Source organism: Streptomyces marinisediminis (genome assembly GCF_026262575.1).
Lineage (GTDB): Bacteria > Actinomycetota > Actinomycetes > Streptomycetales > Streptomycetaceae > Streptomyces > Streptomyces marinisediminis.
Genome location: NZ_JAPKFL010000019.1, coordinates 1 through 57,006 on the forward strand (window position 1 = coordinate 1; position 57,006 = coordinate 57,006).

Genomic DNA, 57,006 nt, shown 5'->3' on the forward strand with positions numbered 1-57,006 from the left:
TTGCCCGACTTCTCGCCCTTCTTCCTGGCGTCCTTGCCGGCGGCGCTGTCCGAGGCCGCCTCGGCCGCCTGGGTCTTGTAGCCGACGATCAGCCGCTCGGCCGCGGCGGCCGGCGCGGTGTCGGCCGGGGTGGCCGCGGGCGCCGCGGGCGCGGCCACGGACGCGGTGATACCACTGCCCAGCAGAGCCGCGGTGGTCACTGCCAGCAGGGATATGCGCAGAGGTCTGGAACCGTTCAACGTGCTGCCTTTCGTGGTCGGCCGCGGAAAGTGGTCGCGGCCGACAGCGATGGTGCGGTTCATGACAAGCCGGGCAGTGCGCGTGGCCGGTGGGGTGGGGAGAGGGTGCTGTGGGGTGAGGCGTGGGGGGCCAGGGGCGCGTCGGGCAGCGGGGGGAGCGCCGGTCACGAGTGCGCTGGATGCGCCGCACTCGTGCCCGGATGCCGGGACCGCACGGTGCCTGCACGCGGAACCCTGTTCGAGTTCCCCGGCCGGCACCCGACTCCCCCCGGTGCCCGTGCACGACACCGGTCGGCCGAAGCGCGTCAGTGGCGAATCCCCCGCCTCGGGCGAACGTTCGACCAACCGGTGGCCAGGAACCTACGGCCGTCGGTCGAACGCGTATATCCGGAACCGCCCTCCTACGGATACCCAATTAACCCCGGTGAACCGCGCGCTTGGTCCACGCCAGGGAGGTGCGTGGCGGTCTAGTCCTGAACTGCGGGTTCGCCCGGGACGGTCGTGCGGGGGCGCACGCGTCCGGCGGTTGCGGATGTGAGTCCCGCCCGCGGGGCTGGGAACGGGTTGTGCGCGGGCCGGGCCCCGGGCCCGGACCCCGGGCCGACGCGGCGCGGGGGCCGTGCGCGGCGCGGGGCCGGGCCCCGGGCGGGGTGGGGCGGCCCCGGGCGTGGTTCCGGGGGTGGTTCCGGATGAGGGGGCGCGGTACCGGTGGCGTGGGCTCGTGGGGGACGGGCCCGGTGGCTCGGGCTCGTCCGTGGCGGCCGGGTCTCGGGGCCCGGGACGGGTCGGCCCCCGCACCGCGTCGGCCGGGGTGTCGGCGTCCACCGGGGCCGGGCGGTCGAGTGGTTTCGGACCCGTGCCCGGCAGCCGTGCCCGTACGGCCCGGTCAGGGGCGGCCCGTGGTGTCCGTGCCCTCCGCGCCGTCGCGGGCCGTGGCCAGTTCCTGGCGGGAGGCGGTGCCCAGCTTGCGCATCGCGCGGGCGACGTGCTGCTCGACCGTGCGCGGCGACAGGTGCAGCGTGCTGGCGATCTCCTTGTTCGTCAGCCCCGTCCCGGCCAGCTCCGCCACCTCCTGCTCGCGCGGCGAGAGCTGGGCGCCGTAGGACGGGCGGCCGGGCGGACGGCGTTCCTCCAGCGGCTGGTGCGCACGCAGCACGGAGCGGGCCCGGGCGGCGTCCCACATGGCACCGAGTTCGGACAGCCGCCCCGCGCAGGCCGTGAGTTCGGCGATCGCCCACGCCCGGTCGCCGCCCCGCCGGTCCGCGGCGTCCTCCCCGGGCTCCGGTCCGTCCCCGGCCTCCAGGACGCAGCGCGCCGCCGCCTCGGCGGTGAGGGCCTGGGCGTACGGGCGCGGCATCCGCTCGAACGCGGTGGACGCCGCGCGGTACAGCTCCACCGCGCGCGCCGGTTCGCCGTCCGCCTCGGCCAGCACCGCCCGCGCCCAGTCCAGCCCCGCGTGCGCGCAGGGGGCGTCCAGCCCGTCGAGCCCGGTGGCGTAGGCGTCGACCATGGCGCGGGCGCCGGGGAGGTCGTCGGCGTGGCACAGGGCTTCCACGGCCCACGGCGCGAGGTCGGCGGCCCACACCCACACGCCCTTCTCGGCGAGCCGGTCCCAGGCGTCGCGGGCGGTGGCGGCGGCCTGGGCCACGTCCTGCCGCACCAGGGCCATCCGGACCAGCGCGCCCGAGCTGGCGGCGGCCAGCGGCGCCGCCGCGTGGCCGGTGGTGGGCGCGGTCTGCTCGGTGAGCCAGGAGGCGGCCCGCCGCCACTCGCCCTGCGCGACGCTGAGCAGCCCCAGCACCATGCGGGCGTCGGCGGCGATGACGGGCATGTCGGCGGTCGCGGTGACGAACGCCTCGCACCGGGCCGCGAGCCCCGCCCACCGGCCGTTGTTCCACTCCAGCAGCAGCCGTGCGCCGAGCCCGGTCTGCTCGGTGTAGGGCGCGCCGCTCTTCTTGCACAGGGCGAGCCCGTCGGACAGCAGCCGTTCCGCGCGGCCGTAGTGGCCCAGCCAGACGGCCGAGTCGGCGGCGTTGCACAGGCCGCGGGCGACGTGCTGCCGCACCCGGCGGTCGGCGTGTTCGGCGGGCAGGTCGGCCAGGAGCTTCCACCCCCGGGGGTCGCCGTAGCTGAGCGCGACGCCCGCCCGGTTGACGTGCACGGCGGTGCGCACCAGCTCCTCACCGCTGTCGGCGGCGGCCTCCTCGGCGCCCGCGAGCCACTCCAGGTGGGTCGCCAGCGTCGCGCCGGGCCAGTACGGCATGGCCAGCGCCGACATGGCGCGCGCGGCCAGGTCCGGCCTGCCGGTGCGCAGCTCGGCGGCCGCCCGTTCGAGCTCGCCCCACCCCTGCGAGCCCCGGCCCACCTGGTTGCACAGCAGCAGACCGAGGTCGAGGCGGAGCTCCCCGCGCACGGCCGCGGGCAGCGCCTCGTCCTCGACGACCTGGCTCAGCACCTCCACCGTCTGGTCCGACCGCAGCCCGACCACCGCGCTGCGCGCCAGCATCGGGGCCAGCCGCGCGCGGGCGGTGGGCGGCACGGCGGGGGAGGCGAGCGTCCGCTCCAGCAGGCCGATCGCCTCCTGGTGCCGGCCGGCGTCCGCCGCCTGCCGCGCGGCCTGCTCCACCGCGCGCAGCCACGGCCGCACCCGGCCGCTGGCGCGCCGGTGCTGCGCGAGCGCCGGCCACGGCACCGGCTGCCGCCCGGCCAGCACGTCCGCGGCGCGCCCGTGCAGTTCCTCGCGGACGGGTCCGGGCAGCGCCCGGTGCACCGCGCGCGCGGCCAGCGGCACCGCGAACCCGTACCGTCCGCTGCCGCCGCACCCGCCGTGGCCGCACGCGTCGTCCCCCTCCGCGCCCGGCTCCGCGACCTCCGCCAGCGCGGCCCCCGCCAGCGCCGCCACCAGCGCCGCGCGGCCCTGCTCCGGGGCCAGCCCGGCGACGGCGGTCAGCTCGGCGCCGGTCGCCGGTTCGCCCAGCACGGCCGCCGCCCACACCACGGGGCGGTGCTCCGGCGCGAGTGCCGCGGTGCGCCCGAGCGCCCGCTCGGCCAGCCGCACCGGTACCCCGGCGGCGTCCACCTCGGCGGCGGTGCAGCGCCGCGGCGTGGCGTCCCGTACCACGGCCAGCAGGTCCAGCACCACCTGGGCGACGCCGCCGGAGCGCCTCCACAGCCGGTCCACCGCCTCCGGGGTGCAGCACTCGGCGCCCAGCGCGGCGCTCGCCGCCTGCCGGACCTGCTCCGGCGTCCACGGCTCCACGCGGTGCCGGAGCACGGTCAGCCCGGACGGGTAGTCGACGGGCGCACCGAACGGCAGCTCCGGCGCGGCCAGCTCCTCGGGCCGGTAGGTGACGACGGCCGCGAGCCCGGGGCGCGGACGGGCCAGCAGGCCGCGCAGGCGCGCCAGCTCCTCGGGGGCCGCCCGGTGCACGTCCTCCACCACCAGCAGCACCGGCGCGTCGCCCTCGGGCAGCTCCTCGGGCGGCGTGCCGTGCCCCGCGGGGCCGTACGCCCAGTGCAGCCGAGCCGCGGCGCGGCGGGTCTCGGGGTGCTCCAGCAGCCGCTGCGTCAGGTGGCTCTTGCCGGTGCCGGCCGCGCCCGCGACGAGCACGAGCAGCGGTTCGCGGGCCAGCGCCGTCAGCGCCCACCGCAGCCGCCCCGCCCACGCGGGCTCACGCACCGTAACCGAGCTGTTCCCCGCCGCGTCCATCAGGGGTTTCCGCTTTCTTTGCGTATCCGTACTTCCGACGGCACTGATTGTTCTCCTGGTGGAGTGCCGCCGACCGTGGTGTCACGAGGGTTCCGAGACTCGCGCCCCTTGGGGCAACCAGCTACGGGCCGCGGACCAAGCGTGCAGGAGAGCCGCATGATCACCGCAGAGCACCAGCAGCCGCCCACGGAGACGGAGTGGGCCGCGCCGGACCGGGCGCTGTGCACGCTGCCGGTGACGCCCGCCGCCGCACCGGTCCTACGGCGTTTCGCCAGGACGACGGCGCAGCGGTGGAGCCTGTCCGAAGACGTCCACGACGCGCTGGGCGTGGTGGTCACCGAGCTGGTCACGAACGTCATCCTGCACAGCGGAAGCCCGCATGTCACCCTCTGGCTCCAGCTTGCCGAGGACGTCCTGCGCGTCGAGGTCCGCGACGGCGGGCGCTGGCAGCTCTGCCCGGCGCCCCACCGCGACCCGGACGCCGAGTACGCCGAGTGCGGCCGCGGCCTGGCACTCGTCGAGGCGCACGCCGCCCGCACCGCCGTCCGGCTGGGCCCCGAGGGCACGACGATGGTCGCCGACCTGGCCCTGTGACGCGCCCCCACGCGGGGCGGCGCACCCGCCGCCGCGGCTGACCGCGCGGCCCGGCCGGGAGCCCTCGGGCCGCCCGTCGCGGCACACGGCGCGCAAGCCGCCACGCCGCCCCTACCCGGTACTCCGCCCGCCCGGGCCGACCGGCTCCGCCGGCTGGCGCAGTGCCGCCACGAAAGGACGCTTGTCCGCGTGGCCCCCGCCGCCCCCGGGTACGCCCCGACGACGCAGTGCCCAGCGGAGGAAGCCACTCATGAGCAGGACCGAGCAGACCACGACCGCGCCACCCGAAGGGGACGTGTCGGCCCGCCCCGCGCCCCCCGCCCCCCAGCACAGACCGGACGAGCCGCCCGAGAGCCCCCGTGCCCAGATCAACCGCAAGTGGGCCGAGCTCCTCCAGGAGACCCGCGTCGCCCAGACGGGTGTGCAGATCCTCCTGGGCTTCCTGCTCGGCATCGCCTTCACCGCCCGGTTCGCCACCCTGGGACCGGTGGAACACGCGACGTACGTGGTCACCGTCGTCCTCGGCGCGCTGGCCGCCGCCGCGCTCATCGCCCCCGTCTCCATCCACCGCTGCCTCACCGGCAAACGGATGAAGGACGAGGTGGTGCGCATCGCCGGACGCCTGATGACCTGCGGTCTGGTCCTGCTCGCCCTCACCATCGGCGCCTCGCTGATGCTGATCCTGGACGTGGTGCTCCCCGGCCTCGTCGCGCACCTGATCGTCGGCGGCGTCATGCTGTGGTTCGCCGCGTGCTGGTACCTGCTGCCGCTGTGGCTGCACCGGCGCGCCGTCCGCCGCACGGTGGGCACGGCGACCGTGCCGGCCGCGGCGCACTCCGAGGAGTCCCGCCGGCACCCCGCGCACCCGCCGGCGACGGCCCTGCCGTAGCGGTGCCCCGGGGGCGGCCGGGCGTGCGCGGGCGCACCGCGTGCGTCGCCCCGCCGCCCCGCGCCGTCCGGCGGGCGGCTGTCCTCCGGCACCGGCCGCCCGCGGCGGGGCCCGCGTGACGGCCACCCCGTGACACCGCCGCTCCGCCGCGCCGCAACTCCGCCCGCTCGCCACCCGCCTCGCGCTGCGGGCGGCGTGCGGCGGTCGCCGTTCAGCGGCCGGGCTCGCCGCCCGGCCGTCGGGCTCGTTCTCCACGGCGCTCCGCGCGACGGGGCGGGAAGCCCGAGGCGAGCGCGGGGGGTAGCCCCATGGCCGGTCGGCCGTGGCGCTCCGTAGCGTCGCCGGTGCGGTCGGCCGGAAGGCCGGGACCGCGCTCACCGCAGTCAGCGACAGGAGAACCCCATGCGCGCCCCGATCCGTGCCCTCGGCGTCCTCACGGCGGCGGGCGTCGCGGCCCTCACCCTCGGAGCCTGCGACGTCGGGCCGCGCTCGACGTTCCAGGACGAGAGCTTCGCCGCCGGCGACATCACCGCCGTCCGGCTGGACGTCGACTCGGGCTCGGTGGAGCTGCGGGGGAGCGAGGACGCCCGGGGGGCCACCGTCGAGCGCACCGTGCGGCACGCGGGCGACCGGCCGGGAGCGACGCACCGCGTCGAGGACGGCGTGCTGCTGCTCGGTGGCTGCGGGAACGACTGCTCGGTGGCGTACACCGTGGACCTCCCGGCCGGCCTCCCGGTCACCGGCAGCGCCACCGCCGGACGCATCACACTGGGCGGCGTCGGGAACGTCGAGGTGCGCACCACCTCCGGGCGGATCGAGCTCGACGGCGTCACCGGGAGCGTCGAGGCCACCACCACGAACGGACGCATCGAGGGCCGCGACCTCGCCGGGGGCGGCATCCGGGCGCGCACCTCGAACGGGGCCATCGCCCTCACCGTCAGCGCCCCGCAGGACGTGCGGGCGGAGACCAGCAACGGCACCATCGACCTCACCGTGCCGAACGAGCCCTACCGCGTCTCCACGAAGACCGCCAACGGCGCCACGGACCTCGCCGTCACGGAGTCGACGGACGCCGAGTACCACCTCGACCTGACCACCAGCAACGGCGGTATCACCGTCGACACGGCTTCGTGACGGGACGTGAGCCCGCCTGCCCGCTCGTCCGTCCGTCCGCTCGTCCGCACGGTCGGCGTGGTTTCACGTGGAACGTCGGCCCCCCCGGTGCGCCGGCGCGGTGCGCTGTCCGGTGGAACGCCGCAACGCGCTGCCCGGGCACCCGCCGGGACGGGCTCGCCTCGGCGGCGTGCCGACGACTGGGCCCGCGTCCGGCGGTGCTTGCCGGAACCCGGCAAAACACCGTCGCCGCGATCGGCCCGGCACGGGCATGGTGCCCGGAGCGGTGAGCGGGGAGAGTCGGAGTCCACAGGGGAAAGGGGGCTGCGACCATGACGACGACTGCGCCGACGGAGACGAAGGCGGCCACCGACCGGGCCACCGACGCGCCGGAACTGCGCGCCAACGGCGTCACCGTCCGGTGCGCACCGGACGGGATCGTGTGGGAAGACCGGAAGCGGGTGACCCGCATCCCGTACGAGACGGTGCTCAGCGTCAGCGCCACCTCACCGAGCGCCCGTTACGTGCGGCTGCGGCTCGGCCTGCTCGACACCGGCACCGGCCACCCCGAGCGGTACGAGCTGGTCTGCCTGCGGCGCACGGGCGAGCCGTTCGCGGCGGCCCTGCGCCGGCGTGTGCAGGGTGCGGGCCTGGCCAGACGGGTCGGCCCGCGCCGCCGACCGGTCACCGTCCAGCGCCGCGCGGCCCGCTTCTCGCTCCTCGACCGCTGCGGGCTGCGGCGCTAGCCGTATGGACCGCGAGCGCGGCCCCTACGCCGTCAGCAGCGAGTCGTCCTGGACGCGGGCGCCGGGGAGCCCGTGCCGGGCCGCGACGAGGGCGCTGTCCACGTCCCGCGTGCCGGTCGCCACGCACAGCGAGTAGGCGAGGTCCTCCATGCGCTGGCGCACACCGGCGCCACCGTCCTCGGCGTGCAGGACGGCGAGCGTCTCGTACTGCTCCACCAGGTTGCGCAGGATCACGGGGTGAGCCATCAGCACGGTGTTTCTCCTTCGCTCAACATCCTTCGCTGACCCGGCTACCCGGCCACCCGCCCGGCATGCCCACCGAAAGCCCGTCCCGTAAACCGTTTCTTCATTCCGGCAGTGATCGCTCGTTGGGGTGATGCTCTGGCCGGACGCCCTGGGTACGCTCAGGAGGCAGGCGAAGATGCGGCCATGGGAGCAGTGATGAGCACCGAACCCGAGTACCGGTGGCCCAGGCCGCCGCAGGGCGGCTACACCGCCGAGGACCTCGACCGCCTTCCGGATCTGCCCCCGCACACGGAGCTGATCGACGGGAGCCTCGTACTCGTGAGTCCGCAGACCGCCTTCCACGACCGGGTCATGTACCTGTTGCAGTCGTCACTGCTGCAGGCGCTGCCAAGCGAGGTCGACGTCTACCGGGAGATGACGGTGACGCTGTCCCGGCGCGACCGGCCCGAGCCGGACATCCTCGTCGTGCGGGCGGAGGCTTTGCGGGACCTCAAGCAGACCACGTTCGCCCCCGAGGACGTCCTCCTCGCCGTCGAAGTGGTCTCCCCGGACTCCGAGGTGCGCGACCGCGGCATCAAGCCCGCCAAGTACGCGGCGGCGGGCATCCCGCACTTCTGGCGCGTCGAGAACGTCGACGACCGTCCCGTCGTCTACGTCTACGAGCTCGACCCGGCCCCGCGCAGCTACGCGCTGACCGGCATCCACCACGACGAGCTGAAGACCACCGTCCCGTTCGACCTGCACATCGATCTGACGGCAGTCCGCCACGGTCGCCGCGGCGCGTGACCCGATCGTGATGCCGGCGGGGGCAACCCCTCCGCCGGTCGGCTTGTCAGCGCTCCGACAAGGTCATCACCTCAAGGAGCGTTTGTGCAAAGCCAGCCACCCGAGGCGCTGTCGGCCTCGGCTCCGGCGTCAAACCCGCCCCCCTCTCCCGCACCGCCGGACGCGTCCGCGCCGGTAGCGGGCACCGGGCGGCGCCGCGTCCCCACCGCGCTGCTGATCGCTTGCGCCGTCCTGCTCGGCCTCGTGGGCGGCGTCGCCGGGGGCTACACCGTCCAGGCCGAGCGCCCGCCCACCCCGTTGCCGCCCCTGGCGCAGCCCGGACTCGCCTATCCGCAGGAGCCGTTGTCCGAGGGGGAGGGGCCCGAGCCGCTGACGCCCGAGGAGGACCGCCGGGTCCGGACCGACGGCGACCTGAGCGAGCTCCTGCTGGACAAGCCGAAGGACGCACGGACACCGCCGGGCCGCTCCGAGCGGAGCTGGACCTCCCCGTGGGCCCACGCGGCGAAGTACAGGGACGCCGAGGCGATGTTCGAACTCCTCGTCGGGAGCTCCTTCCGCCGCCAGGCGGAGACGGCGTGGCTGGAAGGCGAGGACGTCTACGTCTCCGTCTCCCTGCTCCAGTTCCACGACGACCGCGCCCACGACTCACGGGCGTACAGCGAGACCATCCAGCCCTACTTCCCCTCCCACGACGAGACCAGCATGAGCATCCCGGGCATGGAGGACGGGAACGTCCGGGTCTACAGAACGGACGCCGGCAACGAGCTGACCGGGCCGGTGTACGCGGGCGAGGCCGTGGCCCGCCGCGGCGGAGTGGTGGTGCAGATCAGTGTCGCCGCCCCCGACCCGGTCGACATCGACTTCGTGAGAGAGCTGGCCGAGCGCCAGTTGGAGCGCCTGTGATGAGCATTCCGGAGACGAACCCCGAGAAGGGCCCGACGCCCGGCACCGCCCCGTCCCGGCGCAGGCGGTGGCTGACGCCCGCCACCGTGACCGCCGCACTGGCACTCCTCGCCGGCGCGGGCGGGGCCACCCACACCGCCGTCACGCTCGCGGGCGCCGACCGCACCTCGCCCACCACCGTGGTCGGTACGGCGGAGGCGGCCGGCCTGGACGACGGGCGGAGCCGCGACGCCGGTGAGGGGCTGCGCCGCCTGCTGCTCCCGGTGCCGGAGGACTTCCGGCCCGGCCCGGACTTCGGCCACCTGCCCAACGACGTCGAACTGGACAGGGAGCGCGCGACCGAGCACGAGGTGGCCTACGGCGGAGCGGAGGACCCGGAGCTGCGCCGCGTGTACAAGGCGTTTCTCGACGACCTGCGGCTCCAGGGCTCGGCCATGCGCAGCTACAGCGGCGACGACGGACGGCTGACCGTGCAGGCCATCCTCGTCAAGCTGGGGGAGGAGGACGCGGCACCGGTCCTCGCGGACCTCGTCGCCACGGAGTTGGAAAGCACACCCGGGATGCGCGAGGGCCCCGCGGTCGACGGGTACGAGGACGCCCGCTGCCTGGTCGTCGACGAACCCGACCTCGGCATGGACATCGTCCGCTGCCTGGCGGGACTGGACGGGTTCATGGTGACGCTGAACGCGGTGGGCAGCCGACCGATGGACCACCAGCTCGTGACCGACATGCTCGCGCGGCAGCTCGACCGCGTCGCGTCCCCGGGAGAGTACGTATGACGGACACCACCGCCCCCACCCCGAGCGCTCCGGACGCCGACGCTCCGGACGCCGCGGTGACCGAGACCCCGGTCGCCCCGGCCGCCACCGCGGTGGACCCCGCGTCGCCCGCGGAGGCGGACGCGGCCGCGGCGAGCGCGGACGCGGCCCCGGGAGGGCCGGCCGCCGAGCCGCCGTCCGCCCCCGCCGAACCCGAGCGCGCGACCACGACCGAATCCGAGCCCGGCTCTGCGACCGAGCCCGAGCGCGAGCGCGCGACGGAGCCCGAGCCTGAGCCCGCGTCCGCGTCCGAGCCCGGAGCCGAGCGCGGGCCCGAGCCCGCGTCCGGGTCTGCGACCGTGTCCGAGCCCGAGGGCGCGACGGAGCCCGAGCCCGTGTCCGAGCCGGAGCCCGCGACCGCGACCGGGCGCGGGACGGAGCCCGGGCCCGCTCGTTGGCGCACGGCCCTGCGGTGGGGGTCCGCGGCGCTCGTCTGCGCGGCGCTGGCCGGGGGCGTCGGCTACGGGCTCACCCTGCCCGAGCGCACGGACGTGCCGGGCCTGGCCACCGAGCACGACGGCCGCTGGGACTACCCAAAGCTGACGCTGCCGGCGCTGCCTTCCGGCTCACCGCTCCCCTTCGAGGACGCCAACGTCGCCCGGGTCCACCACGCCGACCTGCGGGACCTGGTGCTCCCGGCGCCCCGGGGCGCCGAGGCGCACGAGGAGCTGCCGCCGCTGGAGGGCGGCTGGGTCGACCAGGGGTCCTTCATGGACCTCTTCAGCAGCTCCGCCATCACGGCGGACATCGACGCCCGGCTGGCCAGCGACCCGCCCCGGCACATCGCCGCCCGCGGGTGGGTCATGCCGGACGGCACCCGGACCAGCGTCCACCTGCTGCGCTTCAACACCGGTGCGGTGGCGCAGAGCTTCGAGCGGGAGATGCTGCGCGACGGCACACAGCCGTGGAACGCCCTCTCCGACGGCGCCGCCCTGCGGGTGGACCAGGAGTGGGCGGCCCTCGACGCCCGGCTGGAGACGGTCACGATCACCCCCTACGAGGAGCGCGAGCCCTACGGCACCGAGCAGAGCCGCATGGCGTACGTCCTCGCGGGTGACACCGTCGGCGTCGTCGTGCAGACCGGGGAGGGCGGGGCCGGGGACGTGCCGTTCCAGCAGACGGTGATCCTCCAGGCGCAGCTCCTGAGCTGACTCAAGCCGGTCCGCCGGGCGGCGCGGGCGCTCCGGGCCGCCCGGCGAGGCGGGCGGCGACGCGTTCCCGCAGGCGCTCGTACTCGGCGGCCCGGCGCCGCGGCCGTCCGGGCGGACGGGGGACCGGGGCGCCGTCCGTCACCCGTTCGCCCCGGCGGAACTGCTCCCGGGTGAGGTCCAGCTCCAGCCCGCTGGGCAGCCGGTTCCACCAGTGGTAGCCCTCCCAGGCGCCCCCGGGGCCGTACACCTCCCCGCGCACCAGTGCGCCGCCGAGCAGGTCGTGCACGACGAGCGCGGTGACGTCGCAGTGGCCCCACGCCGGGTTCCGCGGCGTCCAGGGGATGCGGGTGAGGTCGGAGGGGCAGCACGTGTCGGCGGCCCAGCTCGCCCGGACGGCGGCCTCCAACGCCCCCAACGTCAACGGCCCGGCCCCCCGCCGACCCCGATCCCCGTGGCGCGGAGCCGCCCGGCCCGCTGCCCTGCTGCCCGGCGGGCTGCGGCTCGGCGTGCTGCGCACCGGAGCCGTCCGGCCCGGCGTCCTGCGGAGTGGGAGTCATGACGCCCAGCGTCCCAGCCCCCACTGACACCGGCCCGGCACGGCCGACTCCCGACACCGGCCGAACCGGCACCGGTCGAACCGGCACCGGCCGGTCCCGGTGCCGCCGGAGCGGTGCGGCCTCGGCCCGTGGGGCCGGAGGCCCCCACGGGGCAGGCGGTCGGAGCAGGGCCGCCGGGTAGAGCCACCGGAGCAGCCCCCCCCCCCCACGGAGCAGCGCCCACGAAGCAGCCCTCCACGGAGCGGAGCCACCGGAGGAGGGGCGCCGGGGCGAGGCGGCCGGGCCACGTCAGGGGCGGCGCGGCCGGAGCGCCCCGGACGGCCGGGCGCGGCCGGAGCGCCCCGGACGGCCCGGCGCGGCCGGAACGCGCCCGCCGGGGGAGGGGCCGCGGCGCGGCTGGTGTGAGGTACCGCACGTTCCCGTGTGGGTTCGCGTGAACCGGGCAGGGGTCGTCGCTGGGTGGGTGCCGCCGCGTCTCAGGATGCGGGTCCGGGAGGCCGGACGTGGCCCGCTCGATAAAATGAGCCGACCAGGGCCCCGGCGAACGGGTCCGGTGAGACCGAGAAACGAGGAGCGCACGTGAGCCTAGTCGTGCAGAAGTACGGCGGCTCCTCCGTTGCCGACGCAGAGGGCATCAAGCGCGTCGCCAAGCGGATCGTCGAGGCGAAGCAGCGCGGCCACCAGGTGGTCGTGGTGGTCTCGGCGATGGGCGACACGACGGATGAGTTGATCGATCTCGCCAGCGAGGTGTCTCCGATCACCTCGGGGCGTGAGTACGACATGCTGCTGACCGCCGGAGAGCGCATCTCCATGGCCCTGCTGGCCATGGCGATCAAATCCCTCGGTCACGAAGCCCAGTCCTTCACCGGGAGCCAGGCCGGTGTGATCACCGACTCCGTGCACAACAAGGCGCGGATCATCGACGTCACGCCCGGCCGCATCCAGGCGGCGCTCGACGACGGCAACATCGCCATCGTCGCCGGCTTCCAGGGCGTCTCCCAGGACAGCAAGGACATCACCACGCTCGGCCGGGGCGGGTCCGACACCACCGCGGTGGCGCTGGCCGCCGCGCTCGGCGCCGAGGTGTGCGAGATCTACACCGACGTCGACGGCGTGTTCACCGCCGACCCGCGGGTGGTGAAGAAGGCCAGGAAGATCGACTGGATCTCCTTCGGTGACATGCTGGAGCTGGCCAGCTCCGGCTCGAAGGTGCTGCTGCACCGGTGCGTGGAGTACGCACGCCGTTACAACATCCCGATCCACGTCCGCTCGTCGTTCTCCGGCCTGCCCGGCACGTGGGTCAGCAACGAACCGCGAACAGGGGACGATCCGATGGAGCAGGCGCTCATCTCGGGCGTGGCACACGACACCTCCGAGGCCAAGGTCACGATCGTCGGAGTCCCGGACAAGCCAGGTGAGGCCGCGGCCATCTTCCGCGCCGTCGCCGACGCCGAGCTGAACATCGACATGGTGGTGCAGAACGTTTCCGCCGCGTCCACGGGCCTGACGGACATCTCCTTCACGCTGCCGAAGACGGACGGCAAGCGGGCGATCGACGCGCTGGAGAAGCGCAAGGAGAGCATCGGCTTCGACTCGCTGCGCTACGACGACCAGATCGCGAAGATCTCGCTCGTCGGCGCGGGCATGAAGACGAACCCGGGTGTGACGGCGACGTTCTTCGACGCGCTGTCCAACGCCGGGGTGAACATCGAGCTGATCTCCACCTCGGAGATCCGCATCTCCGTCGTCACCCGCGCGGACGACGTCAACGAGGCGGTGCGCGTGGTGCACACCGCGTTCGGGCTCGACAGCGACTCGGACGAGGCCGTCGTCTACGGCGGCACGGGCCGCTGACGGCGGCACCGCCGCCGCGGGCGGCCGGTACCGCCGGCCGCCGCCGTGGCCGGACGCCCCGGCCGCTTTCCCGTTTCCCGCACATCCGCTCACCGGACAGCCCGCCCGGTGCCCGAGGAGGAGGCCGACCGCGAGGTCGGCCCCGCCCTCCGGCGCCGGGCGGGCTGTCCGCTATCCGGACCACGTGCGCCGAAGTTCACCTGCGATGACCGGATTGACGCGCTATGTGCGGCGGTTGTGATCAAGTTGTGGTGGTTGTGACTTGATCTCAATCTGCCACTGGCCGAAGATTTCCGTGCCCCCGCAACCGACGGGCGGCAGGCCGCGTCTCCCGGACCACCACCGTGGCGGCGGGCGCAGGGCGGGGTAGCGAGGAAGAGGCGGTACGCATGGGGGCGTTCGGCGCGTCGTCAGAAACGGCGCCGGGGGCGTACAACCCTGACGGGGGGCAACGTGTCCAACTGGCGTGGCAACGGTTCTCACGACGACAGCGCCCCCGCGTGGGGGCATCCCGGTGATCGCACCCTGGCCGGCGGCCTCGCGACGCGGCACGGCCGTGCCGGTGCAGCCGCACGCGGCCGACGCTGACGACGCGCCCGCCGTGGGAACCTCCGTCGACCACCTCACCGAGACCTACCGCACCCACTACCGCTCGCTGCTCGGCCTCGCGGCGCTGCTGCTGGACGACACGGCCTCCTGCGAGGACGTGGTGCAGGAGGCGTTCATCCGCGTCCACTCCGCCCGCAGGCGCGTCAAGGACCCGGACAAGACGCTCGCCTACCTGCGTCAGACCGTCGTCAACCTCTCCCGCTCCACCCTGCGCCGCCGCATCCTGGGCCTGAAGGTGCTGGCCAAGCCGATGCCGGACGCCGCGAGCGCGGAGGAGGGCGCCTACGAGGCGCTGGAGCGCGACGAGCTCAAGCGCGCCATGCGCGGGCTCCAGCGGCGCCAGCGCGAGGTGCTGGTCCTGCGCTACTTCGCGGACATGACCGAGGAGCAGGTCGCCCAGACGCTGGGCATATCCCGCGGCTCGGTCAAGGCTTACGGATCGCGCGGCATCGCCGCCCTGCGCGTCGCGATGGAGAACCCGGCATGACGACGGAACGGGGCACCGGCGCCCCGCACGGACCCGACGGACCGCACGGCGAGCGCGACACGCGCCCGCTGCCCGGGGCGAGCCCCGCCGACGCCGAGCCCGGCGGCCCGGGCCCGGCCCCCGCCGCGCCGGGCACGGCACACGCGGCCCCCGAGCCGCCCGGCGACGAGGAGGCCCTGCGCCGGCTGCTGCGGGACGCGGTGCGCGACCTCGAACCGTCCGCCGGCAGCCTGGACCACCTGCGCCGGGCCGTGCCCGCCCGCCGGGCCCGCCGGCGGCACGTCGGCGTCGGGCTGGCCGCCGCCGTGCTGGTCGGCGCCGTCGCGGTGCCCGCGTTCACCACCGGTGTCGTGCCCAGCCCGCTCGGCGGCGGCGAGCGCGGCGAGAGCGCGCACAGCGCCGACGGCAACGGTGCCGAGGAGCCGTACGGCGGCCGGGACGCCACGGGGCAGGACGCGGGCGGAGCGGGCGGCGGCCAGGGCACCGAGGGCGCCGAGCGCGGCGGCACGGGATCGACCGAGCCCTCGCAGGGCGGCTCCCCGTCCCCGGACGACACCGCCGACCTGGGCGCCTCCTCCCCGCTGTGCCTGCGCGACCAGCTCGGCGAGGCCGCGGCCAGGGTCGGCGACCCGGACCCCACGGGCGCCCGCTACGGGGGGTTCACCTTCACCAACGTCTCCGGCGACAGTTGCCGCGTCTCCGGCTCCGCCGACCAGTTGACGGCCGCCGCGCAGGGCTCCGCCGACGCGAGCGCCGTCACCGTGCTGGACCACACCGAGGGCGGGCGCGCCCAGGGCCTGCCCAGCCCCGTCGGCGTGCCCGACGAGCTGATCCTGCGGCCGGGCGAGTCCTTCCAGGTGCGGTTCGCCTGGTTGCCGGACACCACGCGCGGCGCGGGTGGCTGCCCGGCGCCCGAGCGGCCGGCGGACCCGCGTCCGGAGCCCGAGCCGTCCGAGGGCGGGACCACGTCCGGCAGCGGCACCGGGGGCTCCGGCGGTTCCGGCGGCTCGGGAAGCACCGGGGGCTCCGGCACCACCGGTGGCACCGGCGGGTCCGCGGGCTCCGGTGGTCCCGGTGGCGAGGGCGGTCAGGACCACCCCACCGGCACCGGCGGCACCGAGCAGCCGCCGAGCGGCACGGACGGCGAGTCCGCCCCGGCCGCCCAGGAGGCGTCCGGTCTGAGCCCCCACTCCGACTCCGGCGGCAGCGGCGGCCGGACGGACGACGGCGAGGGCGCGGCGACCGCCGTCGTCCTGCGCTACACCCCCGCCGCCGGGGGGCCGGACGCGCCACTGGCGCACCTGGACGACGTCTGCGCGGGCACGGTCTACCGCACCGGCGTCCTGCCGGTCCAGTAGCGCCCCCGCCCTCGCGCCAGCGCACGGCATCGCGCCCCGTACCGCCACACGCGCGCCGGACCGCACCGGCCCCGCGCACGGTGCGCGCGGGGCCGGTGCGGGCCTCTCGGCGCGGGGCGCGTCCCGGGTGCCGGATTCGCCCCAGTACCGTGGGGGCGTGTACCGGTTCCTGCTGACACCCCGGTGGTGGGCGCTCAACGTCTTCCTCGTGCTCGCCGTGCCCTTCTGCCTCTTCATGGGAAGCTGGCAGCTCGGCCGCTTCGAGGACCGGGTGGACTCCCACCAGGAGGGCAAGGCGCGCGCCGAGCGGACCGCCGCCGAGGACGCGGTGCCGCTGGCCTCGCTGCTGCCGGTGACCAAGGAGACCTTCGGGCGCACGGCCGAGGTCTCCGGTCGCTACGACACCGCCGCCGACCGCCAGTTCCTCGTCCCCGGGCGACGGCTGGACGACGAGTCCGGCAGCTACGTCCTCAGCCTGCTGCGGCCCCAGGCGCCCGGGGAGCGCGCGGTGCCCGTCGTGCGCGGCTGGCTGCCCGGCGAGCCCGACGCCGCGCGGGTGCCGCCCCCGCCGAGCGGCCAGGTCCGGGTGACCGGGGCGCTCCAGGCGTCGGAAAGCGGCGGGGCGAGCGGACTGCCGGACGGCCAGCTCGGCGCCATCAGCGCCGCCACCCTGGTCAACCTGGTGCCGTACCCGGTGCACGACGCCTGGCTCACCGTGCCCGAGCCGGCCGACGGGCTGCGCGCCGTCCCGCCCACCGCCCCGAAGGGCAGTGGGCTGGACATGAAGGCGTTCCAGAACCTGGGCTACACCGCCGAGTGGTTCGTCTTCGCCGGCTTCGCGGTGTTCATGTGGTTCCGCTTCCTGCGCCGCGAGGTGGAGGTCGCCCGGGACGCGGAGCTGGGCCTCACAACCGGGGAAGACCCTCCTCCACCGGCATCCCCAGCCGCTCCAGAGCGAACCGCAGCTCCAGCCCCACCTGCTTGACGCGTTCGGCCACCACCAGCGAGCCGTGCCCGGCGTCGTACCGGTACACCGCGTGCGGGTGCCGGCGGGCCGCCAGCCGGTCGACGTAGTTCTCCACCTGGCGGATGGGGCAGCGCGGGTCGTTGACCCCGGCCGCGATGTAGACCGGTGCCCGCACCCGGTCCACGTACGTCAGCGGCGAGGAGGCCGCGTACCGCTCCGGGACCTCCTCCGGCGTCCCGCCCAGCAGCGTGCGGTCCATCGCCTTCAAAGCCTCCATCTCGTCGTGGTAGGCGCTGACGTAGTCCGCGACGGGGACGGAGGCCAGGCCCACCGCCCACGCCTCCGGCTGCGTGCCCAGGCCCAGCAGGGTGAGGTAGCCGCCCCAGGACGCCCCGGCCAGCACCAGCCGGTCGGGGTCGGCGAGCCCGGAGTCCACCGCCCACCGGCGCACCGCCGCGATGTCCTCCAGCTCGATCAGGCCCACGCGGTGCTTGAGCGCGTCCGTCCACGCCCGCCCGTACCCCGTCGAGCCCCGGTAGTTGACGCGGACGACGGCGAACCCGTGGTCCAGCCAGGCGGCGGGCTGCGCGGCGAACGCGTCGCTGTCGTGCCAGGTCGGCCCCCCGTGGATTTCGAACACGGTGGGCAGCGGCCCGGTGCCGTGCCCGGTCGGACGCTGCACCAGCGCGTGCACGGACCCGCCCGGCCCGTCCACCCACACGTCCTCCACCGGGCGCGACCCCGGGGCCTTCAGGCCCGGCGGGTCCAGCACCACCGCGCCCGTGGTCGAACGCACCGCGGGCGGCTCGGCGGCCGACGACCACAGGTACTCCACGCTGCCGTCCGGCCGCGCCGTCGCGCCCGAGACCGACCCGGGCGGCGTCTCCACCCGCGCCAGCGCGCCGCTCCCCAGCTCGTAGCGCCACAGCTCGCTGCGCGCCCGGTAGCTGTGCACGACCAGCAGCGCGTCGCCGTCCGGGTACCACTCGGCGCCGACGTCACCGGGCAGGTCGATCGGCAGCTCCCGCGTCTCGCCGGTGGCCGGGTCCCACACCATCGGCTCCCAGCGTCCGCGCCGCTGGTGCCCGACGAGCAGCCGGGTGTCGCCCGCCGCCGGGGCGAACCCCATCACGAACAGGCCCAGCTCCTCGGTGCCGCCCCGGGTGTCGTCCAGCTCCGCGACGGCCGTCCCGTCCGCCGTGCGCACGACCCGGATCGCCGAGTGCATCGCGTCCCCGTGCTCGGTGTGCTCGACGGCCACGAGGGCGCCGTCGTGGCTCAGGTCGCCCACCCCGGCCGACTCCCGGTGCCGGTAGATCTCCACCGGCTCCGACCCGTCCGGCCGCACCACGTGGAGCGTCGTGCCGTCCGCGTCCGTGGACCGTCCCACCACGGCCGTGCCGTCCCGGCCGAGCGCGAGCCCGGCCGAGTAGGCGGGCGCCAGCCCGGGCGCGGCGGGCTCGGCCGGACCGCCTCCGGAGAACGGCTCCCGCCGCCAGACGCCGAACTCGTCGCCGTCGGTGTCGTCGAACCACCACACCCACGCCCCGTCGGGCGTGAGCGTGCCGTCCGTGGTCCCGTTGGGCCGCTTCGTCACCTGCCGCTGCTCACCGGTGTCGCGGTCCCACGCGTACAGCTCGTACGTGCCCGTCGCGTTCGACACGAACAGGCAGCGCTGCGGCGCGTCCAGCGCCCACTCCGGCAGTCCCACCCGAGCCGCTCGGAACCGCTTCTCCCACTCCGGCATCCCGTCCACATCACTCATCCCCCCATCCTCCCCGATCCCGCCGGGGCCGCGACGCCCCCGGCGGGAGGCGGGGACGCGACGGCCGGGGCGGCGGGGAGCAGGGGCGGCCGGGGCGGAAGAGCCGCCGGGCCGGGGCGACGGCCGGAGCGGCCGGGCGGGGTGAGGCGGGCGCCGCCTCACCCCGCGAGGAGCGCGGCGAGCGGCAGCACCGCCAGCGTCACCAGGAGCGGCAGGGAGGTGAGGAGGCAGCCGCGCCGCTTGCCCCGGTCCACGAGGAATGACGCCGCGACGGCGACGCCCGCGCCGAGCACGGCCGCCCCCCACAGCGGCAGGAGCACGCCGGCGGCCATCCGCGCCGCTCCCTTCCGAGAAGTGGCGGGGCCCCGCGGACCCCGCCGGGTGGCTCAGTCCGCCAGCTCGACCTGGAAGTCCACCTCGACCGGGGCGTCGATCGGGAGGACGGCGACGCCGACCGCGCTGCGGGCGTGGACGCCCGCCTCGCCGAAAACCTCGCCCAGCAGTTCGCTCGCGCCGTTGAGCACGCCGGGCTGGCCGGTGAAGTGCGGCGCGGAGGCGATGTAGCCGGTGACCTTCACCACGCGCACGACCCGGTCCAGGTCGCCGCAGACGGACTTGATCGCGGCCAGCCCGTTCAGCGCGCAGCGCGCGGCCAGCTCCTTGGCCTGCTCGGGGGAGACCTCGCTGCCCACCTTGCCGGTGGCCGGGAGGGCGCCGTCGACCAGCGGGAGCTGCCCGGCGGTGTGGAGGTAGCGCCCGGTCCGCACGGCCGGCACGTAGGAGGCGAGCGGCGCGGCCACCTCCGGCAGCGTCAGGCCCAGCTCGGCCAGGCGCGCCTCGACCCGGGAGGCCGTCACGGCTTGGGCCGCTTCAGGTAGGCCACGAGCTGCTCGGGGTTGTTCGGTCCGGGCACGACCTGGACGAGCTCCCAGCCGTCCTCGCCCCAGGTGTCCAGGATCTGCTTCGTCGCGTGTACCAGCAGCGGCACAGTGGCGTATTCCCACTTCGTCATGGCCTTGAGGGTAATGGCTGGGGCGCACTGGATACGCTCCCAGGGTGAGCAGGCTGCATGTGGTCACCGGCAAGGGCGGCACGGGCAAGACGACGGTCGCCGCCGCACTCGCGCTCGCCCTGGCGGACGCGGGCAGGCGCACGCTGCTGGTGGAGGTGGAAGGACGTCAGGGCATCGCCCAGCTCTTCGAGACGGAGGCGCTGCCGTACGAGGAGCGCAAGATCGCCGTCGCCCCGGGCGGGGGCGAGGTGTACGCGCTGGCCATCGACGCGGAGAAGGCGCTGCTGGACTACCTGCAGATGTTCTACAAGCTCGGCTCCGCCGGGCGCGCGCTCCGCCGGATAGGCGCCATCGACTTCGCCACCACCATCGCCCCCGGCGTGCGGGACGTGCTGCTGACGGGCAAGGCGTGCGAGGCGGTGCGCCGCCGGGAGAGCGCCGGCGGACCGTTCTCCTACGACGCCGTCGTCATGGACGCGCCGCCCACCGGACGCATCACCCGCTTCCTCGGCGTCAACAGCGAGGTCGCCGGGCTGGCCCGCGTCGGCCCGGTGCACAACCAGGCGCAGGCGGTCATGCGGGTGCTGAAGTCCCCGGAGACGGCCGTGCACCTGGTGACGCTGCTGGAGGAGATGCCGGTGCAGGAGACGGTGGACGGCGTGGCCGAGCTGCGCGGCGCGGGGCTCCCGGTGGGCGCGGTCGTCGTCAACCTGGCGCGTCCCGCCCTGCTGGACGCGGACGACGTCGCCCGGGCGGACGGCGCCCGCGCCGAGCTGGCGCAGTCCCTCGCGGCGGCCGGGCTGGGCGGGGCGCGGCGCGGTGGCCGGGCGCACCGCCTGGTGGCGCCGCTGCTGGACCAGGCCAGGGAGCACGCCGAACGCCTGGCCCTGGAGGCCGGACAGCGGGCGGCCATCGCCGGGCTCGGCCTGCCCACCCGCGAACTGCCGCTGCTGTGGGACGGCGTCGACCTGGCCGGGCTCTACGAGCTGGCGGCCGCGCTGCGCGCCCAGGGCGTCGGCGGCATGACGGACCACGGAAGGACGGACCACGGGGCGCAGCACGCCACGGCGGACCACGGCACGGCGCACCACGGCACGACGGAGCACGCGAGCACGCGCGAGAGCGAAGGAGGCCGGGCATGACCCCGTCCGCCGCACAGCCGCAGGGCCCCCGCCCCGGTCCCGTGCTGGAGACCGACCCGCTGCTGGACGACCCGGCCACCCGCATCGTCGTCTGCTGCGGTGCGGGCGGCGTGGGCAAGACCACCTCGGCCGCCGCCCTCGCCCTCCGCGCGGCCGAGCGCGGCCGGCGCGTCGTCGTCCTCACCATCGACCCGGCGCGCCGACTCGCGCAGTCGATGGGCCTGACGGAGCTGGACAACACCCCGCGCCGGGTGCCCGGCATCGACACCGCCGAGGGCGGCGAGCTGCACGCGATGATGCTGGACATGAAGCGCACCTTCGACGAGATCGTCGAGGCGCACGCGGACGGGGAGCGGGCCCGCGCGATCCTGCGGAACCCCTTCTACCAGTCGCTGTCGGCCGGTTTCGCCGGGACGCAGGAGTACATGGCGATGGAGAAGCTGGGTCAGCTCGCGGCGCGCGACGAGTGGGACCTCGTCGTCGTCGACACCCCGCCCAGCCGTTCCGCGCTGGACTTCCTGGACGCCCCCGGCCGCCTCGGCTCCTTCCTCGACGGCCGCTTCGTGCGCGTCCTGGCCGCCCCAGCGAAGGCCGGCGGGCGGGCCGGGCTCAAGGTCTTCAGCCTCGGCATGACGGGCGTGTCCATGGTGACCGGCGCGCTCGGCAAGCTGCTCGGCGCGGGCATGCTCCGCGACGTGCAGACGTTCGTCGCCGCGATGGACACCATGTTCGGCGGCTTCCGTAAGCGGGCCGACGCCACCTACCGGCTGCTCCAGGACCCCGGCACCGCGTTCCTCGTCGTCGCCGCGCCCGAACGCGACGCGCTGCGCGAGGCCGCGTACTTCGTGGAGCGGCTGCACGCCGACCGGATGCCGCTGGCCGGTCTGGTGCTGAACCGGGTGCACGGCAGCGCGGCCGCCCAGCTCAGCGCCGAACGCGCGCTGGCCGCCGCCGAGGCGCTGACGGAGCCGGACCCGGACGGCGAGCCGGACCCGGACGGCGAACGGCCCGCGCACGGCGCTGGGGAGGCGGACGGGGAGCGGGACGGGGCCGGCGCGGACGCCGGTGCCGCCGCCGCCGACACCGCCGGGGAGCCCGGCCGCGGCGGGCCCGGCTCCGAGGGTGCCGACGACACCGACGACACCGGGCCCGGCTCCGGCGGCCGGGGCGCGGGGGAGGTCGACGCGCTGGCCGCGGGGCTGCTGAGGCTGCACGCCGAACGCATGCGGGTGCTCACCCGCGAGCGGCGCATGCGGGACCGCTTCGCCGCCCTGCACCCCGAGGTGCCGGTGGCTCAGGTGGCCGCGCTGCCGGGCGACGTCCACGACCTCGCGGGGCTGCGCGACATCGGCGCCCGCCTGGCGTGTCAGCCCGCGGCGACGGTCACGTCCACGGGCGGCGCGGAGACCTCCGCGGCGGCCCCGGCGTAGCCGCGCCCGAACTCGTACTCCGCGCGCGCCGTCTCCAGCAGGCGGCGCCAGGAGGTGACCATGGGCCGGCGGCGCAGCAGGGCCCGCCGCTCCCGCTCGGTCATGCCGCCCCAGACGCCGAACTCCACGCGGTTGTCCAGCGCGTCGGCCAGGCATTCGGTGCGTACCGGACATCCGGTGCACACCGCCTTGGCGCGGTTCTGGGCCGCTCCTTGCACGAACAGTTCATCCGGATCCGTCGTACGGCAGGCGGCCTGCGTACTCCAGTCGGTTGCCCAGCTACTCATTTGCTGGTGCCGTCCTCTCCCGAAATCGAGGCTCCCCCACGGCGACAAACGGCATATGCACCGTCGCCAGTTGAGGACGTTACGGAATGCGAGCAAGCGACAACACCCCCGTCGGGCCCAATCTTGAATGGTCCGATCGGACTATGCGTGCCTGGGAGATCACCCAACGGAGTGACCCCACGTCGCGCCCCGGTTTCGGCGGTGCGACGCGAAGTCGCCTGGCATATTCCGCCAATCCGGACGGCTCTCATCACCCACAGGAGTGAGAACCGGGATCAAACCACCCACCACGCGCCGTCACCGTGCCCGGGCGCGCGCCCCCATGACCCCGGATGAGATTCACCCGTTCGAGTCGTCTCCCGGTTGACCGGCCTCCCCGCGGCCCACCCCCCTCGGCGCTAGGGACGTCCGGCGCGGCGGGCTACCCTTGCCCGCATGGCAAACAAACGCTCGGGTGGTGGCCTCTCCGCCACGCAGCAGGCCGCCAAGTTCCTCGGCGTCAGCGTGCTGGCCGGAGCCGTCATGGCGGGCCTCGCGCTGCCCGCCGCCGGGATCGTCGGCCTCACCGCGAAGGAGACGGCCCAGGGCTTCGAGGAGCTGCCGACCGACCTCAAGCGCCCTCCGCTCAGCCAGAAGACGCAGATCCTCGACGCCGAGGGCAACCTCATCGCGGACGTCTACTCGCGCAACCGCGTCGTCGTCCCGCTGGACGAGATCTCGCCGTGGATGCGCAAGGCGATCGTCGCCATCGAGGACTCGCGCTTCTACGAGCACGGCGCCGTCGACCTCAAGGGCGTCCTGCGCGCGCTGAACCGCAACGCCCAGGCCGGCGAGGTCACCCAGGGCGCGTCGACGCTGACGCAGCAGTACGTGAAGAACGTGTTCGTCGAGGAGGCCGGCAACGAGGAGGAGGCGTTCGAGTACGCCACCCGCCAGACGATCGGCCGCAAGATCGTCGAGCTGAAGTACGCGATCGCGGTGGAGGACGAGCTCACCAAGGACCAGATCCTGGAGAACTACCTCAACATCACCTACTTCGCCTCCCAGTCCTACGGCGTGGAGGCCGCCGCCGAGCGCTACTTCTCCAAGAGCGCCGCGGACCTCGAACTGCACGAGGCCGCGCTGCTGGCCGGGCTCGTGCAGTCCCCCGAGCGCTACAACCCGCTCGCGGACGAGGAGGAGGCGAAGAAGCGCCGCGACGTCGTCCTCGACCGCATGGCCGACGTCGGCGACATCTCGCCCGAGGAGGCCGCGGAGGCCCAGGCCCGCCCGCTCGGCCTCAAGGAGAGCCAGCCGCGCAACGGCTGCATCACCGCCACCATGGAGGCGGGGTTCTTCTGCGACTACGTGCGCGAGTCCTTCCTCGGCAACCCGGCCTTCGGCGAGACCGACAAGGAGCGCAAGCAGCGCTGGGACCGCGGCGGCCTGACCATCCGCACCACCCTGCGCCCCGACGACCAGGAGGCCGCGGCCGAGGCGGCGAGCAGCAGGGTGCACAAGGACGACGAGGTGGCCGCCGCCGTCGTCTCCGTGGAACCGGGCACCGGCCGGATCACGGCGATGGCCCAGTCCCGCCCCTACGGCACGGACTCCGAGAAGCACCAGACGTCGATCAACCTGTCGGTCAACAACGACATGGGCGGCTCGGTCTACGGCTTCCCGGTCGGCTCGACGTTCAAGCCGGTCGTCGCGGCCGCCGCGCTGGAGGAGGGCGTCAGCCCCGCGGACACGTTCACCTCCAAGGCCGACCACACCTTCGACGAGGACGAGTTCACCACGTGTGAGGGCCAGCCCTACGGCGAGGGCGAGTACCCGCTGTCGAACGAGCTCGACAGCGAGTCCGGCACCTGGGACATGACCAGCGCGTTGAAGCTGTCCATCAACACCTACTCGGTGGACCTCATCGCCAAGACGGGGCTGTGCGAGGCCGCGTCGATGGCCAAGGACATGGGCATCAAGCAGGGGTCCGGCAAGCCGATCGAGATGAAGCCCTCCATGGTGCTCGGCGCCCAGGGCAGCAGCCCGCTGACGATGGCGGCCGCCTACGCGACGTTCGCGAACCGGGGCACCTACTGCGAGCCCATGGCCATCGACTCGGTGACCGACGTCCAGGGCGCGGAGCTGCGCCCGGCCGGCCCCAACTGCGCCGAGGCCATGTCGCCCAGGACGGCCGACACCATCAACACGATCCTGAGCGGCGTCGTCGAGGACGGCACCGGCCGCTCCGCCGGCCTCACGGGCCGCCCGAACGCCGGCAAGACCGGTACGACGGACGGCCGCAAGCACGCCTGGTTCGTCGGCTACACCCCGGACCTGTCCATCGCCGTGTGGGTCGGCGGCGACGGCACCACGCAGCCGGAGATGTTCGACATCACCATCGGCGGCCAGTACTACCCGAAGGTCTGCGGCGGCTGCCTGCCCGGACCGATCTGGAAGGACGTGATGACGGGCGCGCTGGAGGACGTGCCGGCCACCGAGTTCCACACGGTCGACGTGCCGCGGGGCGACGAGGACGAGGACGACGGTGACGACCGCGACGAGCGCGGCGACCGGGAGGACCGGGACCGCGACGACGAGGCGCGGGGCGACGACCGCCCGGGCGACACCCGTCCCCCCGGCCAGCCCGGCGGCCCCGGGACCCCGGGCGAGCCGGAGTTCACCGGCTTTCCCTGGCCCGAGCCCACCACCGGCGGCGGCGGCGACGGCCCGGGCGGCCCCGGGGGCGGCGGCGACCCGGGCGGCCCCGGCGGCTGGACCGACGGCGGCACCCCCGGCTTCCCCCCGCCCGCGCGCTAGCCGTACCGGTCACGAGCGTCGTCGACACCCGCAGGTCTTGCTCGCGGCGAACACCGCCGCCGTGGTGGAGCCGGTCAGGGCCGCACCGCAGGGAGGTCCGCGCGCTCCACCGGGACACCGGGGCGCGGGACGGCGGGACGGCGGGCCCGGGATCCGGCGCGGGAGGCTCGCGGCCCGGTGTCCCGGCGCGGCGGGTCCCCGCCAGGGCGGACGGCGGGCCGGGGCCCGCGTGTCCGCCCGGGCGCGGCTCAGGACGCCCGGGCGCGGGTGCCGTTCAGGACGCCAGCGCGCGCTTGACGGCGGCGGCCACGCGGCCGCCCTCGGCCCGCCCGGCGACCTTCGGGTTGACGGCCTTCATGACGGTGCCCATGGCCTTCGGCCCCTGCGCGCCCGTCTCGGCGACGGCCTCGGCGACCAGGGCGGACAGCTCCTCGTCCGAGAGCTGGGCCGGCAGGTAGTCGGCCAGGACCTCGCCCTCGGCGCGCTCGCGCCGGGCGGACTCCGCGCGACCGCCCTGGTCGAAGGCCTCGGCGGCCTCCCGGCGCTTCTTCGCCTCGCGCGTGAGCACCGCCAGCACCTCGTCGTCGGAGAGCTCGCGGGCCGCCGTGCCCGCGACCTCCGCCTTGCTGATCTCGGTGAGCGCCATGCGCAGGGTGGCGGAGCGCAGCTCGTCGCGCTGCTTGATCGCCGCGGTGAGGTCGTCCTGGAGCCGGGACTTGAGCGTGGTCATGGCGTTCAGTGTGCCAGGCGCGTCCGCGGAGCCGCGCGCCGTCGTGTGTCGTCGGCGCGCGGGCGCGGGGAGCGCGGGGAGCACGCCCCGTCGCCCCAGGGCCGGTCGGGGTGGCGGGGCGTGCCGTCTGCGGGGCGTGCGCCGGGCGGGGCTACGCCGCCGGGACGCCCAGGCCGCGCGCGAGCACCGGCCAGGAGGCGCGGAACTCGCGCTCCCAGTAGCGCCAGCCGTGCAGGCTGCCCTGGTAGAAGTGGGTGGTGGCGTGGACGCCGAGGTCGGCCAGGCGGTTGGCGAAGGCGCGCGAGGTGAGGTCGGTGGCGACCTCCAGGGCGTCGACGCCCTGGTCCGGCGGGTCGAGCGGGCCGGGCCGTCCGTTGCCGTTGGCGATGTAGAGCGGGAGGTCGCGCAGCCCGGCGGCCTGCTCGTAGGGGTTGTTGGCGGACCAGCGTGCGCGCCCTGACCACAGGTTGCCCCACAGCCCCACCGGGTTCTCGCCCTCGCGCACGAGGATGCCGGAGATGACGCTGCGCATCCCGGTCATGGTGGTGTGCAGCAGTCCGCTGTAGGAGGCGGCGGCGTGGAACAGGCCGGGGTGCAGGGCGGCGTACTTCATCGCGCCGTAGCCGCCGACGGAGATCCCGGCCACGGCGCGGCGCTCGCCCGCGCCGTACGCGGCCAGGAGTTCGGGCAGTTCCGCGGTGTGGAACGTCTCCCAGCCGGGGCCGCCCAGGCCGTAGTTCCACCAGTCGGAGTAGAACCCCGCCTGGCCGCCGCTGGGCAGCACGGTGAGGACGTCCTTGTCGGCGAGGAAGCCCTCGATGTCGGTGTACCGGGTCCACGAGCGGTACTCCGCCTCGTCGGGGCCGTGCAGCAGGTACAGGGTGGGCCACGTCCGCCCGGCGTCGGGCCGCCACCCGGCCGGGAGCAGCAGCCGGACGCGGGCCTCGAAGCCGAGCGCGGGGGAGTCCACGGTCAGGTCGAGGGTGCGGTCGTCGACGCGGTCCTCGGCGACGACGCGGGCGCCGCCCGGACCGTCACCGCCGCCGTCGTCGCCGGGGGGCCAGGGCCACCAGGCGGGCGCGGCGGCCCCGGCCTGCGGGGCGAGCAGCAGGGCGGCGAGAACGGCGGCCAGCAGGCCGGCGGCCCACCGGCGTGCGGCCCACCGGCGTGCGGCCCACCGGCGTGCGGCCCACCGGCGTGCGGGGCGCCGGTGCGCGGGGCGCCGTGCCGGACGCGGCGCGCGGGCGGGGGGTGTCGTGCGAAGCCTCATCTCGGTGCCTGCCTGTCGCGGTCTGCCGGGGGAGTGGGGTGCCGGGGGCGGGGGGTCACAGCGGCATGTTGCTGTGCTTGCGCTGGGGTGGTGACTGCCGCTTGTTCGCCAGCAGGCGCAGCGCGCCGGCCACGTGGTGGCGGGTCTCGGAGGGGCGGATCACGGCGTCGACGTAGCCGCGCTCGGCCGCGACGTAGGGGGTGGCCAGGGTGCGCTCGTACTCGGCGATCAGCTTGCGGCGCAGTTCGGCGCGGGACGGCTCGGGCCGCTCGGCCAGCTCCGCGCGGTGCAGCAGCCCGACGGCGCCGGCCGCGCCCATCACGGCGATCTGCGCGGTGGGCCAGGCGAGGTTGACGTCGCAGCCCAGGTGCTTGGAGCCCATCACCGCGTAGCCGCCGCCGTAGGCCTTGCGCACGACGACCGTCACCGTCGGCACCGTCGCCTCGGAGTAGGCGTACAGCAGCTTGGCGCCGCGCCGGATGATGCCGCCGCGCTCCTGCGCGAGCCCGGGCAGGTAGCCGGGAACGTCGGCGAAGGTGAGGACGGGCAGGTTGAAGGCGTCGCAGAAGCGCACGAAGCGCGCGGCCTTCTCGGAGGCGTCGATGTCGATGGTCCCCGCCTGGTGCAGCGGCTGGTTGGCGACGACGCCGACGGTGCTGCCCTCGACGCGCGCCAGTGCGCAGATCATGTTGGGCGCGAAAAGCGGCTGGATCTGGAGGAGTTCGCCGTCGTCGACCACGGCGCGCAGCACGTCGCGCATGTCGTAGCCCTGGTTCGGGGCGCCCGGCACGAGGTGGTCCAGGTGCGTGGCGTCGGGGGCGCTGCCGGGGCCGGTGGCGTACCGGGGCGGCGGTTCGAGGTTGTTGGCGGGCAGGTAGCCCAGCAGGTCGCGCACCCAGTCGACGGCGTCCTCCTCGTCGGCGGCCAGGTGGTGCGCGGTGCCGGTGACGCGGCTGTTCAGCTCGGGCCCGCCGAGGTCGTCGGGCGTGGTCTCCTCGCCGGTCACGGTGCGCACGACGTCGGGGCCGGTGACGAACATGTGGGAGACGCCCTCGACCATGACGGTGAAGTCGGTCAGCGCCGGTGTGTAGACGGCCCCGCCCGCGCACGGCCCCAGGACCAGCGAGACCTGCGGGATCACCCCGGAGGCGTTCGCGTTGCGCCGGGCCAGCTCCGCGTAGTGGGCCAGGGAGACGACGCCCTCCTGGATGCGCGCGCCGCCGGAGTCGTTGATGCCCACGACCGGGCAGCCGATGCGCTGCGCCAGGTCCATGAGCTTGAGCACCTTCTGCCCGGACGCCTCGCCCAGACTGCCACCGAACACGGTGAAGTCCTGGGAGAAGACGCACACCGGGCGCCCGTCGACGGTGAGGTGGCCGGTGACCACCCCGTCCCCGTACGGCGCCGCCTCCTCCGGCCGGTAGCCGGTGGACGGGTGCCGGGCGAGCCGGTCGGTCTCGGTGAACGAGCCCGGGTCGGCCAGCAGCGCGATGCGCTGGCGCGCCGTCAGCTTGCCCTTGCGCCCCTGCCGGACGGCGGCGCGGGCGTCCGCGCGGCGCACGGCCTCCTCCTCGCGCCGCGCCCAGTCCGCGAGGCGCTCGGCGGGCCCCGGCGCGTCGGCGTACCCGTCGTGGGGGTCGGGATCGGTGCCGGGGGTCATGAGCTGCCTCCCGTGGTGAGGGCCGCGCCGAGGTGCCCGGCGACGCGGTCGACGTGCGGCGGGTCGATGACGGAGAGGTGGTCGCCCGGGACCTCGACGACGGTCAGGCCGGCGCAGTGCTCGTCCCAGCCCAGCGCGCGGTCGGTGCGCCGGTAGCGCGGGTCCAGGGCGACGGTGGGCTCGTGCGGCGCGGCGGCCCGGTACAGCACCACGGCACCGTCGTACGGGCCCGGCCGGTACTCCTCGGCGACGTGGGTGTCCACCGCCGAGGTGTACTGGTGGCGCAGGGCCGCCGCGCCGATGTCCAGCCCCGGGTGGGCGGCGAGCAGGTCGGTCAGGAGCCCGATCCGCTCCGGCGCCGACCGCCCGGCCAGCTCGTCCCAGGGCACGTCGAGCCGGGCCCCGTAGGTGTGCTCGATGTGCCGGACGAAGCGCCTGAGCCGCTCCGTCCCCGCGTCCGCGGCGTCGCCGCCGTCCCCGCGCAGCGGCAGGACCGCGTCGATCAGCACCACCAGCTCCACCTCGGCCCCCGCGGCGGTGAGCCGGCGCGCCGTCTCGTGGGCGAGGACGCCGCCGAAGGACCAGCCGCCCAGCCGGTACGGCAGCCCCGGCGGCTGCCGCTCGCCCAGCAGTTCGGCGTAGCGCGCCGCCTTGGCCTCGACGGTGGCCAGCTCCGCCAGCCGCTCCAGGCCGTAGCAGGGGAAGCCGCGCGGGAGCCGCTCGACCAGCGGCCGGTAGACGCTGGTCGGCCCACCCGCGGGGTGGAAGAGGAACAGCGGCGCGCCGTCCGCGCGTTCGCCGGGCTCCGGGGGGCGCAGCACCCGGAGGGGGTCCCCGGGGGCGTGGTCCACGTGGTGCCGCACGGCGTCGGCCATGCCGGCGACGGTGGGGCGGGCGAGGAGGTCCGCGGCGTCGAGCGGGTGGCCGAGCTCGGCGGCGAGCAGCTCGGCGAGGGCGGCGGCGCGGGCCGGGGTGCCGCCCACGGAGGGGAACGCGTCGTGGCGCACGTCGAACGCCGCGTCGGGCCCCAGGAGCCGCCGCCACAGGCGGGCGACCAGCCGCTCGGCGGGGTCGCGCGGCCCGACGGGCGGGGCGGCGGGCCGCGCCTCGACGGGCGCGAGGCGCGGGCGCCCGGGGGCCGCGGGTTCCGGCTCCCCGGGTTCCAACCCCCCGGGTTCCGGCTCTCCGGGGCCCGGCGTCAGGCGCAGCTCGCGCGCGAGGAACCCGGCCACGTCGGCCAGGCCCGCCCCGCGCAGCAGCGGTGTCAGCGGCAGCCGGACGCCGAAGTCGCGCTCGACGGCGTTGCGGGCGCGCTGGGCCATCAGGGAGTCCAGGCCCAGCGTGGTGAGCGGGGTGTCCGGGGCGAACGCGTCGGCGGGGTGCCCGGTGATCCCGGCGAGCACCGTGCGCAGCCGCGCCGTCAGCACCGTCCGGGCGCGGGCGGGCGGCAGCGCGGTGAGCGCGTCGGGGCCGGGCCAGGCGTCGGCCGGGGCCGCGCCGTCACCCGGCGCGGCGTCGGTGCCGGTGCCGGTGCCGTGGGCTGGCGTCGCACCGTACTCCGGCGTCGCACCGTCCTCCGGCGCCGCACCCGCCCCCGTGCCGGCGTCCGACGCGGGAACACCGGGCTCGCTGAACCAGTGCCGCCGGTGCCGCCACGCCCGGCGCGGCAGGTCGGCCAGGTGCCCGCTCCGGTAGCGCTCGGCGAGCACGGTGGGGTGGCCGTGCAGGTGGAGCTGGGCCAGCGCGGTGTGGAAGGCCGTCGCGTCGTCCTCGGCGCGGTGCAGGGTGCCGGTGGCGAGGACGTCGGCCACCCCCTCGGCGGCGGCGGTGGCCTCCACGGCGCTGACGAGGAGCGGCCCGGGGGAGAGCTCCAGGTACGCCCGGTGCCCGTCCCGCACGGCGGCGGAGACCGCCGCGGACAGGCGCACCGGGCGGCGCAGGTTGGCGGCCCAGTAGTCGGCGTCGCAGGCGGGCAGCTCGCGCGGGTCCTCGTGCACGGTGCCGTACCAGGGGACCTTCGGGACGGTGGGGCTCAGCGCGGCGAGCTCCTCGCGCAGCTCCGCCAGCAGCGGTTCCACCTGCGGGGAGTGCCCGGCGGCGGTGACGCGCAGCGGCTTGGCGAGCCGCCCGGCCCGCTCGACCCGCGCCACCAGTTCGGCGACCTGCTCGGCCGGCCCGGTCACCGTCAGGTGCTGCGGGGCCGTGAGCACCGCGGCCGTCACGTCGGACAGGCGGCCGCCGTCCTCCCCCACGAGATCGGCGAGTTCGCCCGGGGACAGCTCGACGGCGGCCATCGCGCCGCCCCCGGCCGCGCTGGCCCCGGCGAGCAGCCGCGCGCGGACGGCCATGACGCGCAGCCCGTCCGCGGCGTCCAGCGCCCCGGCGGCCACCGCGGCGGCGACCTCGCCCATCGAGTGGCCGATCACCGCGGCGGGTTCGACGCCCGCCGCCCGCCAGCGCGCGGCGAGGGCGACCTGGACGCCGAAGAGGGCGAGCTGGTCGCGGAAGAGCCCGGGCGCCTCGGCGGTGTCGCGCAGCGCGGTGGACAGGGCGAAGCCCGCCTGTGCGGTGAACAGCGGGTCCAGTGCCCGCACGGCGTCCGCGAAGGGGGCGTCGGCCTGAAGCAGACGCGCGGCCATACCCGGGTACTGCGAGCCGAAACCGGAGAACACCCACACCACCCCGCGCCCGGCCGCCCCGGAGCGGACGACGGGACGGTCACCGGCGGCCACCCCGCGCAGCGCGGCGGCCAGTGCGGCCCGGTCGGCCCCCACCGCGGCGGCCCGGTACGGCAGGTGGTCGCGGTGCCGGGCCAGCGTGAAGGCGACGTCGCCCGGCGGCGCGCCGGCGTCGTCCGCCAGCCACCGGGCCAGCCGGGCGGCACCGGTGCGCACGCGCGCCGGGTCGGCGTCCGACAGCGCCAGCACCTGCACGCCGTCCGGCGCCGGCGCGGCGGGGCGGTGCTGCGGCCACTCCTCCACCACGACGTGCGCGTTGGTGCCGCCGAACCCGAACCCGGAGACCCCGGCCACCGCGCGGCCCGAGTAGCGCGGCCACGGCGTCGGCGCGGTGACCACCCGGAGGCGGTCGCGGTCCAGGCGCAGGCGGGGGTTGGGCCGGGTGTGGTGCAGGGTCGGCGGTATGCGCCCGTGCGCCAGGCCGAGGACCACCTTCATCAGCCCCGCCACCCCGGCCGCCGCCTCCAGGTGCCCCAGGTTCGTCTTCACCGAGCCGAGCAGCAGCGGCCGTCCGGACTCCCGCGCGCGGCCCAGGACGGCGCCGAGCGCCTCCGCCTCGATCGGGTCGCCCAGCGGCGTCCCGGTGCCGTGCGCCTCGACGTAGTCCACGGCGGTCGCGTCGACGTCGGCGCGGGCGCAGGCGCGGGCCAGCAACTCGCGCTGGGCGCCGGGCCGGGGCGCCATCAGGCCGTTGGAGCGGCCGTCGGAGTTGGTGGCCGTGCCGCGCAGGACGGCCAGGACGCGCGAGCCGTCGCGGCGGGCGTCGGCGAGCCGCTTGAGCACCAGCACCCCGCACCCCTCGCCGCGCACGATCCCGTCGGCCGCCGCGTCGAACGCCTTGCACCGTCCGTCGTGCGAGAGCGCCCCGGCGAGGCCGAAGGTCGCGGAGATCGCCGGCGTCAGCAGCAGGTTGACGCCGGCGGCGAGCGCGGTGTCCGACTCGCCGTCGGCCAGGCTCCGGCACGCCAGGTGCACGGCGACGAGCGAGGACGAACAGGCGGTGTCCACGGTCATCGACGGACCGTGCAGGTCCAGCACGTAGGACAGCCGGTTGGCGAGCACGCTGGGCGCCGCGCCCGTCGCCGTCCACTCCTGGACGCCGCGGAGGGTGCGCGCGGTGAGCTGGGCGTACTCGGTGGCCGACGCGCCGACGAACACCCCCGTGCGGCTGCCCCGCAGCGACGCGGGCGGCACCCCGGCGTGCTCCAGCGCTTCCGTGGCCACCTCCAGCAGCACCCGCTGGTGGGGGTCCATCAGCGCGGCCTCGCGCGGGGTGACGCCGAAGAACTCCGCGTCGAAGCCCGCGATGTCCTCCAGCACCCCGGCCCGGCGCTCCACGCCCGCCAGCAGCCGGGTCTCCTCGGCGCCGCGCGCGAACGCCGCCCAGCGCTCGGCGGGCACCTCCCCGACGGCGTCCCGGCCCGCGTCCAGCAGCTCCCAGAACGCCTCGGGGCCGTCCGCGCCGGGGAAGCGGCAGCCCAGTCCGACGACGGCGATCGGCGGGCCGGCCGGCCCGCCGGGGCCGGGGGCCGGGCCGAAGGCGTCTTCGGGCGCAACGGCGTCCGGGGCCCCCTCGGCGTCCTCCACCGCCAGGTGTCCGGCCAGGGCGCTGACCGTGGGCCGCTCCCACGCCAGCGTCTCCGGCAGGGCCCGGCCCACCCGGTCGGCCAGCTCGGCGGTCAGCGTCGTCGTCTGCACCGAGGACAGGCCCAGCTCGGTCAGCGGCGCGTCGGCGTCCACGGCGGCGGGGTCCACGCCGGTGAGGTCGGCGACGCGGGTGACGAGCCACCGGCGCAGCGCCGCGGCGTCCTCGGCGCTCACTGCCCGGCCTCCGGGGCAGCGAACCGCTCGACGTGCGCCCCCGCCTCGTCGCGCGCCTCGTCGTGCGCCCCCGCCTCGTCGTACGCCCCAGCGAGGTAGGCCCGGCGCGCGGCGGCGCGGGCGACCTTGCCGCTGGAGGTGCGCGGCACCGACCCCGGTGGCAGCAGCCGCACGTCGTGGGCGGCCACGCCGTGCCGGGCCGAGACCGCGCCGCGGACGGCCGCCGCCACCTCCGCGGGCGGCGCCTGGCCGGCGCGCGCCGTCTCGGCCACCAGCACCAGGCGCTCGCCCGGGTCCCCGGCGGCGTCCGTTGGCGCCGGGACGGCGAACGCGGCCACGTGGTGCGGGCGGACGGCGGCGTGCGCCTGCTCGGCCGTCAGCTCCAGGTCCTGCGGGTAGTGGTTGCGGCCGCCCACGATGACCAGGTCCTTCAGGCGGCCGGTGACGTACAGCTCGCCCTCGTGCAGCACGCCCAGGTCGCCGGTGCGCAGCCACGGCCCGCCCGCGTCGTCCGGCAGCGTGCCGGCGAAGGCGCGGCGGCCCTCCTCGTCCGGGTTCCAGTAGCCGCGCGCGACGTTGGGCCCGCGCAGCCACAGCTCGCCCACCCGGCCGGGCGGCAGCGGCGTCCCCGACTCCGGTGCCACGACGCGCAGTTCCTGCCCGGCGGGCAGGCCGCAGGAGACGTAGACGCCGCCCGCCTCCGGGGCGGCGGGCGGCCGGGCGGTGCCCGCGGCCAGCGCCTCGCGGTCCAGCACGGTGGTGCGCGGCGGCCGTCCCGCGCGGCTCGCCGCGGCCAGCACCGTCGCCTCGGCCATGCCGTAGGAGGGCCGGTGCGCCTCGGGCCGCAGCCCGCACGGGGCGAACGCCGCCTGGAACCGCTCCACCGTGGCCGCCCGCACCGGCTCCGCGCCGTTGATCATCACCCGCACGTCGTCCAGCCGCAGCCAGTCCTTCTCCTCCGGGCCGACGCGGGCGGCGGCGAGGTCGTAGGCGAAGTTCGGCGCCGCGGTGACCGTGCGCGGGTGCGTGGACAGCAGCCGCAGCCAACGGCCCGGACGGCGCAGGAACGCGGCCGGGTCCATCAGCACGGCGTGCAGCCCGCAGACGACGGGCGAGGCCACCGCGAGCACCAGCCCCATGTCGTGGAAGAGCGGCAGCCAGCTCACCACCGTGTGGCCGCTGCCGGGCCCGAACCCGTAGGCGTCGCACACCTGCCGGACGTTGGCCAGCACGTTGGCGTGACCGATGACGGCTCCGGTGGGACGGCGCGTCGAGCCCGAGGTGTACTGGAGGTAGGCGACACCCTCCGGCTCACCGGCCGCCGCGCGGTGACCGGCGGGCCGGTGGTGACCGGCGGCTCCACCCTCCTCGGCGGCCGCCTCCACGTCGACGACCAGCGGACGGCCCGGCACGGTGCGGCGGGACGCGCGGGGCTCGCCGGGGTCGGGCGTGCCGGGGTCGGGCGTGCCGGGGGCGGGCTGGCCGGGGGCGGGCTGGCCGGGGGCGAGCCCGGCCACCAGCTCGCGCACGTCCGCCTCGTGCGCGGCGGTCGTGAGGACGGCGGCGGGCGCGCAGTCCGCGAACGTCGCCGCCAGCCGGTCCGCGTGCCCCGAGCGCCCCGGCGGCATCAGCGGCACCGCCACGGCACCGGACCGCTGCGCCGCGAGCACGGCCACGAGGTAGTCCACACCCTGCGGCGCCAGCACCGCCACCCGCGCACCGGGCTCGACGCGCGCCGCCAGCCACCCCGCCACCGCCGCCGTACGGCGCTCCAGCTCCGCCCAGGACACGGTGGTCGCCGTGCCCCGGGCGGAGTGGGCGAAGTCGACGAAGGTCACGGCCCGCGCGTCCGGCCGCTCCCGGGCCCAGTGGCGCAGCCAGCCGTCGAGCGACCCGGGCTCGGCGGGCGCCTGCGCCGGGGCGGCGGACCCCGTGGCGGGCGCCGCCGCGGAAGCTGTCGCGGACGGTGCGCGGGCGGGCACCGTGCTCGGGGATGTGGGGGTGGGCATGGCGGTGCTCTCCAATGCTCATGGTGGGCGCCTGCTCACAAGGGGGGCGCCGACGAAGCGGGAGACGGAACTCGGCCGTGGGGGACGGCTCAGTATTCGAAGTCGGTCATGGCGTTGTCAACGCTGAATTGTGCGTTTGCCGTGGTGGTTGAATTCTGTGCGTTGTCTGTCAGTTCGGTGAGTGTGTCGAGCGTCGCGACTATGCCCCGGGTGACAACTTTTCCGACGCTCCTGCCTGCGCAAACTCCAGCCCGGGCACCGGCGTTGCGGTCGGGCGGACCGGGTGGCTAACCTCCCGGGACCGGAAGCGCCACCCCCCGCCTTCCCGCGCGCGGAAAAATTCCGAACCCGCCGACTCGCCCTTTCCGCCCCCGCGCGCAAAAACGCTCGCCGCCGAAATACCCGGCACGACTCCGCCCCTTTCCACCACCCCCCGAGCCGCAATCCCCGGGCCCCGGGCTGGCCACCACACCGCGCACCGGCACCACCTGTCACCTGTCACCTGCCACCTGCCACCTGCCACCGGCCACCTCGTCCGCGCGCCACCGCCCCGGCGCACCGCCCCCGCACTCCGCCCGTGCGTGCAACGGGTCTCCGGCGCGCCGGAGCCCGCGGGCCGCACCGCGCGCCCCCTCGGCTCGCGGGGTGCTTCCCCGGGCGCCCGTCCCGAGTGGTCGGCGACCGGGGCGTCCTCGCGGTGCCCGCACCGCCCGCCACCGCGCACACCGCCCGCACTGCCCGTCGGCGGCCGCAGGCCGTAGCATGCGGGGGCCGGGAGGGAGCCCTGTGACCATGCCGTACACGCCAGCCGAACTGCCCGACGGCCTCGACGCGTTCACACCGCGGCCGCCGACCCCCGACGCACCGGCCCTGTGGCTGGTCGACGTCGCCCGCCACCGGGAGACCGCCGCCCGCCTCGCCCCCGACGTGCTGGACGCCGACGAGCAGAAGCGGGCCGCGACCTTCGTGCGCCCCCAGGACCAGGACCTCTACCGCACCTCGCACGTCGCCCTGCGCCTGCTGCTCGGCGCCCACCTCGCGCTGCCGCCCGCCGAGGTGCGCTTCACCCGCCTGTCGTGCCCGGGCTGCGGTGAGCCCCACGGCCGTCCCGCCGTCGCCGACGGCGCCCTGCACCACTCCCTGTCCCACACCGGCGGCCTCGCCCTCGTCGCCCTGGCCACCACCCCCGTCGGCGTCGACGTGGAGCGGCTGCCGAGCCCGGACACCGTCGCGAACACGGCGCGGGCCCTGCACGCGCGCGAGGCCGCCGAGCTGGCCCCGCTGTCCGCCGACGACTCCCCGGCCGCCTTCGCCCGGGCCTGGACCCGCAAGGAGGCCTACCTCAAGGGCCTGGGCATCGGCCTGGGCCGCGACCCGTCCCTGGACTACGTCGGCACCGGCCCCACCGCCGCCGGCCTGCCCGGCTGGACGATCGCCGACGTGCGCGTCCCCACCGGGTACGCCGCGGCCGTCGCGCTGGCCCGTACCTGACCGTCTCCCGGGCCCGACGTCGGCGTCCCGCCGTCCCACCGTTCTGCGATCATGGACGCATGCGCGCGCGATACGGAGTTCCCCTGGGAGTGGCCGCCTTCGGCGCGGCCTGCGTCGGCTACGCGGTGGGCGTCGAACCCCGCGCCTTCCGCCTGCGCCGGGTCACCGTCCCCGTCCTGCCGCCCGGGGCGCGACCCCTGAGACTGCTCCAGGTCTCCGACATCCACATGGTGAGCGGGCAGCGCTACAAAACCCGCTGGCTCCAGTCGCTCGCCGGGCTGCGCCCCGACCTCGTCGTCAACACCGGGGACAACCTCTCCGACCCCGAGGCCGTGCCCGACCTCCTGGACGCCCTCGGCCCCCTTCTGGAGTACCCCGGAGCCTACGTCTTCGGCTCCAACGACTACTACGGCCCCCGGCCGCGCAACCCCGCCCGCTACCTGCTGGAGAAGGCCAGCGGCCGCCACGGCCTCAACGGCAACCCGCCCGTCCAGGGCGCCCGGCACATCCCGTGGGAACCCATGCGCGACGCCTTCGACGCCGCGGGCTGGGCCGACCTCACCAACGCCCGCGGCCGCCTCAAGCTCGACTCCTGCGACCTGGCGTTCACCGGCCTGGACGACCCCCACATCAAGCGCGACCGCTACGACACCGTCTCCGGCGGCCCGGACCCGGACGCCGACCTCACGCTCGCCGTCGTCCACGCCCCGTACCTGCGCGTCCTGGACGCCTTCGCCGCCGACGGCTACCCGCTCATCCTGGCCGGTCACACCCACGGCGGGCAGCTCCGCGTCCCCTTCCGCGGCGCACTCGTCACCAACTGCGACCTCGACACCGCCCGCGCCCGCGGGCTGTCCACCCACACCGCGCGCGACCACCGTGCCTACCTCCACGTCTCCGCAGGCTGCGGCGCCAACCGCTACACCCCGGCCCGCTTCGCCTGCCCCCCGGAGGCCACCCTGCTCACCCTCACCCCACCCCGGTAACCAAATTTCGCGTCCACGCGACGGTGGGCTACAGTAGTCCCCGTTGCTTCGGGGTGTGGCGCAGCTTGGCAGCGCGCTTCGTTCGGGACGAAGAGGTCGTGGGTTCAAATCCCGCCACCCCGACTGAAGAAACACCAGGTCAGGAGCCTGATCCGCTCAGCGGATCGGGCCCTTGACTTGTTTTCGGGAGTCGCTTGGGAGCCATTGGGGAGTCGGCCTCGTTCCCCGGCTCCCGGTACCCGCGAGTCGCAGTGGCTTGCTACCTTCCCCTGAGCTCGGCTGCCCTGCCACCGGCCGGCTCCAGGCACGAGGCTGCGCGAGTCCCCGCCGGTGACACGGCAGCGATCTTTCACAGATCACGAGCGCGTTCGTCCACTCCGTGAAGGGACATTCCCTCCATGCCTTCCGGGGCCGTCCTCCAGATCAAGGTCACCCTGGCCGACATCCGTCCACCGATCTGGCGCCGCCTGCAGGTGCCCGCCGACATCACTCTGGACCGTCTGCACCGGGTGATCCAGACCGCGATGAGCTGGGAGGGCAACCACCTGCACGTCTTCGAGACGCCCATGGGAGCCTTCGGGCGCCCCGACACCGAACTCGGCCACCGTGACGAACGTGAGGTGTCGCTCCGCTCGGTGGCCCCGGCCGTCGGCGACAGGATCGGCTACACCTACGACTTCGGCGACAACTGGCTCCACCACATCCAGACCGAGAAAGCCCTCAACGGAGTTCCGGGAACCGCCTATCCCCGCTGTGTTACCGGCCGCCGTGCATGCCCACCCGAGGACTGCGGCGGGCCTTGGGGCTACGGAGAGCTCCTCGTCGCTGTCGCGGACCCCGAGCACGAAGAGCATCGGCTCATCACCGAGTGGCTCGACGGCCCCTTCGACCCCGAGTATCTCGACGTCGACAGGGCCAACAAGCTCCTCACGGACGGTTGACCGTCCGTGAGGCCCCAAAAGCAGAGCTGCGAGATGGTCCGACGATGCACCGTCGGTTGGGAAGGCACGCCCAGGCTCAGCGTAGTCAACGAAGACGGCAACCACTGATTTCCGGCTTCTTGATCGACGAGAGCGTCCGGGAGGGCGCCCGCCGCATGCTGTGGCCGTGCTGGAGGCCGAGGTCGACCAGTACATCGCCGAGCTCACGGCCGAGCGGGACGAGGCCGGTCGCCGTCAGGTCGTGCGCAACGGCCGCCACCGGCCCCGCACCGTCACCACTGCCGCCGACTCGGTAGAGGTCACCACCCCACCACGCGTGAACGACAAGCGCGTCGACGAGGCTACCGGCGGGCGCAAGAAGTTCTCCTCGAAGATCCTTCGGCCGTGGGCGAGGAAGTCCCCGAAGACCAGCAAGGGTACTGCCCCTGCTCTACCCGCGCGGACTGGCCTCAGGGGACTGCGTGCCCGCGCTGGAGCAGTTCCTCGGTACCTCGGCCGGCCTGTCGGCAGCGACGGTGACTCGGCTGGCCAAGCAGTGGAGCGACGACCACGCCGCGTTCCAGGAACGGGGCCTGCCAGGCAGCGACTACGTGTCCGTGTGGGCCGACGGTGTCCACCCCGAAGCGAGGCTCGGGCAGGCCCACGCTTTGCGTGCTGGTACTTATGGGCGTGCGCGCCGACGGCCGCGAGGAACTGATCGCACTGGCGGAGGGCCTGCGGGAGCCGACCGAGTCGTGGGCCGACCTGCTAAGGGACTGCCGACGACGCGGCATGCGTGACCCCATGCTGGCCGTCGGCGATGGTGCGGTGGGCCTGTGGCGGGCCCTGCTGAAGCCTCCCGTATGCGCTCGCCTTTCTGACGAGCACGTACGGGGCCGGGTGAGGTGCTCTGGTCGTGGCTGCGTCGCCCCCTCACTCGGCCGGCCGGGACATCCGTGGCTCATCGGTCGTGCACCCGAGAGACGCGTACAACGGCTCTCCCTCCGAGGTGGCGGTTAGGCTGATGCGCTTGCAGCCGCGTACCGTCATCGAGTTCATGAGCGCTGTCGCCACCGCCCGCGCGTAGCCGCGTCCGCGGAACGCCGGATCGGTGGCGACAGTGCTGATGTCGCCGTTGCACGGCTTGCTGCTGGCGGGGCCCGGAAGCCCGAAGAAGAAGGAACCCCAGCGCACAGGCCGCCACACGGCCTGGAGCGGCGCTCACCATTGAGAGCGGCGACCGTGTCCCGGCCACCGAGTATTGCGGCGAACGCCGTCCCGCATTCCTCGCCCCAGGGACCGTCCGGCAGGTCTCTCGGCCTGGTTCGAGGGCTCCTCCGGGCAGGTCAGCGAAAGTTGGCGCATCCGCGCCAGTTCCCTGGCGTCGGCGGCCACCGCCCGTCGCACGAGCACGCTCACTACGGCTCCTCCCGTTGACACGTACGTTCTTGATTGCGGCGATGTTCTTGGGGTCCGTATCCTGCTGGACAACGCGTTGAAGGAGACGAGTAGCCGCAGGACCACGCGAGCAGAGAGAGCCGCCGGGAGCTGGGAAGGCGGCCTCGCGCCCCGCGGTGAAGACCCTCCCGAGCGCGGGGAGGAACGACCTCGCCCGGAGGTCCAATGCCCCGCCGGCCGGCCCCCGTCACCGGGCCCGAACGAGGCCGCCACCAGGTGGCGGCGAAAGTGCGGTGGCACCGCGAGTTGCCCTTCTCGCCCGCACTCCCAAGGGATCATGACGACGTCCTTCGGAGGACCGCAATGATCCACAGCCGCGTACACGTCTCCGACCTGCGAGAACACGTCGGCCGTACCGTTTCCGTCTGCGGGTGGGTGAACACGCTCCGCCTGCAGCGCAAGATGCAGTTCGTCATCGTGCGGGACAACACCGGCATGGTGCAGGTGACCCACAAGCGCGACGGCGGGCCGCTGGAGGCCCGGCTCGAAGCCCTCACCCCCGAGTCCGCCGTCCGTGTCACCGGCCGTGTCGTCGACGCCGCCCAGGTCAAGCTCGGCGGCCTGGAGATCGTCCCGGAAGAGTTCGAGGTCCTGAACCCGGCCGCCGCACCGCTTCCGATCGACGAGCACACCGGCCTGGAGCAACGCCTGGACTGGCGCTTCCTGGACGTGCGCCGCCGGCCCGCCACCCAGTTGCTGTTCGCCGTGCAGACCACCCTGGAACAGGGGATGCGCGAGTACGCCTACGAGCAGGGCGCCACCGAGATGCACACCCCCAAGCTCATGGGCACCGCCTCGGAGTCCGGCGCGGAGGTCTTCAAGCTCGGCTACTTCGGCCGCAGCGCCTACCTGGCGCAGTCTCCGCAGTTCTACAAGCAGATGGCCATCGCGGCCGGGATCGACAAGGTCTTCGAGATCGGACCGGTCTTTCGCGCGGAGCCGTCGTTCACCTCCCGGCACGCGACCGAGTTCACCGGCGTCGACGTGGAGCTGGCCTGGATCGACGGCGTCGAGGACGTGATGGCGTTCGAGGAGCGGATGCTCGCGCACGCGATCGCCAGGGTCGCCGACGCGCACGGTGAGGCGATCGCCGAGCACCTCGGCGTCGAGGTCACCGTCCCCACGACGCCCTTCCCCCGCATCACCATGGCCGAGGCCCACGAGATCCTGCGCAAGGGCGGCTGGGACCCGGGGGAAGTCAAGGAGGACCTGGACCCGGAGGGCGAGCGGAGCATCTCGGCTCACATCAAGGAGGCCACCGGGCACGAGTTCGTGTTCATCACGCACTACCCGGCGGGCATCCGGCCCTTCTACCACATGCGGCCCGCCGACGACCCGAGTGTGACCTTGAGCTTCGACCTGCTGTGGAGCGGGCTGGAGGTCACCACCGGAGCGCAGCGTGAGCACCGGTACGACGTGCTGCTGGCGCAGGCCGCGGAGAAGGGCATGAGCCCCGAGCCGTTGCGGGACTACCTGAACGCGTTCCGGTACGGGTGCCCGCCGCACGGCGGGCTCGGCATGGGCCTCGGTCGAGTGCTGATGGTCATGCTCGGCCTGGACTCGATCCGCGAGGTCACCTTCCTCTTCCGCGGACCGAACCGGCTCACGCCGTAACCGGTCGCGCACCGCGTCCCCCGGCACGGGGCACACTCGCCCGTGCCGGGGGACGCGGTCTCAGTAGCGGACGTTGCGCAGGTCGTGCGTCCACGCCTCACCCGGGTTCTTGTCCCAGTAGGCCCGCAGTGCCAGCTCCCGGTCGGAGAAGCGGCCCCGGTGGCACAGGCCGCCGTGGGAGAGGGTGACGCTCATGGCGAGCGCCGACTCGGTGGTGACCCAGTGGGGTGTCAGCGCGTGGCTCCACAGCTGGTCGCCGGGCCGCATGGTGACGGACTGGCGGTCGTCCGGATCGTGCGTGGGCGGGTCCTCGCCGGTGGTCTCGCCGAGGACCGCCGCGTCGGCCGTCAGGTGCTTGTCGGGGTCGAGGTAGCTGTGGAAGGTCTTGGCGCCGTGCACCTGCCAGACCAGGCCGTGCGAGTTGTCGTTGTGGTAGGTCGAAGACGCGCCCTCGGTGGACAGGAAGAGGATGGGCGCCAGACGCTGCCAGGTGAACCCCCGGGCGGACAGGTGCGTGCGCCAGGGGATCATCACCTCCTCCTGGAAGCCGTCCAGGAGGTCGTCGTAGAAGCGGCTGAGGTTGAAGTGCACCAGCCGGAACGTCCAGGTGGCGATCTCCTCGATCGGCGCGGTGCGGAAGGCGGCGGTGCGGTCCATGCGCACCTGCCAGTCGTCGTCCCCGAGGACCGTGAACCGGACCTCCTCGTCCCTGCGGATGTGGTCGAGGATGTCGACGGCGGGCAGGAAGGTGTGGTCGAAGGGCACCTCCAGCGGGAGGTTCGGCGGTTGCCGCCAGCGGCGGGGAAAGTCGTCGGGTGTCGTGATCGCCATAGAGCGGTCCATGGAGTCGGGATGCGTCGGGTCGCCCTCACGCCGCCGTGCACGACGCGCTGCGGTCGTCGGGCGCGGCGGCGGGGCGGCGGCAGATGGCGGCGCAGTCCGGGGTCACCCGGTCCTGCGCCGGAGCGGTCAGGAACTGTCCGATCGCGGCCCGGGGAGCGTGGGCGCTGACCGACGCCTGGCCGTAGGGGCAGCGCCGGATGCGGCCGTCGGCGGAGACGTACGCGGTCGCCGAGCGGCACTGCCACCGTTCGTCCCCGCCTGCGGGGAGTTGCAGTTCACGCAGTTCACCGAGGTAGGCCCGGTAGCGGTCGGACAGGTCGAAGTGGCGGCCCAGCAGCTCGGCGTCGAGCTGCTGCCGTGCCAGGTAGTCCTGGACCGATCCGCCCTCACGGCGCAGAGTGCGCTCGTCGAGGACGACGGGACTGAACTGGACCTCCACCCCGGCCCCGGAAACGAGGCCGGCCAGCTCCCGGCACTCCTCGTCGTCCAGATCCCAGCAGGTGACGTGCAGGATCTTCGTCCCGGTGCCGAGGGCGCGCAGCGTGTCGATCCCCGAGGCCGCGGTACGTGTGGTGCGTCCCAGCGCCATCGCGCCCCGCGAGTCGGCGGAGACGGTCACGTTGGCCAGCAGACGCGCCACCCGGGAGAGGGCGGTGACCTCGGCCGCGGTGCGGGCCGAGGTCACCACCGACACCGCCATGCCGAACTGGTGGGCCAGCCGTACCAGCTGCCGAAGCCGCGGGTGGTGGGTCGGCTCCCCACCGCTCAGGCACACCCCTTCCACGCCCGCCTCCCTCAGCCGCGACAGGGTGCGGGTGTAGGTCGCGGTGTCCAGGAAGCCGTGGGCTCGGTCGGCGCGGAAGCAGAACCCGCAGGCCACCTTGCAGTGCCCGGCCGTGGAGATCAGTGCCGTACGGACCTGGGTGCTCATTGCACCCCCGTGTCGTCCCACACGGCGATCTCCACGGTGCTCGTGTAGAAGGCGCACATCTCGGGGTCCGGGGCGTCGCCCCCGACGAGGGTCTGCTCGTTGCGGGACGGGCCGCCGCAGACGGCGAGCGCCGGGCAGTCACCGCACTCGGGTACCGGTGCGACTTCCTTCGCCACGCCGGCCAGGAGGCCGGGGTCGGCCCGCAGCTCGTCGAGCGTGTGCAGGAACGACGGCTCGGTGAAGTTGATGTCGCACAGGCTGACCCGGTTGCCGGGCAGGAGGGCGGCGTTCAGACTGCGGTCGCCCTGCATGTGGTCGAACAGCATCGGCCGGCGGGTGTCGAGGGCCTGGAAGGCGCGGTCCAGGACGGAGAACAGCATCCCGCCCCGTCCCAGCGCGGCCAGGCGCGCCTCGTACAGTTCCTTGGCCAGATCGGCGCCTTTGACCTGCCAGCGGCCCGCCGTCGGAATGGGCGTGTTGACGTAGACGAACTTCAGCCCGAGGTCGTCGACGATCCACCGGACGGTATCGGCGAGGCGTCCAATGTTCGCGGCCGTCGGAGTGAGGTTGCAGCCCACGTGAAGCCCCTCAGCCTCGACGAGCCGGGCGACGTTGCGACGGATCCGGTCGTCCGCGGGCCGCCCGCCGAGCAGGAGGCGGTTCGCGGAGTTGACGCCCGGGGGGCCGTCGACGGAGATGCCGACCCCGTACTCGTACGCGACGAGGTGGTCGAGGACCTCGTCGGTCAGACGGGCGCCGTTGGTGACGACCGTGCGCCGCACCCTGGCCACGCCGTAGCGGTCGGCGAGGGTGTCGGCGAGCCGGTCGCCGTACCGCATCAGGTCGAAGCGGATGGTCGGCTCGCCGCCGAACCACTGGACGGACACCTCCTCCTGCCCGGCGTTCTGCTCGAACAGGAACTCCAGCCCGTGCGAGAGCTCGTCCTCCGTCATGTCCGGCTCGCCGGTGTTGGTGTCCACGAAGCAGTAGGTGCAGGCCATGTTGCAGCGGTCGGTGAGGACCACGCGCAGGCCGCTGATGCGGCGGGGGACGGCGTCCAGGCCGAGGTGTCGGAGACGGTCGTGGAGTGCCTCGCGCCGGTCGGCCGCGGGACCGCCGGGTGTGAAGCCGAGCCCGGCAAGGGCTTGGTGGGTCGCGGTCGGGGGGACCCCGGCGAGGTCGTGGACCTCGCCGGAGTCGATGAACACACTGTCCAGCCCGACCGGGTCGAGGAGAACCGCTTCCCCGGCCCGCTCGTACCGGAAGTACTTCCCCCACAGCATCCGAGGGACGGCCATGGTGGTCAGGCCGCCGTTTCCTCTTCGGCGATCGCGAGCTCGCCCACGACCTCGCGGACCCTCTCCTCGGCGGCGGCCTGGAGCTTCGCGGAGGTGGCCGGGGAGCCGCCGTCGGCGAGGACGATCACACCGGGCAGCGTCGGGTTCGGCGCGATGACCGTGATGCCGGCCGGTTCGGTGCCGATGACCATGATCGCGTTCTTCAGCTCGACCCAGTCGGTCCGCTCCTTGAGCGCCTCGATGATGCGGTTCTGCTTCTCCTGGAAGGAGGCACGCTCACCCATCCACACGCCCGCCTTGGACTTGGAGTCCACGACGTCCGCGTAGATGAGGTGGTCCTTCTTCTCTCGTCTGGCCTGAGGCACGGCTGTTCCTCTCTCTGCGCCGGATGGTGCTGGAACATCCCCTTGCGCCCACCGGAGCCCGCCGGGCGCCACCCCGCCCGGGGAGTGTGGGCGGGGCGGCACCTGGCGGTCCTGCGGCATCCGGGGTCGATGACGCCGGCTTTCCTCGCCGGTCCCGCAGCGCCGCGGTGCGCGGTGCCGCGTGACGGGACCTGACTTCGCAGCGACGAGGTGACATCATGCTGTCTCCCGAAGTCCTGTTTCGAGGACTCTGACAGGCCATCAGCAGGGCTCGCAGAGGACTTAGTCGGTGCTCGATGGACGATTTCCCGCCGCCGCAGCGGCACTACCCGTCACTCTCTGGCAGGAGCTCGCCCCGGAGGAGATCCATGTCCCGTCCCGCAGGCAACACCAGGCTCAAGGCCGCTCGCCTGGCTGCCGGATACAACTCCCAGCAGGCCCTGGCTGACGCCATCACCGAGGCGGCGCGGAAGCTCGGGATCAGAGGTCTGGCTGTCGGCGTCCGGCAGGTCCGGCGATGGGAGTCGGCCACACCGCCCTGGCCGCAGCCCGACGTGCACCGAGTCCTGACCCACCTCATGGGGCAGGGCATGGAGGACCTCGGATTCGTCCCCCCCTGGGGAAGCTCGCGGTCCCGGCCCGGCACAGCGGTCGACAACACCCCCCGCGCGCCTCTGTCCGGAACACGTCTGGCCGCCGTGCCCGCTCGGAACGAAGCCGCGACACAACCGGCGACCATCGGCGGGGACTTCGCGGCCGTCACACGCTCACACCGGCACTTCTACTGGTCCGTGGCGCCTGCCGTACTGCACCCCGCGGTCCTGGAGCACGCCCGTCTCGGCTGCGCCCTTCTCCCGGAAACGGCGAACCCGACCCGCCGGGCCCTCGCCGCCTCCCTGGCGGAGTCCTACCTGCTGGCCGGCCGGATCGATTTCTTCGACCTGCGGCAGCCGGAGCGGGCCTCGGAGACCCTCCTCCTGGCCCTGCAGGCGGCAGGCGAAGCGAACGATCCCCTGCTCGGAGCCGCCATCCTCGCGCACATGGCCTTCATCCCGGGCTGGGCGGACGACCGGGAGGCAGCGGCGGAGCGTATACGGGCCGCCCGTACCTACGCCCGCCGCGGAGAGGCGTCCGCCGAGGTCTGGGCATGGCTGGACGCTGTCGAGGCGGAGTGCGAGACCCGTTGCGGAGACCCCCACGCGGCGCTGCGGTTGATCCGTCGTGCCGAGGACATCCTTGCCGCGGGAAGCGAGCACGCCTCTCCCGAGTGGCTGGACTGGTTCAGTCCTGTCCGCCTGTCCGCTTTCAAAGGGAACACGCAGCTGAAAGCCGGCCACATACCGCAGGCGCGCAAGACACTCCACGAGGTGCTCGACGCTTTGCCGCCCGAGTCGGACAAGCAACGCACCGTCGTCCTCGGCGACCTCGCCGCGGTCGAGTCCGCCGACGGAAGGCCGCGGGAGGCGTGCGGATACGCCGTCCAGGCCCTCGACCAGTTGGCGGCCACCTGGTACGCGACCGGCATGGACCGCGTCCGCGAGGTCCGCCGCACGCTCGCCCCCTGGCAGGACGAGCAGTGCGTGCGGGACCTCGACGACCGCCTCTACGACTGGGGTACGACGGTCAGCGCGCTTCAGCGTTGAACTTGGCGATCTTCTCCGGCAGCTCCGCGAGCGAGTCGATGCGCATCGTCGTGATCGCGTCCGCGTCCGGATCGCGCTGCTGGATCGTGCCCCAGGGGCCACGCCGGATCAGGGCCGTCAGCAGGCCCGCCTGTACGGCCGGGCGGATGTCGTTGTCGAGCCGGTCACCGACGTAGAGGATCTCGCCCGGTGCGGCGGGCGTGGCCTCGATGACGTGCTCGAAGAACTTCACGTCCGGCTTGGAGGCGCCCCAGTCGTCACTGGTGGCGATCATGTCGGCCAGAAGGTCCAGCCCCCGCAGCAGGCCGCCGGCCCTGACGGTCTGGTTCCCCGCGATGCCCACCCACAGCCCGGCCTCGCGCAGAGCCGCCAGCGCGGGGCGGACGTCCGGGTACAGATCGCCTTCACCGAACCACTCCGGCTGCCCGGCAGCCGCGCGCTTCTCCCGCTCCTCGGTCAAATCGAAACCGGGCCGGAACTCCTGGAACGTCTCCCGGTAGTCCCTCCCCTGCGCGATGACCGCCCCGAACATCGCCGCGAAGGTGTGCCGCGGCACCCCCAGCCAGTCAGCCCACGTCCCGTACTCCCGGGTCTCGTCAACAAGGCACTCGCCGACATCGAACACCACCGCACGAATCATGCACCGCAGGGTAGACGGTCCGGCGCGGCGGCGAAGCAGCCCTTTCGGACTGTGACCCCGGGCCGGGCGGGATCCTTTCGGCAGGCATGGTGCTTGTGTACGCAGCCGCCATCGGTGTGGGGCATCGCACAGCCGCCAGCGCTCCGCGGAGCCAAGGCTGGAGCAACCGCCGAGACACGGAAGGGCCTTGGCCGCTACGCCCGCCGATGTCGGCCCACGGGCCGGTAACCGGTGCCCGGCCACCGCAGCACCCGTTGGGGAGGGGGAGGCGCCGGACCGCGGTCGTGGGGGTGGCGAGGCCCCGCACGCGGCATGCCGACGGCCGGTCCGGGCCCGGTCCCGGGAGACCGCACGGGACCGGGCCCGGGCACTCCGGCGGCGGAATGCCGGCCCCCGTCCTGCTGTCTCATCACCAGGCTCCAGTGCAGCTGCTCCAGGTGGAACACGCACGCCCGGCACGCTCGGACCTCGACGTCGATGCCGCGCGCGCTGATCGTGCCGATCGGCGCGACCTCCGTGCCGGTGCTGTCGCAGCGGAAGCACGTCCCGGCCGCCCACTCGAACCGCTCCCACAGCGCGAGCGGCTTCACGGCCGCTCCCCGGCCTCGACGGGACGGAGGTCGGCGATGCGCGGCGTCCACTCCCGGCCACCGCCGACAGGGCGCAGCCACGCCCGGGTGGGCGCCGCCGAGGCGGGGTAGGGCCAGTCCTGCACCTCGCCCCTCCGCCCGGTGCGGGTGTCCAGGACGAGGGCCCCGGTGGTCAGCCAGTCGGGCAGCGGTGCGGGATCGGACGCACCGGCTTCCGTGCCGTGTCGGCCGGTGGTCGGCGTGGTGGGCACCCAGTGGTGCGTGCCGCTGTTCGTCATCGGACCTCCAGCGATCCTCGGCCGTAGGTGGTGGCCCGCCCCGCGCGTGGGAGAGGGACGGGCCACCTGGACCGCCCGGCGGCGAGGGGAGTCATACGGCATCGCCCCGGACGGTGCTCTGAAGTGGCGCATCGCGGGTTCTCCGGATGCCGCCACCGACCCGAGGCGCTCGGCTGAGGGATGGCGTCACATCGCCTCCCGGCCCCGAGTTCCTTGGGCTGCGCGGTGAGGCTGCACAAGATCCGAGTCCCTGGCCGCCTCGCACGACGGCAAGTAAGCCCTGACGGGGGCCGTTTCGCAGTGGACAGGGTTAACGGACGCCCTCGTTGACCGTTAACTCCCCACACGCGAAGCGGTCTTGCCATCATCATGCGGTGACCGGGCAACCACGGGCTGCGAGGGTGCGATGAAGGCCAGGACGAAGCTGCAGGAAGCCAGACACGCACGTGGGTGGACTCAGGCGGACCTGATCGACGCGCTCACGGCCGCGGCGGAGCGGCTCGGGGTGGAGTCGCCGACACGTGCCAGTCTGAAGACTCTGGTCTCGATGTACGAGAACGGACGGCGACCGGTCAGGCGTGATCATCGGCTGCTGTTCCGCGAGGCGTACCAGGCGACCGACGCCGAGCTCGGCTTCCCCTCCCACGTGGAGGAGACAGGGCCACGGGGCCCATCGTCCGCGCCTTCGCCGCGGAGCAAGCTGCCCGCCCCGGTCAGCACGGAGATGCTCGGCTACCTGGCGTCCGTCCTTCGGCAGCACGCCCAAGCCGAACCGCTGGTGGGCCCTCGGTTCCTGGTCGCGCCGGTGCGGAGCCAGATGCCCCTGATCGAGCAGATGTGCCAGGAGTCCCACGATCTGCTGCGCGCGGACGTGCTGCGGGTCGGCGCCCGGTACGCCGAGTTCCTCGGATGGCTGTACCAGGACACCGGCCGCACGGACGAGGCCGTGCGCTGGACCAGGACGGCGATGGACTACGCACAGGAACTGGGCGATCCGATGCTCATCGCGTACATCCTCCAGCGGCGCGGCAACATCGCCACCGAGGCCGGCCACGCCGGGCACGGTGCAGGTCTCGCCACCGCCGCACTACGACATGCCACCAGTCTCTCCCCCCGCGTGCATGCGGTCGTCCTACGGCAGCTCGCCACCAGCAAGGCACGCCTCGGAGAGCGGAGCGAGACCGCTCGCGCCATCGAACACGCCATGACGGCAACCGCCGCGGGAGACGATTCCGACCCCCTGGCCGGATACTGCTCGCCGGCGTACATCGAGATGGAAGGAGCCGACTGCGCCCTACACCTCGGCCGGCCGGACGAGGCCGTGCCGACCTTCCACAGGAGCCTGAGCCACTGGGCCGCCGTGCAGGAGCGGGACCGAGGACTGTGCCTCGCCCGCCTCGCCACAGCGAACGCCGTCCTGGAGGACGTGGAAGGCGCCTACGAGGCGGCACGGCAAGCCCTGGACATAGCGGAGCGGACGGGATCGGCACGCATCCGAGCCGAGCTGTCCCGCCTGCGGCAGCGCCTTGCACCATGGCGGAAGCTGGTGGAGATTTCAGAACTGAACGGGGCGCTGGACAGGATGAACGGCGCCGACCTCTAGCGAGCCGGAGGAGCCCCGTGAACCTGCTGCCGACAGCCACGAGCACCGACGTCCAGGAGCGGCGGCCCCGGGTCGCCGTGCTCCCGGTCGGCTCCTTCGAGCAGCACGGGCCCCACCTCCCCCTGATCACCGACACCGCCATCGCGGCCATCTACGGACGGTGCATCGCGGACGCCTACCCGGTCCACCTGCTGCCGCCCATCACGATGGGGTGCAGCCACGAGCACGGCTCCTGGCCGGGCACGGTCAGCATCAGCGCCAGGACCCTCTACGCGGTGATCGACGACATCAGAGCCTCCCTGGGCCGATCCGGCATCCGGAAGCTGGTCATCGTCAACGGCCACGGAGGCAACTACGTCCTGTCGAACATCGTCCAGGAGGCGAACGTCGACGGGCCGCGCATGAGCCTCTTCCCCCTGAGCGGCGACGTGGACCGCGCCCGCAGCGACGCAGGTCTCGTCTCGGACAAGCACGGCGACATGCACGCGGGGGAGTACGAGACCTCCATCCTGCTGCACGCCGCCCCCGAGCTGGTGCGTCCTGGCTACGAGAAGGCCGACCACGACGGCGGCGAACGCCGCTTCCTGCTCACCCTGGGCATGACCGAGTACACCGCATCGGGCGTCATCGGCTATCCCTCTCACGCCACGGCCGAGAAGGGCGAAGCCCTCCTCGGCAGCCTCACAAAGAGCTTCGCCGACCACCTCGCCGCCCTGGGCGAACACTGACCGAGCGGTGAGCCCACCACCTCACAGGCGCGAGGTGCGGCTGCGCGACACCACGCTTTACACGTCGATGTTCCGCTACGACGACCACCTGCTGGTCAACCTGCACATCTGGGGCCAGCCGGCCAGCGCCAACCCCCTGCTCCACCTCCGAAGAGTCGACGCCTCCGGGTGGTTCGACAACTACGCTCAGAGCTTCGACGCCGTCTGGGCCGGTGCCCGGCCCTGGACGCCCGACCAGAGGGGATGGCCGCCCATGGGCAGGACTGAGTACTACCACGACCCCGACGCCGCCAAGGCGAACACCCTCATCCCCGCCAGCAACCTGCTCGTCGTTTAAATGCCGCCACCCCGACTTCGTATCAGCAGGTCAGGGCCGGTTTCCCTTCGGGGAGACTGGCCCTGATCGCGTTGTGTCTGGGTGCCTGGGTGTCAACTGGGTGTGATCTTGAAACGGGGTGTCACCGCTCGGTGGCACGCTCCTGCAACAGCCGGTCGAGCACCGGCACCGGTGAGCGGGGGACGAGGGCCAGACGGTCGTCCAGGGACGCGTGCCAGACCTCGGTGAGCTGTTCCATGAGCAGCGTGCGCATGGAGTCCGTCATGTGTGGGCGTACCGGGCGCCGACTGATCCGTCCTCGTGCCCCATCCGTTCGCCCATGGGCACCCTGGGGGTGCCCAGCTCCTCCATGAGCGTGCGTGCCCGTGGCGCAGCCCGTGCCGGGTCAGCCGGTCCTTGATGGGCACCCAGCACGCCTCGGCCCGTCCGGAGGCGCCACGGCCACGCACGGGGACGCCGGGGAAGGGCCCGCCGGTCACCGGCACGGGGTGAGCCTCGGCCGGTGCCTTCTTCGGGTACCAGCCGGTGGCCGCCGGGGTGAAGATCCACGTGGCGTGCCCGGACCGGCGCCAGTGCGCGGCTTCCCGAGCCGGGCCGGTCTGCCGGACGAAGCCGACCTCCGCGATGGCCTTCTCCACCCGCGTGCGCGTCCCTTCCCTCACGGCCTCCGGCCGTTGCGCACGTTGGACACCGTGCCGGTGGACACCCCGGCGAGCGCGGCCACCCCCGGAGGGTAGGCCCCGGCTGCTAGGCCCCGGCCGCCGAAGGGGCACAGGGGCCGGGCCCCGGGTCAGCCGGCCGACGCTATGGCCGGGCGGTCCAGCCTCGTGCGCCTGGGCGACCGCCGCGGCTTCGACGTGGTCGCGTACGGGAGGTGAGGAGATGGGCACGGGTATCGAGTGGCTGGACACTGCCCAGGTGCGAGGTGGGGCGGTGACGCTCCTGGCCGGTGTGGGCGGCGTGGTGTGGCGGGCTGTAGGTCACACCGATTCGCGTAATGCCGCTTGGGGGCGTGCATGGAACAGGGCGCGGAGGGGCCGATCACGTCGCTGACGACTCCCGGCGAGAGGGCGCAGGCGGGTGGGCACTGGCCTCTGTCGGCGGCCCCGTCTCCCCGGCAGAGCGCCGCCGAGTGGAGGAACGAGGGCGCCGCGTGGCTGGTCGCCGGGCCGCATGGTGACGGACTGGCGGTCGTCCGGATCGTGTGCGGGCGGGTCCTCGCCGGTGGTCTCGCCGAGGACCGCCGCGTCGGCCGTCAGGTGCTTGTCGGGGTCGAGGTAGCTGTGGAAGGGCGACACGCTGTGGCCGGATCTCGTGGAGGCGGTGGAAGCCGGTGATCGGGCGCGCGCGGTCCGGGCACTGGCGGCTGCATATGCCGCAGCGCGGGGGACCGAACCCGCTTACAAGCTGTGCGAGGTCAACCTCTCAGCTCAGTACGAGTCGTCGCCGATGTCCCTCGGCGCGATGGGCGAGTTCCTGAGTGACTACGAGACGTGGCTGCTGTCACCCAAGGTCGAGTGACCGGCGAAAGCCCACTCGTCTCCCTCGATGTCGTAGTGGGTCACCGTTGTCACACGGCGTTGCCCCCGCACAGCCCGGGAGTATTTGTGGCAACACCCCGACGGAGGCCGAATACACCGCATAACCTCGCGGGCATGGAAGTACCCGCACCTGGCGCGTCACCGGACGCCGGCGACGGCGGGGCGCGCAGGCGGCTGGACGCGTACGCCTACCTCAGTGCGCCCGAGCGGCTGGAGCACGTCGCGATCATGCGGGTCTTCTGCGGGACCCTGCTGGCGGACCTGGCCGTCCCGGACGTCGTGGCGAAGCTGCGCGAGGCTGGTGGCCCTGGTGCGGGGCTCGACGCCGACACTCTCACGGGCCGGCTGGAGAAGCTGGTGCAGTGGGGGAACCTGTTGCGCAGCAGCCACACGGTGAAGGCGACCAGCATCAGCGAGTACCAGCGGTCCCGCTCGCGCTACCAGTTGTCGAAGCTGGGCGAGCGCATCCAGCGGGACGCCGACGGGGTCCTGGCTGAGGCCGACGCCGCCCGCGAGGTGAGCAACGAACTGCTGGCACTGGTCGAGCGCGGGCTCCGGGAGCTGGCCGAGCTGGTGACCGCGCCCGGTGGCATCGAACCGCAGGACGGGCTGGAGCGGGTCAGCACACTGTTCGTGCAGTTCACCGAGTTCGCGGACTCCGTCCGGGACTTCTACGCCTACCTCGGCCAGGTGCTGGCCCGGTACGACCTGGACAGCGCCGAGTACCAGGGCTTCAAGGAGCTGCTCCTCGACTACGTCGAGGCGATCACGGAGGACGTGGCGTTCCGCGCACCTCGTATCTCGGGGGCGCTGGACACCCTGTGGCCGCACCTTCCGGGCCTGCTGGCCCGGCTGGACGCCCACGCGCAGGGCCTCACCGGGCTGTCACCACAGGGTGACGGCCGCCCGGAGACGCGGATCCAGCGCAGCCGTGGGCGCGAACTGGCGGACTGGGAGGGCCTGCGCGGCTGGTTCAGCGACACCGACGGCCACGGCAGCCAGGTCGACCAGCTGCGGGACGCCACCCTGCGAGCGTTGCAGTCGCTGCTCGCCAACGCCAAGCGGATGCTGAGGTCGGCCACCGGGGAGATGTCCCGGCGCAGGGATCTGCTGCGGCTGGCCCGATGGTTCGACGAAGCGGCACCGCAGGATGCGCACGACATCGCTGTCGCCGCCTTCGGGCTGTACGGCGCCCGTCACCTGGGCATACCCCCGGCCACCGACGAGGTGGTGCCCGCTGCCACGAGCTGGTGGACCGGCCCGGTCGTCGAGGTGCCGGTGGCCCTGCGCGAAAGGGGCAGCCGCGCCCCGCGGGGCCGGACGTCCTCGGCGGAGGACCACTCCGCGCAGAAGCAGCGGCTGCGGGAGGCCGCCCGTCAGCGGGCCGCGGACCGGGCAGCGGCGGCGGACGAACTGCGCAGCGCCTCGGGCCGGTTCACCGAGGTGCGTCTCACCTCGGCGGCGCTCGGACTGCTCCTGGAGCTGCTGGCCACCGCACTCGGGAACGCTCAGCTCCGGCGTCGCGCCGGCCCGGTCGGGGAGCGGGCGACGGGATTCGACCTCGACGCGGCGCACAGCGAGGACGCCGAGCTGGGCATCCGGCTCACCGTGCGGCGCACCGCGGGGACGTGGTGCGTCCTGCACTCGGCCGACGGCGATCTGCTGCTGGAGGATCTGGAGCTCGACATCGGCCGCATTTCCGCCACGGCCGACGGCGAAGCCGAGGTGAGCGTGTCATGACCCTCCCCTCGGCACACGACGTCGCTCTGGCCGCCGAGCGCCGCAGCGCCGCCCGGCTGCTGCTCGCCCACCCGCTGGTCACGTCGGACGGTCCCCACGCCGACCTCTTCCCGCTGATCCGCAGGCATGCCGACTGGCTGGGCAAGCGTTTCCAGCAGGTGCTCGGTTACCGTCTGCTGGTGGACAGCTCCTACGCCCGGCTGTTCAAGGCCGGCCTGGGGGCGGGCGCGGGACACCGGCTGGAGCGCTCCACCGGCACCCCTTTCACCCCTCACACGTACGCCTGCCTGACGCTGGCCCTGTCCGTGCTGGTGACCGCCCCCGAGCAGATGCTGCTGTCACAGCTGGTGGCCGACGTCAGGGCCGCTGCGGCAGACGCGGGCATCGAGCTGGAGGAGACGGGCCGGGCGGCCGGGAAGCGGACCTTGGTCGCGGCGCTGCGTCAGCTGGTCCAGTGGGGCGTCCTCATCGAGATCGAGGGCCATGTGGCCGCGCTTGTGCAGGAAGCGGGCGGAGAAGCCCTGATCACGGTCGATCGGGAGCTGGCCCGCGTCGTCGTCGCCGGGCCGCTCTCCCCATCACGCGACGGAGCCGATCTGGTCCGGCGGGCAGCGGACCCGGGGTTCGGCGGGCCGCGCACCTATGTGCGCCGGATGCTCGTCGAGACACCCGTCGTCCACCTCGACGAACTGACCGACGCCGAACGCGACTGGCTGCGCACCCGGCAGCGCCGGGAGGCCCAGGCGTTCTCCGAACTCCTCGGCCTGGAGATGGAGATCCGCGCCGAGGGAGTGGCGCTGGTGGACCCCGAGGACGAGCTGACGGATCTGCACCTGCCGGGCACCGGGACCGTCGCGCAGGCCGCGCTGCTGGTGGTGGAGCGGCTGGTGGAGCGGCTTCGGCCGCAGGAGCCCGGACATCCGGCGACCGGAGGGACGCTCGTCATCGGAGTGGCTGTCCCGGACGGCCTGGTGGATGAGCTGCTGGCCGAGCTGATCGCCGAGTACGGGCGGCGCAGCAACTGGCAGCGCGGCTACCTGGAGGACATTCCCGCCCTGCGGGATGCCGTGCTGGACCTGCTGGTCCGCATGCGGCTGATGGCCCGCGCCGGCCGGCTGCGCGCCGAGGGCGAAGGGCTGCCGGAGGGGTACGCCGAAGAGGCACCGGAAGGGCGCACGGTGACCGATGTCCGCGGGGCGCGGCCCGACGGCGACGGCTGGGTGCTGCTGGCAGCGGCGGCACGCTACGCCACCCACGTCACCGTGCGCCCGGCCACCGCAACCGGCAAGGGTGCCGATATCCAGGAGGAGTTGCCGCTATGACCGCCGATGCACGTGCCCCTGTCCCGCTGCCGCGTTCCGGCTCTGCGACGACCGCCGGCACCCGCTTCCGGTTGCACCGCGCGGGCATCCACAACGTCTGGCAGTACGACGAGCAGGAGTTCGCCTTCGGCGACGGGCGGCTGCTGCTGCGCGGCAAGAACGGCGCGGGGAAGTCCAAGGCCCTGGAGATGCTGCTCCCGTATCTGCTGGACGGCGACTCCCGGGCGCTGGACGCCACGGGCACCGGCCGGACCACGCTCGCCTGGCTGATGCTGGACGGGTTCGAGCAGACCAATCGGCTCGGCTACCTGTGGGTGGAGTTCCGGGGCACGACCGACGACGGCGGCCCCCGCCACCTCACGCTCGGTGCCGCCGTCCGTGCCTCGAAGTCGACGCAGAAGGCGCTGCCGACGTTCTTCGTCACCCCGCTGCGCGTCGGCGAGGACCTGCACCTGGTAGAAAACGGCAAGCCCCTGCCGGTCGACCGTCTCAAGGAGATCGTCGGCTCCGACAACACGACCGAACGTGCGGTCCTCCACCGCTCCCGGGTGGCCCGGGAACTGTTCGGCATCACCGACGCCACCCGCTACCGCAACCTCACCCAGCTCCTCCACCGGCTGCGGCGCCCCACCGTCGGGGACCGCATCGAGCACGGGGGACTGGCCCTGCTGCTGAGCGAGACCCTGCCGGGGCTCGACGAGGACGTGGTCGAGAAGGTGGCGCGCAACCTCCACGACCTCGACACCGTACGTGACGAGCTCGGCCGCCTGGAGCGTACCGATGCGGCGCTGCGCACGTTCCTCACCAGCTACCGCGGCTACCTGGCCGGAGTCCTGCGCACCTTCGCGCAGGCGGTGAGCCGGGAACTGGACGTCCTCGCGCAGCGACGCCGGGCAGCCGGAGACGCCGCACAGCGGACCAGCGAGCTGAGGACACAGGAAGGGGAGTCGGAAGCCCGGCTGGCAACCCTGCGCGACGAGGAGGAAACCGCC

46 protein-coding genes, 1 tRNA gene and 5 pseudogenes (1 of these 52 only partly in view) are annotated in these 57,006 nt (G+C 74.4%); 30 read left to right on the forward strand and 22 right to left on the reverse strand.

Features of this window, described 5'->3' with window-relative positions:
• Positions 1-302, reverse strand: a pseudogene (locus OSB71_RS16505) (hypothetical protein); the annotation flags it as partial.
• Between the two features lie 823 nt (positions 303-1,125).
• The gene (locus OSB71_RS16510; RefSeq protein ID WP_265948862.1) at positions 1,126-3,918 is read right to left on the reverse strand and encodes a helix-turn-helix domain-containing protein; all 2,793 of its coding nucleotides are present in this window, start codon (positions 3,916-3,918) and stop codon (positions 1,126-1,128) included.
• A gap of 186 nt (positions 3,919-4,104) precedes the next feature.
• On the opposite strand from OSB71_RS16510, the gene OSB71_RS16515 reads away from it, so the two are divergent.
• The 4 genes from OSB71_RS16515 to OSB71_RS16530 all read left to right on the forward strand — a co-directional run bounded on the left by OSB71_RS16515 (position 4,105) and on the right by OSB71_RS16530 (position 7,290).
• Positions 4,105-4,542 carry an ATP-binding protein gene (locus OSB71_RS16515; RefSeq protein WP_265948864.1) on the forward strand — a complete coding sequence of 146 codons (438 nt, stop codon included), beginning with the start codon at positions 4,105-4,107 and terminating at the stop codon, positions 4,540-4,542.
• Between the two features lie 250 nt (positions 4,543-4,792).
• Entirely contained in the window at positions 4,793-5,431 is a 639-nt protein-coding gene (locus tag OSB71_RS16520) for a DUF6328 family protein (RefSeq protein WP_265948866.1), read from the forward strand.
• 402 nt (positions 5,432-5,833) lie between these two features.
• Complete coding sequence (locus tag OSB71_RS16525; protein ID WP_265948867.1) at positions 5,834-6,565, forward strand: DUF4097 family beta strand repeat-containing protein; 732 nt, start codon at positions 5,834-5,836, stop codon at positions 6,563-6,565.
• A 311-nt stretch (positions 6,566-6,876) separates the two neighbouring features.
• On the forward strand, positions 6,877-7,290 hold the full coding sequence (locus OSB71_RS16530) for a hypothetical protein (protein WP_265948869.1): 414 nt from the start codon (positions 6,877-6,879) through the stop codon (positions 7,288-7,290).
• A 24-nt stretch (positions 7,291-7,314) separates the two neighbouring features.
• On the opposite strand, the gene OSB71_RS16535 is transcribed toward OSB71_RS16530, so the two are convergent.
• On the reverse strand, positions 7,315-7,542 hold the full coding sequence (locus tag OSB71_RS16535) for a DUF5133 domain-containing protein (protein WP_265948870.1): 228 nt from the start codon (positions 7,540-7,542) through the stop codon (positions 7,315-7,317).
• A gap of 189 nt (positions 7,543-7,731) precedes the next feature.
• Here OSB71_RS16535 and OSB71_RS16540 point away from each other — a divergent pair, with 189 nt between their 5' ends.
• From OSB71_RS16540 to OSB71_RS16555, 4 genes are all read left to right on the forward strand, one after another.
• Positions 7,732-8,322: a Uma2 family endonuclease gene (locus OSB71_RS16540; protein WP_265948872.1), complete on the forward strand. Its 591-nt coding sequence runs from the start codon at positions 7,732-7,734 to the stop codon at positions 8,320-8,322.
• 84 nt (positions 8,323-8,406) lie between these two features.
• Positions 8,407-9,225 (forward strand): hypothetical protein, encoded by an 819-nt coding sequence (locus tag OSB71_RS16545; protein WP_265948873.1) that lies wholly within the window; start codon positions 8,407-8,409, stop codon positions 9,223-9,225.
• Positions 9,225-10,004, forward strand: a complete 780-nt coding sequence (locus OSB71_RS16550) for a hypothetical protein (protein WP_265948875.1) — start codon at positions 9,225-9,227, stop codon at positions 10,002-10,004. Before OSB71_RS16545 ends, OSB71_RS16550 begins: the two co-directional genes overlap by 1 nt.
• A complete protein-coding gene (locus OSB71_RS16555) occupies positions 10,001-11,194 on the forward strand; it encodes a hypothetical protein (RefSeq protein WP_265948876.1) in 1,194 nt (397 codons plus the stop codon). Before OSB71_RS16550 ends, OSB71_RS16555 begins: the two co-directional genes overlap by 4 nt.
• 1 nt (position 11,195) lies before the next feature.
• Here the strand turns inward: OSB71_RS16555 and OSB71_RS16560 are convergent, their stop codons facing one another.
• Positions 11,196-11,600: a YunG family protein gene (locus OSB71_RS16560; RefSeq protein ID WP_323055301.1), complete on the reverse strand. Its 405-nt coding sequence runs from the start codon at positions 11,598-11,600 to the stop codon at positions 11,196-11,198.
• A 730-nt stretch (positions 11,601-12,330) separates the two neighbouring features.
• Between OSB71_RS16560 and OSB71_RS16565 the strand changes: the two genes are divergently transcribed.
• The 4 genes from OSB71_RS16565 to OSB71_RS16580 all read left to right on the forward strand — a co-directional run bounded on the left by OSB71_RS16565 (position 12,331) and on the right by OSB71_RS16580 (position 17,044).
• Positions 12,331-13,605 carry an aspartate kinase gene (locus tag OSB71_RS16565; protein ID WP_265948878.1) on the forward strand — a complete coding sequence of 425 codons (1,275 nt, stop codon included), beginning with the start codon at positions 12,331-12,333 and terminating at the stop codon, positions 13,603-13,605.
• A 466-nt stretch (positions 13,606-14,071) separates the two neighbouring features.
• Positions 14,072-14,701, forward strand: coding sequence for a SigE family RNA polymerase sigma factor (locus OSB71_RS16570; protein WP_265948879.1), 630 nt, complete (start codon positions 14,072-14,074; stop codon positions 14,699-14,701).
• Complete coding sequence (locus OSB71_RS16575) at positions 14,698-16,059, forward strand: hypothetical protein (RefSeq protein WP_265948880.1); 1,362 nt, start codon at positions 14,698-14,700, stop codon at positions 16,057-16,059. The genes OSB71_RS16570 and OSB71_RS16575 overlap by 4 nt, the downstream gene beginning before the upstream one ends.
• Before the next feature lie 157 nt (positions 16,060-16,216).
• The gene (locus OSB71_RS16580; protein ID WP_265948881.1) at positions 16,217-17,044 is read left to right on the forward strand and encodes an SURF1 family protein; all 828 of its coding nucleotides are present in this window, start codon (positions 16,217-16,219) and stop codon (positions 17,042-17,044) included.
• Here the strand turns inward: OSB71_RS16580 and OSB71_RS16585 are convergent.
• The 4 genes from OSB71_RS16585 to sp36 form a co-directional block, all read right to left on the reverse strand.
• Positions 16,965-18,791: a S9 family peptidase gene (locus OSB71_RS16585; RefSeq protein ID WP_265948882.1), complete on the reverse strand. Its 1,827-nt coding sequence runs from the start codon at positions 18,789-18,791 to the stop codon at positions 16,965-16,967. The two genes, OSB71_RS16580 and OSB71_RS16585, sit on opposite strands and share 80 nt — an antisense overlap.
• Positions 18,792-18,949: 158 nt before the next feature.
• Positions 18,950-19,123, reverse strand: coding sequence for a hypothetical protein (locus tag OSB71_RS16590; protein WP_265948884.1), 174 nt, complete (start codon positions 19,121-19,123; stop codon positions 18,950-18,952).
• A 54-nt stretch (positions 19,124-19,177) separates the two neighbouring features.
• Complete coding sequence (locus tag OSB71_RS16595; RefSeq protein ID WP_265948885.1) at positions 19,178-19,648, reverse strand: RidA family protein; 471 nt, start codon at positions 19,646-19,648, stop codon at positions 19,178-19,180.
• The gene (gene sp36 / locus OSB71_RS16600; RefSeq protein WP_086785308.1) at positions 19,645-19,803 is read right to left on the reverse strand and encodes a Sp36 family protein; all 159 of its coding nucleotides are present in this window, start codon (positions 19,801-19,803) and stop codon (positions 19,645-19,647) included. Before sp36 ends, OSB71_RS16595 begins: the two co-directional genes overlap by 4 nt.
• A gap of 44 nt (positions 19,804-19,847) precedes the next feature.
• Here sp36 and bagA point away from each other — a divergent pair, with 44 nt between their 5' ends.
• The gene (gene bagA, locus OSB71_RS16605) at positions 19,848-20,945 is read left to right on the forward strand and encodes an ATPase BagA (protein WP_265948886.1); all 1,098 of its coding nucleotides are present in this window, start codon (positions 19,848-19,850) and stop codon (positions 20,943-20,945) included.
• On the forward strand, positions 20,942-22,375 hold the full coding sequence (bagB, locus tag OSB71_RS16610; RefSeq protein ID WP_265948887.1) for an ATPase BagB: 1,434 nt from the start codon (positions 20,942-20,944) through the stop codon (positions 22,373-22,375). Before bagA ends, bagB begins: the two co-directional genes overlap by 4 nt.
• Here bagB and OSB71_RS16615 read toward each other — a convergent pair.
• A complete protein-coding gene (locus OSB71_RS16615) occupies positions 22,312-22,662 on the reverse strand; it encodes a WhiB family transcriptional regulator (protein ID WP_265948888.1) in 351 nt (116 codons plus the stop codon). The two genes, bagB and OSB71_RS16615, sit on opposite strands and share 64 nt — an antisense overlap.
• Positions 22,663-23,097: 435 nt before the next feature.
• Here OSB71_RS16615 and OSB71_RS16620 point away from each other — a divergent pair, with 435 nt between their 5' ends.
• Positions 23,098-25,458: a transglycosylase domain-containing protein gene (locus OSB71_RS16620; protein WP_265948889.1), complete on the forward strand. Its 2,361-nt coding sequence runs from the start codon at positions 23,098-23,100 to the stop codon at positions 25,456-25,458.
• A gap of 274 nt (positions 25,459-25,732) precedes the next feature.
• Here OSB71_RS16620 and OSB71_RS16625 read toward each other — a convergent pair whose 3' ends face one another.
• The 5 genes from OSB71_RS16625 to OSB71_RS16645 all read right to left on the reverse strand — a co-directional run bounded on the left by OSB71_RS16625 (position 25,733) and on the right by OSB71_RS16645 (position 35,686).
• A complete protein-coding gene (locus OSB71_RS16625; RefSeq protein ID WP_265948890.1) occupies positions 25,733-26,188 on the reverse strand; it encodes a GatB/YqeY domain-containing protein in 456 nt (151 codons plus the stop codon).
• Between the two features lie 151 nt (positions 26,189-26,339).
• Complete coding sequence (locus OSB71_RS16630) at positions 26,340-27,458, reverse strand: alpha/beta hydrolase (protein ID WP_265948892.1); 1,119 nt, start codon at positions 27,456-27,458, stop codon at positions 26,340-26,342.
• Between the two features lie 55 nt (positions 27,459-27,513).
• Positions 27,514-29,118: an acyl-CoA carboxylase subunit beta gene (locus OSB71_RS16635; protein ID WP_265948893.1), complete on the reverse strand. Its 1,605-nt coding sequence runs from the start codon at positions 29,116-29,118 to the stop codon at positions 27,514-27,516.
• Positions 29,115-33,677, reverse strand: coding sequence for a type I polyketide synthase (locus tag OSB71_RS16640; RefSeq protein WP_265948894.1), 4,563 nt, complete (start codon positions 33,675-33,677; stop codon positions 29,115-29,117). The genes OSB71_RS16635 and OSB71_RS16640 overlap by 4 nt, the downstream gene beginning before the upstream one ends.
• Positions 33,674-35,686, reverse strand: coding sequence for a fatty acyl-AMP ligase (locus OSB71_RS16645; protein ID WP_265948896.1), 2,013 nt, complete (start codon positions 35,684-35,686; stop codon positions 33,674-33,676). The genes OSB71_RS16640 and OSB71_RS16645 overlap by 4 nt, the downstream gene beginning before the upstream one ends.
• 792 nt (positions 35,687-36,478) lie before the next feature.
• Between OSB71_RS16645 and OSB71_RS16650 the strand changes: the two genes are divergently transcribed.
• From OSB71_RS16650 to OSB71_RS16670, 5 genes and pseudogenes are all read left to right on the forward strand, one after another.
• Positions 36,479-37,177: a 4'-phosphopantetheinyl transferase family protein gene (locus OSB71_RS16650; protein WP_265948898.1), complete on the forward strand. Its 699-nt coding sequence runs from the start codon at positions 36,479-36,481 to the stop codon at positions 37,175-37,177.
• Positions 37,178-37,236: 59 nt separating this feature from the next.
• Positions 37,237-38,163, forward strand: a complete 927-nt coding sequence (locus OSB71_RS16655) for a metallophosphoesterase (protein ID WP_265948899.1) — start codon at positions 37,237-37,239, stop codon at positions 38,161-38,163.
• Between the two features lie 49 nt (positions 38,164-38,212).
• Positions 38,213-38,286 (forward strand) — tRNA-Pro (locus tag OSB71_RS16660).
• Between the two features lie 275 nt (positions 38,287-38,561).
• Positions 38,562-39,104: a plasmid pRiA4b ORF-3 family protein gene (locus OSB71_RS16665; RefSeq protein WP_265948901.1), complete on the forward strand. Its 543-nt coding sequence runs from the start codon at positions 38,562-38,564 to the stop codon at positions 39,102-39,104.
• A 33-nt stretch (positions 39,105-39,137) separates the two neighbouring features.
• Positions 39,138-39,932: pseudogene (locus tag OSB71_RS16670) on the forward strand (transposase); the annotation flags it as partial.
• An 84-nt stretch (positions 39,933-40,016) separates the two neighbouring features.
• Here the strand turns inward: OSB71_RS16670 and OSB71_RS24665 are convergent.
• Positions 40,017-40,289: a GNAT family N-acetyltransferase gene (locus OSB71_RS24665; RefSeq protein WP_416237277.1), complete on the reverse strand. Its 273-nt coding sequence runs from the start codon at positions 40,287-40,289 to the stop codon at positions 40,017-40,019.
• A 555-nt stretch (positions 40,290-40,844) separates the two neighbouring features.
• On the opposite strand from OSB71_RS24665, the gene aspS reads away from it, so the two are divergent.
• Complete coding sequence (gene aspS, locus OSB71_RS16675; protein WP_265948903.1) at positions 40,845-42,155, forward strand: aspartate--tRNA(Asn) ligase; 1,311 nt, start codon at positions 40,845-40,847, stop codon at positions 42,153-42,155.
• A gap of 60 nt (positions 42,156-42,215) precedes the next feature.
• Here the strand turns inward: aspS and OSB71_RS16680 are convergent, their stop codons facing one another.
• From OSB71_RS16680 to OSB71_RS16695, 4 genes are read right to left on the reverse strand one after another with little or no spacing between them, the layout of a single operon-like run.
• Positions 42,216-42,986 carry a cupin domain-containing protein gene (locus OSB71_RS16680; RefSeq protein WP_265948904.1) on the reverse strand — a complete coding sequence of 257 codons (771 nt, stop codon included), beginning with the start codon at positions 42,984-42,986 and terminating at the stop codon, positions 42,216-42,218.
• Between the two features lie 37 nt (positions 42,987-43,023).
• Positions 43,024-43,929, reverse strand: coding sequence for a radical SAM protein (locus tag OSB71_RS16685; RefSeq protein WP_265948906.1), 906 nt, complete (start codon positions 43,927-43,929; stop codon positions 43,024-43,026).
• Positions 43,926-45,227, reverse strand: coding sequence for a radical SAM protein (locus OSB71_RS16690; protein ID WP_265948907.1), 1,302 nt, complete (start codon positions 45,225-45,227; stop codon positions 43,926-43,928). Before OSB71_RS16690 ends, OSB71_RS16685 begins: the two co-directional genes overlap by 4 nt.
• A 5-nt stretch (positions 45,228-45,232) precedes the next feature.
• Positions 45,233-45,592 (reverse strand): hypothetical protein, encoded by a 360-nt coding sequence (locus OSB71_RS16695; RefSeq protein WP_265948909.1) that lies wholly within the window; start codon positions 45,590-45,592, stop codon positions 45,233-45,235.
• A 368-nt stretch (positions 45,593-45,960) separates the two neighbouring features.
• Here OSB71_RS16695 and OSB71_RS16700 point away from each other — a divergent pair, with 368 nt between their 5' ends.
• Positions 45,961-47,235 (forward strand): NsdA family TPR-like regulatory protein, encoded by a 1,275-nt coding sequence (locus tag OSB71_RS16700; protein WP_265948910.1) that lies wholly within the window; start codon positions 45,961-45,963, stop codon positions 47,233-47,235.
• Here the strand turns inward: OSB71_RS16700 and OSB71_RS16705 are convergent.
• Together OSB71_RS16705 and OSB71_RS16710 are read right to left on the reverse strand one after the other, a co-directional pair.
• Positions 47,216-47,875: an HAD family hydrolase gene (locus OSB71_RS16705; RefSeq protein ID WP_265948911.1), complete on the reverse strand. Its 660-nt coding sequence runs from the start codon at positions 47,873-47,875 to the stop codon at positions 47,216-47,218. The two genes, OSB71_RS16700 and OSB71_RS16705, sit on opposite strands and share 20 nt — an antisense overlap.
• 586 nt (positions 47,876-48,461) lie before the next feature.
• Positions 48,462-48,743: a hypothetical protein gene (locus OSB71_RS16710; RefSeq protein ID WP_265948912.1), complete on the reverse strand. Its 282-nt coding sequence runs from the start codon at positions 48,741-48,743 to the stop codon at positions 48,462-48,464.
• A gap of 547 nt (positions 48,744-49,290) precedes the next feature.
• Between OSB71_RS16710 and OSB71_RS16715 the strand changes: the two genes are divergently transcribed.
• The 4 genes and pseudogenes from OSB71_RS16715 to OSB71_RS16730 all read left to right on the forward strand — a co-directional run.
• Complete coding sequence (locus OSB71_RS16715; RefSeq protein ID WP_265948913.1) at positions 49,291-50,346, forward strand: NsdA family TPR-like regulatory protein; 1,056 nt, start codon at positions 49,291-49,293, stop codon at positions 50,344-50,346.
• Between the two features lie 17 nt (positions 50,347-50,363).
• On the forward strand, positions 50,364-51,074 hold the full coding sequence (locus OSB71_RS16720) for a creatininase family protein (protein ID WP_265948914.1): 711 nt from the start codon (positions 50,364-50,366) through the stop codon (positions 51,072-51,074).
• A 31-nt stretch (positions 51,075-51,105) separates the two neighbouring features.
• Positions 51,106-51,341 (forward strand): annotated as a pseudogene (locus OSB71_RS16725) (XRE family transcriptional regulator); the annotation flags it as partial.
• Positions 51,328-51,405 (forward strand): annotated as a pseudogene (locus tag OSB71_RS16730) (NUDIX hydrolase); the annotation flags it as partial. The pseudogenes OSB71_RS16725 and OSB71_RS16730, both read left to right, overlap by 14 nt.
• 127 nt (positions 51,406-51,532) lie before the next feature.
• Here OSB71_RS16730 and OSB71_RS16735 read toward each other — a convergent pair.
• Positions 51,533-52,177, reverse strand: a pseudogene (locus OSB71_RS16735) (LacI family DNA-binding transcriptional regulator); the annotation flags it as partial.
• Between the two features lie 548 nt (positions 52,178-52,725).
• Here OSB71_RS16735 and OSB71_RS16740 point away from each other — a divergent pair.
• The 4 genes from OSB71_RS16740 to OSB71_RS16755 form a co-directional block, all read left to right on the forward strand.
• Positions 52,726-52,932, forward strand: coding sequence for a hypothetical protein (locus tag OSB71_RS16740; RefSeq protein ID WP_265948915.1), 207 nt, complete (start codon positions 52,726-52,728; stop codon positions 52,930-52,932).
• A 134-nt stretch (positions 52,933-53,066) separates the two neighbouring features.
• Positions 53,067-54,692: a TIGR02677 family protein gene (locus OSB71_RS16745; RefSeq protein WP_265948917.1), complete on the forward strand. Its 1,626-nt coding sequence runs from the start codon at positions 53,067-53,069 to the stop codon at positions 54,690-54,692.
• Complete coding sequence (locus OSB71_RS16750; protein WP_265948918.1) at positions 54,689-56,014, forward strand: TIGR02678 family protein; 1,326 nt, start codon at positions 54,689-54,691, stop codon at positions 56,012-56,014. Before OSB71_RS16745 ends, OSB71_RS16750 begins: the two co-directional genes overlap by 4 nt.
• Positions 56,011-57,006: the beginning of a TIGR02680 family protein gene (locus OSB71_RS16755; RefSeq protein WP_265948919.1), read on the forward strand. The gene runs 3,243 nt beyond the window's last position; the window shows 996 of its 4,239 coding nt (coding positions 1-996); its start codon is at positions 56,011-56,013; its stop codon lies beyond the right edge, outside the window. The genes OSB71_RS16750 and OSB71_RS16755 overlap by 4 nt, the downstream gene beginning before the upstream one ends.

Coding starts and splice junctions, on each gene's coding strand:
- OSB71_RS16515 (WP_265948864.1), top strand. CDS start 4,105: ATGATCACCGCAGAGCACCAGCAGCCGCCCACGGAGACGGAGTGGGCC.
- OSB71_RS16520 (WP_265948866.1), top strand. CDS start 4,793: ATGAGCAGGACCGAGCAGACCACGACCGCGCCACCCGAAGGGGACGTG.
- OSB71_RS16525 (WP_265948867.1), top strand. CDS start 5,834: ATGCGCGCCCCGATCCGTGCCCTCGGCGTCCTCACGGCGGCGGGCGTC.
- OSB71_RS16530 (WP_265948869.1), top strand. CDS start 6,877: ATGACGACGACTGCGCCGACGGAGACGAAGGCGGCCACCGACCGGGCC.
- OSB71_RS16540 (WP_265948872.1), top strand. CDS start 7,732: ATGAGCACCGAACCCGAGTACCGGTGGCCCAGGCCGCCGCAGGGCGGC.
- OSB71_RS16550 (WP_265948875.1), top strand. CDS start 9,225: ATGAGCATTCCGGAGACGAACCCCGAGAAGGGCCCGACGCCCGGCACC.
- OSB71_RS16555 (WP_265948876.1), top strand. CDS start 10,001: ATGACGGACACCACCGCCCCCACCCCGAGCGCTCCGGACGCCGACGCT.
- OSB71_RS16575 (WP_265948880.1), top strand. CDS start 14,698: ATGACGACGGAACGGGGCACCGGCGCCCCGCACGGACCCGACGGACCG.
- OSB71_RS16585 (WP_265948882.1), bottom strand. CDS start 18,791: ATGAGTGATGTGGACGGGATGCCGGAGTGGGAGAAGCGGTTCCGAGCG.
- OSB71_RS16590 (WP_265948884.1), bottom strand. CDS start 19,123: ATGGCCGCCGGCGTGCTCCTGCCGCTGTGGGGGGCGGCCGTGCTCGGC.
- sp36 (WP_086785308.1), bottom strand. CDS start 19,803: ATGACGAAGTGGGAATACGCCACTGTGCCGCTGCTGGTACACGCGACG.
- bagB (WP_265948887.1), top strand. CDS start 20,942: ATGACCCCGTCCGCCGCACAGCCGCAGGGCCCCCGCCCCGGTCCCGTG.
- OSB71_RS16615 (WP_265948888.1), bottom strand. CDS start 22,662: ATGAGTAGCTGGGCAACCGACTGGAGTACGCAGGCCGCCTGCCGTACG.
- OSB71_RS16620 (WP_265948889.1), top strand. CDS start 23,098: ATGGCAAACAAACGCTCGGGTGGTGGCCTCTCCGCCACGCAGCAGGCC.
- OSB71_RS16625 (WP_265948890.1), bottom strand. CDS start 26,188: ATGACCACGCTCAAGTCCCGGCTCCAGGACGACCTCACCGCGGCGATC.
- OSB71_RS16630 (WP_265948892.1), bottom strand. CDS start 27,458: ATGAGGCTTCGCACGACACCCCCCGCCCGCGCGCCGCGTCCGGCACGG.
- OSB71_RS16635 (WP_265948893.1), bottom strand. CDS start 29,118: ATGACCCCCGGCACCGATCCCGACCCCCACGACGGGTACGCCGACGCG.
- OSB71_RS16645 (WP_265948896.1), bottom strand. CDS start 35,686: ATGCCCACCCCCACATCCCCGAGCACGGTGCCCGCCCGCGCACCGTCC.
- OSB71_RS16650 (WP_265948898.1), top strand. CDS start 36,479: ATGCCGTACACGCCAGCCGAACTGCCCGACGGCCTCGACGCGTTCACA.
- OSB71_RS16655 (WP_265948899.1), top strand. CDS start 37,237: ATGCGCGCGCGATACGGAGTTCCCCTGGGAGTGGCCGCCTTCGGCGCG.
- OSB71_RS16665 (WP_265948901.1), top strand. CDS start 38,562: ATGCCTTCCGGGGCCGTCCTCCAGATCAAGGTCACCCTGGCCGACATC.
- aspS (WP_265948903.1), top strand. CDS start 40,845: ATGATCCACAGCCGCGTACACGTCTCCGACCTGCGAGAACACGTCGGC.
- OSB71_RS16680 (WP_265948904.1), bottom strand. CDS start 42,986: ATGGCGATCACGACACCCGACGACTTTCCCCGCCGCTGGCGGCAACCG.
- OSB71_RS16685 (WP_265948906.1), bottom strand. CDS start 43,929: ATGAGCACCCAGGTCCGTACGGCACTGATCTCCACGGCCGGGCACTGC.
- OSB71_RS16690 (WP_265948907.1), bottom strand. CDS start 45,227: ATGGCCGTCCCTCGGATGCTGTGGGGGAAGTACTTCCGGTACGAGCGG.
- OSB71_RS16700 (WP_265948910.1), top strand. CDS start 45,961: ATGTCCCGTCCCGCAGGCAACACCAGGCTCAAGGCCGCTCGCCTGGCT.
- OSB71_RS16705 (WP_265948911.1), bottom strand. CDS start 47,875: ATGATTCGTGCGGTGGTGTTCGATGTCGGCGAGTGCCTTGTTGACGAG.
- OSB71_RS16710 (WP_265948912.1), bottom strand. CDS start 48,743: ATGACGAACAGCGGCACGCACCACTGGGTGCCCACCACGCCGACCACC.
- OSB71_RS16715 (WP_265948913.1), top strand. CDS start 49,291: ATGTACGAGAACGGACGGCGACCGGTCAGGCGTGATCATCGGCTGCTG.
- OSB71_RS16745 (WP_265948917.1), top strand. CDS start 53,067: ATGGAAGTACCCGCACCTGGCGCGTCACCGGACGCCGGCGACGGCGGG.
- OSB71_RS16750 (WP_265948918.1), top strand. CDS start 54,689: ATGACCCTCCCCTCGGCACACGACGTCGCTCTGGCCGCCGAGCGCCGC.